The organism is Burkholderia sp. HAN2018, assembly GCF_024704855.1.
Classification (GTDB): Bacteria; Pseudomonadota; Gammaproteobacteria; order Burkholderiales; family Burkholderiaceae; genus Burkholderia; species Burkholderia cepacia.
The window spans coordinates 1-55,147 of sequence record NZ_QOBB01000024.1; the positions used below are offsets into that span (position 1 = coordinate 1).

Below are 55,147 nucleotides of genomic sequence, written 5' to 3' on the forward strand. Positions count from 1 at the left end.
GAGCGCGAGCACCGCCGCGACGAGCGCGGCGGCGGCGCGTGCCGGCAGGCCGCGCGGAATGCGCTTACGCGTGCCCGTCGGCATCGTGCGACCGGACCAGCGTGCGCAGTTCGTACAGCAGGTCGAGCGCCTCGCGCGGCTTGAGATCGTCGGGATCGATGTCGCGCAGTTTTTCGAGCGCCGGATGCGGTGTGTCGGGCAGCGCCGGTGCGTCCGCGCATTCGAGATCGTCGGCGGCCACCGGCGGCGCGCTAAACAGGTCGAGCTGCGGCGTGTGCTGTGACGCCGACTGCTGTTCTAGGTACGCGAGGTGCTTGCGCGCGGCACGGATCACGGGCGCCGGAACGCCTGCGAGCTGTGCGACCTGCAGGCCGTAGCTCTGGTTGGCCGGGCCTTCGTTGACCGCGTGCAGGAACACGATGCCGTGGCCGTGCTCGACGGCCGACAGGTGGACGTTGGCCGCTTGCGGAAATTCCGCCGGCAGTTGCGTCAGCTCGAAGTAGTGCGTCGCGAACAGCGTGTAGCACGCGTTGTGTGCCAGCAGGTGGCGCGCGATGGCCCACGCGAGCGCGAGGCCGTCGAACGTCGACGTGCCGCGGCCGATCTCGTCCATCAGCACGAGGCTTTGCGGTGTCGCGTCGTTGAGGATCGCCGCGGCTTCGGTCATCTCGACCATGAACGTCGAGCGGCCGCCCGCGAGATCGTCCGCCGCGCCGATGCGCGTGAAGATCCGGTCGATCGGGCCGAAGCATGCCGACCTGGCCGGCACGTAGCTGCCGACGTAAGCCATCAGTGCGATCAACGCGGTCTGCCGCATGAACGTCGACTTACCGCCCATGTTCGGGCCGGTGATCAGCAGCAGCTTGCGCTCGGTGCCGAACCGGCAGTCGTTCGCGATGAACTGTTCGACCTGCGCCTCGACGACCGGGTGGCGGCCCTGTTCGATTTCGATGCCGATCTCGTCGGTGAAGGTCGGCGCGACCCAGTCGAGCGCGCGGGCGCGTTCCGCGAATGCGGCGAGCAGGTCGAGTTCGGCGAGCGCCGATGCGACGCGCTGGCACTCGGGGATGAACGGCAGCAGTGCCTGCAGCACTGCGTCGTACAGCGCGCGCTCGCGCGCCAGGGCGCGTTCCTGCGCGGACAGCGCCTTGTCCTCGAAAGTCTTCAGTTCGGGCGTGATGTAGCGCTCGGCATTCTTCAACGTCTGGCGCCGGCGATAGTCGTCGGGCACCTTGTCGGTCTGGCCGCGCGTGACCTCGATGTAGAAGCCGTGCACCTTGTTGTATTCGACGCGCAGGTTCGCGATGCCGGTGCGCGTGCGCTCGCGCGCTTCGAGATCGATCAGGAACTGTCCGCAGTTCTCCGAGATGTCGCGCAGCTCGTCGAGCTCCGCGTCGTAGCCGCGCGCGATCACGCCGCCGTCTCGCACCATCGCGGCCGGTTCGGGCGCGATCGCGCTCGTCAGCAGGTCGAGGCATTCGGCGGGCGGTGCGAGTGCTGCGTCGACGCGGGTGAGGGCGTCCGCGTTCGGGACGATCGCGCTGATGCGCTCACGCAGCGCCGGGAGGGCGGCGAACGTGTCGCGCAGGCTCGACAAGTCACGCGGGCGCGCGGACAGCAGTGCGAGGCGCCCGGTGATCCGTTCGACGTCGGCGATCTGGCGCAGCGCGCTGCGCAGCGCATCGAGGCTCGCGTTTGCCGGTGCATCGAGCAGCGCGCCGATCGCCTGCTGGCGCGACTGTGCGGCGACCGACGCGCGCGGCGGGTGATGCAGCCAGTGACGCAGCAGGCGGCTGCCCATCGTCGTGCAGCAGGTGTCGAGCAGCGAATACAGGGTCGGCGACTCGGTGCCGCGCAGCGTCTCGGTCAGTTCGAGGTTGCGGCGCGTGGCCGGATCGAGCCCGATGTACTCGGTTTCGTTTTCGACCTTGAGGCTGCGCACATGCCGCAACTGCTGGCCCTGTGTGGCCGCTGCGTAGAGCAGCAGCGCGCCGGCCGCGCCGCACGCGCTCGTCAGCGAATGTGCGCCGAAGCCGTCGAGGCTCGCGACATCGAGCTGGTCGCACAGGCGCTGTGTGCCCGACGCGATGTCGAAGTGCCACGCCGGCACGCGCTTGCTTGCGCCTGCGCCTGCCGGCACGGCGTCGGTTGCGCCATCCGGCGTCAGGATCTCGGCCGGCCGGATGCGCTCGAGCGCGGCAGCGAGCTGCTCGGGTTCGATTTCTGCGAGCCGCAGCGCGCCGCTTGCCAGATTCAGCCACGCGAGGCCGACATTGACCGCGACGCCACGCTTGTTGTGGCCCGTGCACATCGCGAGCAGGTAAACATCGTTCTTGTCGGACAGCAGTGCTGCATCGGTCAGCGTGCCGGGCGTGACGACGCGCACGACCTTGCGCTCGACGGGGCCCTTCGACGTGGCGGGATCGCCGATCTGTTCGCAGATCGCGACCGATTCGCCCATCTTCACGAGCTTGGCGAGATACTGTTCGACCGCGTGGTGCGGTACGCCCGCCATCTTGATCGGCGTGCCGGCGGATGCGCCGCGTTGCGTGAGGGTCAGGTCGAGCAGGCGTGCGGCCTTTTCCGCGTCTTCGAAGAACAGCTCGTAGAAGTCGCCCATCCGGTAGAAGACAAGCGTGTCGGGATGGTCGGCCTTGATGCGCAGGTACTGCTGCATCATCGGGGTGTGATTGCTGAATGCAGCTTCTGTAAGCTGCTGTTTTCGTTCCGTAATTTCCTGCACGTCCTTATCCATCAAGGCTTTCCGTCAGTTTCTGGGGTTTCGGTATCGACTTTCCCCGTGTCGCGACATCTTGCTAAATTCTCATCGTCAGCGTAGCTTTTTGTCCTTCATGCAACCTACGCCTACGCTGGTACTGTCCTGTGTGTGGCGGAAACCTACGCCGAGGATTGAATGCGGTTTGACGCACGCACTGCAAAGCAACTTTTGCCCGGTGCACATTTGAACATCGACGGTTGTCCCGGTCTCAGGCTGGAGGCAACAGCGTCGCGCCGTAGCTGGATTTACCGGTACAAATCGCCCGTCGACGGGCGCATGCGACAAATCAAAATCGGCGAATGGCCCGCGGTGTCGATCGCAGGCGCGGCCGTCGAATGGGAGCGCTTGAGGGACCAACGCAACGCAGGCAACGACCCCGCACTGTCCAAGCGACAAGCACTCGGCACTGTCGGCGTAATGGTACAGCAAGGGGATTCGCTGACAGTGGGCGACGTGTGTGCCGCGTACCTGAAAGGACACGTCGAGCACAATCGAAAATCGAAGGGAGCGGTCGAAGTCGCCCGAATGTTCAGAACTATGATCGGCGATATTGCAGAGACGCCAGCGGCCGAACTGACCCGCGAGCGTGCCTTTACCAAGATCGATTCGTTTCGCCACATCCCGGTGCAGGCGTCGAAGCTCAGGCTTGAGCTGGGCGCTGCATGGGACTACGCACTCGACGCCGGCAAGCTGCCCGAATCGTCGCCGAACTGGTGGCGTCAGATCATGCGAGGTCGTTTGCGTAGCAATGGCAAGCGCATTCAGGGGCAGCCGACTGGAACCGTGAAGAGGTTTCTCAGTGACGCTGAGGCGGGGGCGGTGATCAATTGGCTGCCGAACTTCAGTCGCAACGTCGAAGACGCCCTGACGCTATATCTCTGGACGGCAACACGTGGCGCTGAGATTGGCTCTATGGAGGGGCGGGAGATTGCCGAAGAGTCGGACGGCCTTTGGTGGACGATACCGAAGGTCAAAACGAAAAACGCTCGCCACGAGAATGCAACGGACCTGCGGGTGCCGCTCATTGGTCGGGCTGAAGCAATTGTTCGTCGTCGGCTAGAGCGCTACGGGAAAGGGTGGTTATTCCCGGCCGAGAATGGCGGTCCGATGCAACAGAAAGTGTTCGGTACGGCGGTGCACTACCATATGCCGTACAGTGAAACGAAGCCGAAGCGGGTCCGGCCGCGCCTGGCAGTGACCCATTGGGCACCTCACGATCTTCGTCGAACGGCTCGCACCATGTTGGCTGCGCTCGGATGTCCGTACGAGATCGGTGAGGCGATCATCGGGCACATGCTGCCTGGCGTTGGGGGTGTCTACAATCGTCACGACTATGACGCCGAGCGCCGGCAGTGGTTGTCGAAATTGAGCGCGAAGCTGGAGGCGATCAGTCAGGGGCATGTGCGTTAGCCTTGCGTCGACCAGTCCCGCAGTTGGGTGGCGGCAAGAATTCTGACGGCGTTCGGGCCTCCGCCCATTCCTCGATCTCCCGTGTGAGCCATCCAACGCGACGACCTGACAGCGCGCGAGGCTTCGGAAACTCTTCTTGCCGGACGAGCTTGTGAATGACGGCCGGCGACAGGGAGATTGCGGCAGAGACAGATTCGATATCGAGGTAGATCGGTTTCATTGCAACGGTCATGCGGATGCTCCTCGATTCTTCGTTTCTTCATCGGCCTCGATTGGCAGTGCACGAGCCAGTTGCATCAACCCGGTTTCGAGTGTGATGCCGGCGGTCGCGGCCCAGGTGCGCGCATCCTGCGCGGTTTTGTGGCGAGCGAACGACCCAATTTCGTCGGCCATCAAGTCCAGCAGCTCGACGTCGGCCGCGTGCGAGATGTCGATGACCAGCGAGCGGATCTCGGTGCGAAGAGCGTCGAGGCGCGCGAGGCAGCCTTGGCGGGCATCCGCCAAGGCTTCGTTAATCTGGTTTGTTTTTCGCCGCGCGTGCGGCGCATCGTTGATCTGGAACGATGTTGCGGGCGTCAGCCCGCTGCTGTTCGACTGCATTGGAGTACCGTCGACGCTTGCCAGTGCGAGCGCAGGGCGCTTCTTCGCGTTTTCCCGCTTTCGCGGCAGCGGACGTGGGGTAGAAGTGGCCGGGCGCAGGGTCATTTGGCTGCCACCTGCGCCATATCCGGCGTCCAGTCAGGATCGGGAAACTGGAGAATGTCGTCGAGCCACTGAACGACGAGCGGCAGATCTTTCTGACGCTTGACGTTTTCACTGTCGAGACGCTTCCGAAGCCATCGAGCGCCTTCTTGAGCTGCCTGCATTCGCGTCGGATAAATCGAGGTGCCCGGGCCGAACTTCAGTGGCGTCGATGCGAAGCTGTCCCCGAAGTTGTACATGGCCGCGCAAATCCACTGATCTGCTTTTGGTTGGGCCACGTAGATCTCAGCGATCGGCTTTTTCGTCCGCTTACTGATGGGCGAGCGAAGGGTATCGGTAGGAACGCAGCGGCCGTCTTGATCCGGTGCCGTCACGGGGTAAATCCGCGCCTTCTTCGGCGAGTCGAGGAGGTCGGCCATCGGCAAAAGTGCCGCGTGAACGGCGCGAATCGTTCCGGGCGATAGTCGACCGAAAACGGGATCGTGCAGCACGGCCTGAAGAGCCTGCAAAAGTTGCTTTGCCTGTTTGTCGTTGATCTTGGCGGATGCACTTTGGCGGGGGGCTGCCTGTGCTGGCGCCTGCGTCGTGACGGTCACTTCCGCGACCGTCGACGCGGTGGGCGGTGCGGCGTCGGTTCTGGCGGCTGCAGGTGTTGTCTGCTCGGACGATGGTATCGGGTCCGGAAGCGCATCGAGCTGGGGCGCATCTTCGAGGTACTTTTTCGTCACCTTCGTCTTGCCGGCTTCCGCAGCTTTGGAGATCCCGACTACGATGCGTTCGAGCGCCTTGTCGCCGCCGTGCAGACGGATCTGCTCGATCGCGAGTGTGCCGGTGCATTGGCCGTTGCGCACAAGCTGATGCAGTTCAGTCGGTGCCCGTTCGAGCAGGCCGACGTCGCGGATCGTTTGATCGGTGACATTCAGACGCTTGCAGATGGCCGCAAGCGTCATGCCATGCATGTCGCGCAGCTCTGCGACGGCAGCGGCCAAATCAAGCGGCGACGATGGTTTGCCGTTGTTACTCAGATAGCCGTCGATCACAATTTCGGCGCGGTTGACGTTCTTCGCGTCGCGGACGACGACCGGGATCTTGCCCAAATCTTTCCCGGTTGCGATCACGTGCCCCGCCGCGAGATAGCGGTGCTGCCCCTTGTAAACGTAGAGCAGATCCTTGCCGTCAACTTTTCGGGCGTAGCAGTGGAGGGGGGAACCCTTGTCGTATCCGTTCTGCCGCATGAGCGCTGCAAGGTGTGACACCCATTCGGTATCAACCGCACGGATGTTGTCGGCCGGATCGTAGCGCAACTGATCGTAGGGGACCATCCACAGGTCTGCCTTCGTTGCGCCGGCGGCTGCGGCTGCTGCTTTGATGTTCCCGGTCGGGATCGGCGCAGTCAGGTCGAGCTGTCGGGTGCGATCGTCCATTACGCAACCTCCGGTGCTGCGGTGGTGCGCGCCTTGCCCGTCTTCTTCGCCTTGTCGATTGCGTTCGATGCCGCCACGCCCGCCGCACGTTTTGCGTCTCGCAGGCGCTTGATCGCGTCAGCGCAATTGCCTTCGTCCGGGATCGAGATCTGCTTGTGGGCGATCTCCGTGCCGTCGAGGATCAAATACTCCGTATGCACACTGTCCGCCAACGGGCGGCGTCCGACAACGTACTTGCCGATCAGGATCGGTGTCGACGGACGGCGTTTGTTCCGGTCGTATCGCGTAATGGTGCGCAGTGACAGCGTGTCGCGACGCTCAACGTCGACGATGGGAAAGGTGCAGGCTTTGATTCGCGGCATGGTGGTCTCCATGACGCCGGGGCCGCTCGCCCCGGCAGGGTCGAGGCGGATTAGACGGTGACGTGGTAGGCGGTCGTGGGAGCGACGACTGGATCGTCTTGAAAAATGTTGACCGCGACGAACAGCAGGGCGGCGACGATGGTCCAGCGGAAGGTAGCGGACTTTTCAAAGTTGCTTTGGCGGGCAGGTTCGGACGGCGTGACGCGGGGCGTTTGTTCGTCGCGGAGCCAGTCGTGGCGGTTGTCGAGCTGGCGGTCGGGCAGGCAGCGGCGAGCGATGGGCTTCGACGATCGGAATTTAGGGAGTTCGCGTTTCATGGGTTCCTCACGGTAAGTTGAGACGTGAGGATGATAGATTTTCTATCGCATCGAAGGCAAGAAAAACTATCATTTTAGATAGAGAATCTATCTATTGCGGGATGAAAGCTAATAGTCAGGGGTCGAGGGGGCAAAAAAAATCCCGCCTAAGCGGGATTGCAGGGGAGCGAGTTAGCGCCTGCGGTATCGGCGGTGTTCAACCATCACGCCAATGATCCGAACGGGTTCATGCTCGCTGTTTATGGTCGGGTAGTCAGAATTTAGCGGCACCAATTCAAACACTTCTGCGCCTGTCGTGCTTACGCCTCGAAGTCTGTACTTCTTGAACGTGGCTTCTTCTTTGCCGTTCTTTGCGACGACATAGTCTCCCGGTCTTGGCGCAATGGCTGGCTCAACGATGATTCGATCTCCGGGCATAAACTCCGGCGCCATCGATTCCCCTTCTACCTCAAGCGCGAAGGCGTGATCCGACAGGTCTAGATCGGTCAACAGGTACTCGAACGCAGCGCCAGGTGGAAATGGGGTAATCGCCTCGCTCATCAGGCCAGCCTGCACGCTACTGATCAACGGTACACGACGCGTGCCGACATTCGCCGGGGTAACGTTGCCAATGGGTGAGTCCGCAACACCTGGGATGGGGATTGCGTGCTTTGTGATACGCGCGATCTCAAGAATCTGGCCAAAGCTTGGCTCGTGACGGCCGTTTTCCCACGCGGACACGTTGCCACGCGTCTTGCCCAATCGCTCCGCGAGTTCGTCCTGCTTGAGGCCGGCAGCTTCGCGGCTCGCCTTTATCCATTCACCGATGTCCATGCGCTCAATGGTAAGAAAATCTTGCGTCCCGGTGGCTATATTTTCTATCTCTTGAATGTTAGAATTTCTATCATTGTGTTGGTGATGGAAGCTAATGGACAACATCGTGGAGCACCCCTTGGATCGGGCCGCCAAAGCGGCCGGGCTGACCATGCAGTCGCTTGCAGATCGCCTTGGCGTTACTCGAGCTGCGGTCCAGCAGTGGAAACAGACCGGGCGGAGAGTGCCGGCCGAACACTGTCCGCCAATTGAGCAGCTTTGCCGTGGTGCCGTGCGATGTGAAGAACTGAACGGCCGAGTCGATTGGGCGTTCGTCCGTCAATCCGGGCCATCGTCAAGCGCAACTCAAGTCTGCAACAGCTAATGGTGCGGTTTCGATCGCATATCTCGAATCCTAGTGACGTTTCGTACGTCACGACAGGATGAAACTCTCCGATCTCAAACGTTATGACCTGCCGATACGACAGTACCGAATGGCTGGACGTGCTCTATACGTCCGTTCGCGATACGCCCGGCGGCGTTGCCGACGCCGCAAACCACCTCACGATCCGGCGCGGTAAGAACATCACGCCGGAATCGCTCCGTCTGCGCCTGCGTGGTGTCGGCGACAGTCGCTTGTCGATGGAGATGTTCGAGCTGCTGATCGAATGGATGCAGGAGAAGACCGAGGGCGAGGTGCATGCGCTCGACGCACTGCATGCGCTGAATGCGCGCTTTGGACTCGTCGCTGAACACGTCGACGACCATGCGGCAGACGACGTCGGTGAACCCGGCACGCTGCGTCTCGTTGCGACGGCGCTGCACCTGCAGGCACACGTGGGCCTCGTTGCCGACGACGTGACGCGTGCGCTGGCGGATCAGCGGATCGACGATCAAGACGCCGAGAAGATCATCGCGACCGGCCGAAAGGGCCAGCGTCTGTTCCAGCGTTTGATTCATGCTGCTCGCAACCTCGCCGCGCGTCGCCGTCGTCGTCATGGAACGGTTTAAGCCCGACATGGCGTGCTGCCGACCCGACCGTGAAAGGGTCGGCCTGTGCTGCTCGCGTGAACAGCAAGTGACGTGCGCTCGCACGACGCTCGCATTCCGATTCGAGTGTGCCCCCGCCGACGCGGGACGCTTGCTATCCGAACTGATCGCCACGTTCCCTGATCGCCTCGCTCCGATTCTTGCGGAAGCGAATGCAGCGGGCCGCGTGCGTTTGTTCGTCGAGCGAGCTGCGCGCCCATGCGCCGCGCTCGCAACCAAGGCGGAACGTCACGCGTTCCGCGACCAGCTTACCGATCGTCTCTGCGCGCTGGACCTTGCCGCGTTCGACGACTCCATGTCGGCCGAGTGGCGTCGACTGCGCGGCAAATAAACGGAGATCCCTGTGAACGTGAACGGAATCAGCAGCGCGTTGCGACGCGGCACATCGCACTACAGCCGCTCGCCGAGTGGGCGGCAGTCGTATGCGGCGGGGCGTGGAGCGTGGCGCAGCTTCTCTCACAAGGTCGCGCGCGACCGCCGCCTTGTCGAGCTGGATGAGGCCCGGCGTGCGAGCTAACGGGGCGCTACTTAACGATTTGTGATCTGGCCGCGATATGCGGCCAAAGTGACTTTGACAGAGGAAATTTTCAAATGGCGACACTGGACCAGATCATTCAGCAATTGCGTGCGGCGGGGCATCCTGACCTGCCTGCCGGCCATCCGGTCGCGGACGGAAAACATCATCGATACGGGCCGCGCAAGAAATACTGGTATCAGCTTCGCGAAGTCGTCAGCAAGGGTGCAGTGATCGGCTATGGCGGTACGTTCGGCCACTTCTCGGGCGACGATCCGGGCACCGAGCGATTCGAATGGAGCGGCGCACCGCTGAGCGAGGAAGCGCTCGCGGAGACGCGTCGCCGGCAGGAAGCCGCCGACCGTGAGCAGGCGGAGCGCGATGAGCGTCAGGCGAAGCTCGCCGCGAACCGCGCGCGAGATCAGTGGAACCGCGCGGCTGAGCATGGCGAGTCCGCATATCTTGAACGCAAGCGCATCACGGCCGAAGGCGTACGTTTCGACGCGGACGGCACGATCTTCGTGCCGATGTATCAGTATGGCGATGACGCTCGTCTCGTCGGCCTGCAGAAGATCACGCCGGACGGCGCGAAGCGCTTCAACAAGGGCATGGAAAAGAAGGGCGCTTCGTATCTGCTCGGCGAGGTCAGTGCAGACGACCAGATCGTGCTGGTGGCCGAAGGGTATGCAACCGCACGCGCGATCCGCATGGCGATCGGCGACGCATTCGCTGTCGATATCTGCTTCGACGCGGGGGGCATCCTCCCGGCCGTGCGCTACCTGCGTGCGACGTATCCGGATGTGCACGTGCTGATCTGCGCCGACGACGACTGGAAGATCGAGCAGCGCATGCGCGACTGGCTCGCCGACGAGTTCGCTTTCCGGGGTGAACTGGTGTTTGGCGCTGAACCGGTGCGGATCGAGGCGAAGAATACGTGGTACATGGTCGCCGCGTCACGCCGTCGTGACGACAACGGCGTGCCGTATGTCGAGTTGAGCTACGGTAACGACGTGATGCCGTTGCGCCGTAAGCGGTTCGAGAACACGGGCCTGAAGCGTGCGTACGAGGCGGCAGCGACGATCGCCGACGTCAGCGTCGTCTATCCAGCATTCGCCAATCGCGGCGAGCGCAAGCTGACCGATTTCAACGACCTGCACGTCGAAGAGGGCATCGATCCTGTCCAGGCGCAGGTGCAGGCGGCAATCTTGCGCGTCATCGCGCCAGCTAACGAAGAGATTCGGCCGGCGATGGTTGCTGTGTCAACCGCGGACGCCACGCCGACGAAACCCACCGCGACGTCCGCTGCCGCGAAACAGGCGGAATGGGATGGCCGTGAGGCAGAGAACGGCGCACACACGTGGGAGCAGGATCTGGCGCGATCGGACAAGGGCCGGCTGTTGCCGACGCTCGGTAACGTGCACCTGATCCTGTCGAACCACAAGGCGTGGCAGGGTGTGATCGAACAGGACGACTTCGGTGGCCGTGTGATGAAGCGTCGTGCGCCGCCGTTCCCGCAGGGTGTTACGGGCGAGTGGACCGACATGGACGACCAGCGCACCGTTCTCTGGTTGTCTCAACGGTACGGCCTCGACACGCGGACCGATATCGTGATGAACGCGGTCCTGTTGGTGGCGGACGCGACGCACTTCCATGAAGTGCGCGAATACCTCGAAGGGCTGAAATGGGACGGCGTGCCGCGCGTGCGATCGATGCCGTCGACATACCTGCGTGTCGCCGACAGCGAGTATGTGCAGCTCGCGTTCACGAAGTGGATGATCGCGGCCGTCGCGCGCGTGATGGAGCCGGGCTGCAAGGTCGACAACGTCCTGATCCTCGAAGGCAAGCAGGGGCACCGCAAATCGACGGCGCTGAAGGTATTGGCCGGCGCTCCGTGGTTCACCGACACGCCGATCCAGATCGGCAACAAAGACACGTACGCCGTGCTGGCCGGTAAGTGGGTGATCGAGCTGGCCGAGCTGGATTCGTTGAACAAGGCCGACTCGTCGGCGGTGAAGAGCTTCTTCGCGACGGCCGTCGACCGGTTCCGCAACTTCTACGGCAAGCGTGCGACCGACGTCCCGCGTCAGTGCGTGTTCGCTGGCTCGGTCAACTTCGACACGTACCTGAAGGATGAGTCCGGCAACCGGCGTTACTGGCCGCTGCGTGTCGGCGGTCTGGTCGACATTGACGGCATTGTGGCCATTCGTGAACAGCTCTGGGCGGAAGCCGTACACCTATATCGCTCGGGCGTTGTGTGGCACGTTGAAGAGCATGAGCGCCCGCTGTTCGAGATCGAGCAGGCGGAGCGCTACGAAGGCGACGTGTACGAAGACAAGATCGCCAAGGCCCTGGAATTCGTGTCGCGCACGACGATGGAAGAGATCCTTGCGGACATTCTGAAGCTCGACACGTCGAAGTGGACGCTGGCAGAGCAGCGCCGTATCGGCAAGGCGTTGAAGTCGCTCGGGTGGGTACGCAAGCGCGAGTCGACCGGATCGCGGGGTTGGTACTACGTGAAGGAGGAGCAGCAGCCGGAAGTGGAGCGCGAACTGGTCGCAGCGGGTGATGACGACAGTCCGCTGTGATCGTGTGGCGCGCCATGGGATCAGTCACGGCCGGCCATTGGGTTGGTCATGGCCGGCCGTGACGTCCCGTGTCCCAACGTCCCAAGGCGTTGCCTCGTGTGCGGGTGCGCAGCGCGACATGCGCGACGTGAGCGGCGCATGTCGCGCATGTCGCAGGCGCGCACCCCCACAAGCCTTTTCCATTGGGACATTGGGACATTAGGACGAATAGGAGAGAGTGATGATCGATTTGAAAGAGCGGGTGGGCGTTGCAATGAGCGTTCGTGGTCAGTTCACCGACCCGATTGCCGATCCTAAAGTTACTTTGGGCGCGCTCGCCTTTGCGAACGATCTCGGGAGCTTGCTGGCCCGAATCAAGGCAGGGCCGCTGCCGACGCCTGCGATGATTCGACGTGCAACGTTGCTGTTGGCGCAGATGATCCGGACGTCGGGCCGATTCAAGCGTGCGCGGTTCACGGGCCTGTCGCGCGACGAGCGTCGCGATCAACGTGCGGGGCACGCTGTCGAGCGTTCGAAGGTCGACATCATTGAACGATTCGCGCTGCGGTTGCTGGACGAGTGGGTGAACGATCAGTGTGTCGAGTGTGAGGGGCGTGGTGTCGTGCGTCACGCGCGTGCCGTCACGACGTCAACGCACGCGTGCGATGTGTGCGGTGGCAGCGGGAAGGTGTGTGTATCAGAGGAGCGTATCCCTTTCTTTGAGGGGCGTAACGGGCCGCTGGTCTTTCGGGAATACGAACCATGCGATGACTGCGGAGGGATGGGCCGGATCGCTGCGTCGCCGGCTTCGGATTCGAAGGGCCGGCATATTTGCCCCTGCTGTTCCGGTTCCGGCAAGCGGCAGGTCGACGACGCCGGCAGGGCGCACGCGCTCGGCGTATCGCTCGACGAGTATCGTAAGAACTGGTCGTGGCGCTTTCACGACATGCTCGCGCTGTTGGATACGGTAGATGGATCGGTGTACGACACATTACGTCGGCAATTGCGAGGATGAAACGTATTCCATTTCAAGAGCGGATCGCTTAAACTTTGCACATCCTTTACCGCGTCACTGGATAAATGAGCGACCGCATACTCGTGTCGCAACCTTCGCCCGACAGGCGTACTGAATCGCGGGAGCGCCGCGACCAACAACGATAACTGTCAGTCGGGATCTGTTGGGAGGGCGTTCGCCCTTACGAAATGAATACCAAAGCCCTGAGTGCGAAAGCTCTCAGGGCTTTTTGCATTGGAGCGCGAGATGCGTACAAACTCTGGAGCTGGCCCGGTGGACCTGATCCTTGGCGAGCGGGTAGCTGAGGCCGTCAAAGAGGCGGTGCAAGACGATCCGAAAGCGTACGGTATGGCCGATGGAGAAGAAGCTGAAGCGCTCAGGGCATTGTCGGCGACCCTGAGCACTATGGATGAATCCGGCAATCAGATTGCTGTTTTGGTACGCGCAGAGCGCAGCGCTCGCGACGTACTTAGATCTTCCGGAGTGTTTCCGGGAGCAGGTCGCGCACCGATTGCTTGAATGTCTCGATGATCTCGTCGGACGCCTCTGACGCAATAAGCTTCGACACACGCAACTCAGTCAGTGTGTCGACCGCAGTAACGAATGCCGGGTTGTTTGCATTAGCTTCGGCGAGTGCGCGCACAACGGTGTAAAGCGCCATATTGTCCGCGACAAGTTGCTGCTTGATCGGGGCGTCGGCCTCCAGGGTTTCTGCAATTTTCTTAAGTGCGTCGCTCATACGGATTTCCTTCGTGGTTGAGACGCGCGATTTTACAGCTCAATGGATGGGGCGGTTTCTTGCTCCGATCGCGTGGGTGCGACAACTGACTGCTGCCTGACGCGGTCTGCACAGTCCATGAGCAGGCGGGGACCCTCAGGGCATCGCCACACGCGGGGGCTCGCACCCGCGTTTTTTCTCTACTGGCGAGTCTCCATAGGGGGTCATATTCATGCCGACTCAGCAGCAGATCGCTGACCATCTCGACCTTGACCAGTCGGCCGTTTCGCGGTTCGTCGACAAGGTCCAGCTCGATTACCGAGCGGTGTCTATCGACGAGATCCGCATCGCCTACATCCGGCATCTGCGTGAGGTCGCGGCCGGTCGTTCCAGCGAGACCGGTATCGATCTCGTCGCCGAGCGAGCGATGACGGAGCGCGTCGATCGCGAGATCAAGCTCCTGACGCTGGCCGAGAAGAAGGGGCAGCTCGTCAATGCGGCGCAGCTTGAACAGGCGTACGGCCTGATGGTCGGCGCATTTCAAACGGAGCTGCTGTCGCTGTCCGACAAGCTGGTGCAGGAGCTGCGCACGCTATACGGCGTCGAGGTGGATGTCGAATGGTTGAACGAGCATATATATGGATGCCTTGAGCAGCTTTCTGAATACGACCCAGACAGTCCACGCGGTGATTCGCCGGATCGCGACGATGCTGCGTCCCCCGGAGCGGATTGGGACGACGGACTGGGCACGCAAACATCGTCGGTTGAGCGCGAAGGGTTCGGCCAGCCCCGGCCGGTATAACCCGAACATCACGCCGTGGGTGTTCGGCATGCACGAAGCGCTGGACGATCCGACGGTGCAGAAGATCGTGTGCATGAAGTCGGCGCAGGTCGCGTGGACAGATGGCGTGCTGCTGAACTACATCGGCAAGCGGATCGACGTTGATCCGTGCCCGATGATCGTCATGTTCCCGAAAGAGAAGACGGCGAAGAAGTTCAACCTGGAGAAGTTCGAGCCGATGGTCGAGGTGACGCCTCGCCTCTCGGCGAAATTGCCGGTTCACGCGGCCCGCGACAAAAACAACTTGTGGGATCACAAGACGTTCGCGCGCGGCTTCCTGAAGTTCATCACGTCGAATGCGCCGGACGAAGTGAAGTCGACGCCGGCCCCGGTCGTTGCGGTCGAGGAGCCGGACGACGCGAATACGAACGTGCGCGAGCAGGGCGATTCGATCACGCTGCTGGAGGAGCGGAACAAGAGCTATTCGGCCCGGCGGCGCAAGATGATCTTGGGCGGCACGCCAACCATCGACGGGCTGTCGCGCATCCAGCAGGCTTACGCGGCATCGGATCAGCGCGTGTATCTGGTGCCGTGCCCTGATTGTGACGAGGAGCATGAGCTGGCGTGGGAAAACGTCACGTGGAGCGAGGGCGCCGAAGTCGTACATGAGGTCTACGGCCGCGCCCAACCGGAGACGGCTCGTTACACCTGCCCGCATTGCGGCTCTTTGTGGGACGACGCGACGCGCATTCGCGCGGTCCGTCGCGGGCGATGGGTTGCGACGGCACCGTTTCACGGCGTTGCCGGCTTCCGCATCAACGAGCTGGTGTCGCCGTTCCCCGGCTCGAACATGGCCGAGCTGGTCAAGAAGTGGCTGACGGCCGACAAGGCGCTGCGCGAGGGCGACGACACGAAGATGCGTTCGTTCGTGAACAACTCGCAGGGCCGGGCGTACAAGTACAAGACCGATCTGCCCGAGCTGGACGTGCTCGCGCAACGTGCGCTGCCGTACGCGGAGCTGACCGTGCCGACTGGCGGTCTGGTGTTGACGCTTGGCGTCGACGTGCAGCACGACCGGCTCGCGATCGTCCTGCGCGCATGGGGGCGGGGCGAGGAAAGCTGGCTCGTTCTTTGGGGCGAGATCTACGGCAATGTGACGGAGCAACAGCAAGACCCGATGACGGGCGGCGTATGGGGTGCGTTGACGATGCTGCTGTCGCACGCATACCGGCATGAGAACGGCTGGCTGCTGCGCGTACGCGCAACCTCGATCGACTCGTCGGACGGTGCGACGTCGGACGCCGTATACAAGTATGTGCGCGCGGCGCAGCAGGCCGGTTACAACGTCATGGCGGTCAAAGGCAGCAGCAACGTCGACGCGGAGATATTCAGCGTGCCGAAGGCATCGATCGACTCGACGCGCAACAACAGCAAGGCAGCGAAGTACGGGCTGCGCCCGTACATGGTTGGCGTGAGCCGCGCGAAGGATCTGATCCTCGAAAACCGGCTGAAGCTTGAAGGCGACGGGCCAGGCCGCATGCACTGGTACAGCGGCGTGCGCAGCGACTACCTATCGCAGCTCACTGCAGAGGTAAAGGTGCCGGGTCCACGTGGCGGTAAGCGCGTGTGGAAGAAGATCAGTCCAAGAAACGAAGCGCTGGATTGTGAAGGGTATGCGTTGCACGCGGCCCGTAGTGTGAAGGTGCACCTGATGAAGGAAGCAGACTGGCAAGTCGCGCAGCATCGTGCGTCGCAGGTCTCGTTGTTCGATGCGGTTCCGGTGCTGGAGGCATTGCCGTCGGCGCTGCCTGCCGAGGTGCTGCCCGACCCGCCGGTCGACGAGGTAGTTACAGAGCGTCCGCGGCCGTCGCCGCAGGTAGCAAAACCCACCGAAACCCCGCCCCCGAGCGGGGTTTCGCGCATTCAGGGGCGTCGTGTTGGTCGCTCGACGTACCTGAAGCGGCGCTAAACGAGGGAATCGCATGGCATACACAAAACAGGATCTGCAGAACATCCAGTCTGCAATCGCGAAGGGCGAGCTGGAAGTCCAGTATGCCGACCGGCGCGTGAAATATCGCTCGATCGGCGAGCTGCGCGAGGCGCGCACCGAGATTATTCGCGACCTGAACGGCGCGGCCGGGCGTTCGTCGATTGTCAGGATTCGCCACGCCGGCAAGGGGGTGCGATGAAGGGGGGCTTTCCGTCACTCGCGCGGCGCGGATTCGTGGTACCGACGCGGCTCAAGGCGGCGGCCTACGAGTCGGCGAGCACGACAGGCGCACGGGCGAAGTCGTGGCGGACGTCGAGCGCGGGACCGAATGCAGCGGCGGCACAAAACCTGCCGCTGTTGCGCTCGCGTGCTCGCGACGCGATCCGCAACGATCCGTGGGCGAAGACGGCGATCGCGCGACTCGTATCGAACACGATCGGGAACGGCATCCAAGCGCACCCGCAGCATCCGAACGATGCGGTGCGCAAGATGCAAAAGCAACTTTGGGAAGATAGCTGCGAGGAGATCGACGCGGACGATCTGTTCGATATGGCCGGTGTACAGACGCTCGCAGCGCGTGCGTTCTTCGGCGACGGCGAGGTGCTGGTGCGTCGTCAATTGCGCAGTCCTCGCGAAGGCTTGGCGGTCCCGATGCAGATCCGGCTTCTCGAAGGCGATCTGCTTCCGATGGAGAAGAACGAGATTGTGCCGGGCGGGGGCGAGATCGTGAACGGCGTCGAGTTCAACACGGACGGTCGACGCGTTGCGTATCACCTGCTGCAGCGTCATCCCGGCGAGTACGGGCGTGCATCGACTGCCAACATGCAGACCGTGCGCGTGCCGGCCGACGAGATCGCGCACGTTTTTCTCGCGCTGCGGCCCGGCCAGGTGCGCGGGGTTCCGGAGCTGTCGACGGTGCTGCTGCGGCTCAAGTCGCTGGACAACTTCGACGATGCGGTGCTGTTCCGGCAGGAGGTCAGCAACCTCTTCGCCGGGTTCATCACGAAGCCGCCGGCCGAGCCGGGTTTTCCGGGCGATCCGGTGACGGGCGGTGAAATGCAATACGACGTCGACGGCTTCTCGCCGGTCGTGTCGCTCGAACCGGGGAGCATGCAGGAGCTGGCTCCGGGTGAAAGCGTCACGTTTGCAGAGCCGCCGGGCGCAGGGACCGACTACGGGCTGTTCATGCGTCAGCAACTGATGGCCGCTGCGGCGTCGGTGGGCATGCCGTACGAGGTCATGACGGGCGATCTGCGCGACGTGAGCGATCGTGTGCTGCGGGTGATCTTGAACGAGTTCCGCCGGTCGGTCGAGCAGATCCAGTGGAACGTGTTCATTCATCAGTTTTGCCGGAAGGTTTGGCGCTGGTGGGTCGACGCTTGCGCGTTGTCGGGCGCGATACCGATGCCGGACTACTACCGACGCCGTCGCGACTATCTGCGGGTGCGATGGGTGCCGCAGGGCTGGCCGTATATCCATCCGGTGCAGGACGTCACGGCGAAGCGGATGGAGATCCGCTCCGGGCTGGCGAGTCGGACGGGGGCGGTGTTGTCGCGTGGTGACGATCCGGAGCAGGTCGACCGAGAGAACGCGGACGATCTCGCACGCGAGCGTCGGCTTGGGATTCGATATGACACGCTCGATCCGGTCGACGGAGCGGGCGATCTTTCTAATGGGGATGGCGAATGAAAGGGAAGAAGCGGTGGTGGGACATCCGCGCGCAAGCGAACGCGGCGGGCGGGAGCGAGGTCGAGATCCGGATTTACGGCGACATCGGATTCTGGGGCACCGATGCCGATCTGTTTGCCGCGAAGCTCGACGAGGTGGCGGCAACCGCGACATCGATCGTCGTCGCGATCAACTCGATGGGTGGCGACGTGTTCGACGCGTTCGCTATCTATAACGCGGTGCGTCGGTATGCCGGCAAGGTGAAGGGGCGCGTCGACGGCGTCGCCGCGTCGGCAGCGTCGTTGATCCTGATGGCTTGCGACACGATCGAGATGCCGTCGAACGCGCGGCTGATGATTCACAACCCGCACACGGTCGCGGCCGGCGAGGCGGGCGATCTGCGCAAGCTCGCTGATCTGCTGGAAAGCATGTCGGACAGCATGTTGGCGGCCTACGTCGAGCGCAGCGGCCGGACCGAAGAGGAGGTCCGCGCGATCATGGACGCCGAGACTTGGCTCACGGCCGCGCAAGCGAAGGAGCAAGGCTTCTGCGATGCAATCGTAGACCCGATCCGCATCGCCGCATACGCGGGCGCTGCGCGGCTCGCTGCGCGCTACGCGGCGGTGCCGGCCGAAATCGTGGCGGTGCTGGAGGGCGACGGCGAGGTGCCGCCGGTCAATCCGCCGGCCGATCCTTCGTCGCAGCCGCCGGCAGCACCGGACGTCACGGCGCTGGCGGCGCATGTGTACGCGACGTGTCGCGACGCTCGCATCGAGCACTGCGCCGAGGGCATCGTGCTGGCGACCGGCCTGCGCGATCGGGCGACCGTCGACGCGGCGATCCGCAGTGCGCAGGACATCGCCGGTATCTGTCTGGCCGCGAGCCTGACCGAGCTGACGGCCGGCTTCGTTGCGGACGGGCTGACGGCGGATCAGGTGCGTGCGCGGCTGTTCGAGCGTGTCACGGCCTCGCAGAAGCCGATCAACCATCGTGCTGCCCCGGTTGTGTCGCAAGACGCGCCCGTGGTCGCGAATGCGCCGCGTGCGGCGTCCATCTACGCGGCTCGCAAGAGCGGCAAGTAACTTTGACGTAACCCGAGGAGGGGAAAACTCATGTCGAACTGGAAGGTACAGGCAAATCTCCCGGCCGAATTTCTCGTGTCGGAGGGCAACGGCCAGATCTCGCGCGAGCGGATCGTCGTGAAGGCAGGCGCTGCACTGCCGGCCGGGCAGGTGCTCGGCGTAACCAGTACCGGCGAATACGCGCCGTACGACAACGCCGCGAACGACGGTTCCGAAGTCGCAGCAGCCGTGCTCTATGCGCCGCTGGCGGCGTCCGACGCGTCGCGTCGGGCGACGGGGATCGTCCGGCTCGCCGAAGTCGCGGGCGGGCTGCTCACGGGTCTCGATGCCGCCGGTCGTGGCGATCTCGCCGAGCGACACGTGATCGTCCGCTGATCGCGACACACCCCATTCAAGGCCACGCCGACCGCGTGGCTTTTTTGTATCCATTTTCATGTCGGAGGTTGTATGGCGGATATCGCCCTGTTTCAAGACGATGCGTTCTCGCTGTCGTCCCTGAGTGCTGCGATCAACGATCAGCCGTATGTTCCCGGCCGGATCGGCACGCTCGGCCTGTTCGAAGAGGACGGCATCACGACGACGACGATCCAGATCGAGCGCGACGGCGACACGCTCGCACTCGTCGCGGCGGGCGAGCGCGGTTCGCCGGCAGGCGTTGTCGTTGGCAGCAAGCGCAAGATGATCCCGTTCAATACGGTGCATCTGCCGCAGCGCGCAGTGATCAAGGCGGACGAGATACAGAATTTGCGCGCATTCGGTTCCGAGACCGAGCTGGAGGCGCTGCAGACCGTCGTGAATCGCCGGCTCGCGAAGATGCGCCGCCAGCTCGACGCGACGCACGAATTCCATCGTATCGGCGCGATCAAGGGCGCTGTTCTGGATGCGGACGGCAAGACGGTGCTGATCGACCTGCTCCAGTATTTCGGCATCGAGCAGACGGTGATCCCGTTCGACCTGGGCAAGGCCGACACCGAGATCCGCGTGAAGTGCGTCGAGGTGCAGGACGCGATCGAAGATGCGCTGGGCGCGACGACGTACACGGGCGTGCGCGTACTCTGCGGCCGGTCGTTCTGGAACAAGCTGATCGTCGCGAAGACCGTGAAGGAGACGTACCTTGCGACCGCGATGGCAGCGTCGCTGCGTGGCGACGCGCGCGATGCGTTCGACTTCGGCGGTTGCACGTTCGAGCGCTATCGGGGCCGCGTCGGCGATGTCGGCTACGTCGCGGACGACGAAGCGCACGCGATTCCCGAAGGTGTGCCGGACCTGTTCATCACGCGCTTCGCGCCGGCCGACTACGTCGAGGCAGTCAACACGACGGGCATTCCGTACTACGCGAAGCAGGAGCTGATGGACTTCGGCAAGGGCGTCGAGATCGAGGCGCAGTCGAACCCGATCCACCTGTGCACGCGCCCGAAGGCGCTGGTCAAGCTGAAGGCGTGACATGGCGTTCCGGGATCTGATGGTCGACGTCGATGCGGCCGTGAAGCGAGACCTGTCGGACGAGGTCAAGATCGATGGCAAGCCGCTGCAAGGCATGTTCAAGGCGCCGTGGCTCGGCCCGGATCTCGGAACGCAACGCACGCAGCTCGTTGCGCCGATCCTCGACATCACGGACGACGACGCTGCACGCGTGCGTGAGGGCAGCATCGTCGAAGCGGGGGGCGAGCGGTTCCGTGTCTTCGAGATTCATCCGACCGGCACGGGCTGGACAATCCTGATTCTGAGGTGACGATGGATCTGCTGAAGGTCGAGATCGACGTACGGGGGGCGCTCGAAGCGCTCGCGGGCCTGCCGCCTGCAGCAATGCAGGCGGCATGGCGTCGGACGCTGCGCAAGACAGGCGCGTGGATTCGGAGTCAGACGGCGAAAGAGGTCAGCGGCGCGACGGGCATTCAGCAGAAGCTGCTGCGGCAGCGGATGTACTTCTTCATGCGCTCGCTCGACACGGGCAAGGTGTGGCTCGGGTTGAACCCGCTCGAGGCGCATCGGCTCGGCGCGGTTCGGCGCACGAAGAAGGGGATGCGCGCCGGCAAATCACTGTTCGAGGGCGCGTGGCGCAAGACCAAGGCGCAGCCGGACGGCGCGATCTACCGTCGCACCGGAAAGGCGCGAACGCCGTTCGAGGTGGTGACGGTCGAATGGTCGCAGACCGGCGATCCGGCATTTCGACGCGCTGCGCGTGTGTGCGAGGCGCGGCTGATGACGGTGCTGCGGCAAGAGGTCAACTACGAAATCCAGAAGGCGGCGAATCGTGCTCGATAACCTGAAACAACTCCATGACGGTATCGAGGCCGGCCTGCGTGCGCGCTTGCCCGATCTCGAACGTATCCACGCGTACCCGAAGATCGGCAAGTCAATCGAAACGCCGTTCGTCGCGGTCGAGCTGGCGGAGCTGGAGCCGGGGCACGACGACGGCACGGGCCGGGTGCCGCTGATCGCGCGCATGCAGGCCCGCGTGATCGTCGACCCGCTGGTGGAGGATGCTGAGGTCCAGGTGCGCGAGTTGTCCGCGCGCGTGCTGCAAACGGTGCACGGGGCGACGTGGGGGCTGCCGATGACGCCCGGCAAACAGGTCGGGTCGGCGGGCGAAGATCCGTTCCGGCCCGAACTGGATACGTATCTCGTTTGGCTCGTCGAGTGGGTGCACGAATTTGACCTGGGCGACGCGTACGAACCGCCGACGAAGGGGCGTGCGGTGTTGTGGGGTGTCGATCCGGAGACCGGGCCGGGGCACGAAGACCATTACTGGAATCCGGTGGAGCAGGGAGCGGGGTGACGTGTGAGCGACTTCGAGCTTGGCGAGATGGATCGCCGCATGGCGTGCCTGACGCAGTCTGCGGTCGTGGAGGCGATCACGTACGATCCGCCGCGCGTGAAAGTGCGTGTCGGCGATTGGGTCAGCGACTGGCTCAAATGGCAGGCCGGTGCCGCCGGCAAGGTTCGGCATTGGCGTCCGCCGTCCGTTGACGAGGAGGTTGCCCTGTGGGCACCGTCCGGCGATCTCGCGGGTGCGTTCGTCGCGCCCGGCTACTACACAGAGCAGCACGGCGGGTCTGGACGGTCGAGTCCCGACGAGACGGCGATCGATTACCCGGACGGTGCGTACGAGCAGTACAACCATGCGGGCCATGAATACGTGCTGTCAGTGCCTGCCGGTGGTCGGATCGTGTTCCGCATCGGCGGGACTGAGTTCGAGCTGAAGGCGGACGGCGCGACGCTGCGCAGTGCGAAGCTGCTGGCGGACGTTCCGGATTCGACGTTCACGGGTAACACGACGACCGAGAAAATGCTCACGTTCAACGGTGGCATGCAGGGCAAGCCGGGCGAGGGCGGGGGTGTCGCGATGAAGATCGAGGGCAGTGCGGACTATACCGGTGACGTTACGGCCGGCGGTAAGTCGCTCACGAAGCACAGGCACCGTGAGCAGGGCGACGGCGAGCTGGTCGGCCCGCCAGTGTGAGCACAGCAAAGTAACTTTTGACCCCGCCCGTGCGGGGTTTTTCGTTTGTGGGGGTGGTGATGGCGAAAGACGCACAGCAAGGCGGGGCGGTGGCACCCGTGACATTCATCGATACCGAGTTCCGCAGCCGCGTGATCGTGTTTCCGGACGGCTCGCACGTTGCCGTGCTGGCCGGCAAAACGGAAGTGACGGAGCCTGAGCATATCGCGTATCTCGAATCGCGCGGGTGCTTCAAGCGCATTCCGACGAAGGCGCAGTGATGGTCGCGCTGGTCGGTATGTGTCGCCGTACGGGCCGACTGATCGGCGGTCTGGATCATCTTGTGCAGAGCATCGCGGACATTCTCAGCACGCGCAAGGGAACCCGCCGCGAGCGACCCGATTACGGCTCGGATCTCCCTGCGATGGTTGACCTGCCCGTCACGCGCGGATGGATCTCGGCCGCGCAGGCGGAAGCCGCGCGCGCGATCGGTCGATGGGAGCCGCGCATTGCGCTGGATAGCGTGAAGGCGCTCTCTGTCGTGGACGGCAAAGTAACTTTTCGGATCGCCGGCCAATACAACGGCGACGATGTTGTATTCGAGGTGACGATATGACAGTGATCGATCTGTCGGCGCTTGATCCACCGGATCTCGTCGAAACGCTCGACTTCGAGGAGGTGTACCAGCGCAAGCTCGAACACTTCAAGAGCATCTATCCGGATTGGACGGCTGCGCTCGAATCCGATCCGGTCGTCAAGTTGATCGAGCTGGCGGCGTACGACGACATACGGTTTCGGGCGCGTGTCAACGATGCAGCCCGAGCCGTATTGCTGGCGTACTCGACGGGCGCGGATCTTGAACACCTCGCGGTGCTCTGGAATTTGCAGCGGGAGACAGTCGATCCCGGTGATCCGGAAGCGCATCCGCCTGTCCCCGCGACAGTCGAGCGCGACGAGCGGCTGCGATTGCGTACGCAGATGGGTATCGAGCGTTCGTCAACGGCGGGGCCATTCGGTGCATATCGGTCGATGGCGATGGATGCATCGCCGGATGTCGCCGATGTGCGCGTCGATCGACCGGAGGGCGGTGTCGTTCGCGTCGTGGTGAAGTCGTACTCGAACGGTGGCGTTGCCAGTGCTGCGCTGCTCGACACGGTCCGCCGAGCGCTCTCTCCCGAAGATCGTCGGCCGCTCAATGACACGCTGCTAGTTGTGCCGGCACGGCCGGTCGAATACTCGATCGTCGCCGACGTGTACATCGGGCGCGGGCCAGATCCGGGCGTCGTGCTTGCTGCGCGACGGCAGGATCTCGATATCGCAGTCGCTGCGGGCGAAGCGCTACGGGTTGGCATGCCTCGCTCGGCCGTAACCGGGGCGCTGCATCCCAAAGCGTCGGGTGTCGTGCGTGTCGATCTGAAGGCCCCTATGGCTGACGTGGTGTGTGCGATCGATCAGTTCGCCCGGTGTACATCGATCGTGCTGAATCCGAAGGTGAACGATGACGACTGAAGCACTACTGCCGACGAACCAGACGAGTCTAGAGGCCGCGCTCGCACAGGTGATGCGGCCGTCTGTCGATCCGAACGTGATCCGCACGCTCTGGGATGCGGATCGCTGCCCGGCCGCTTTCTTGCCGTGGCTCGCGTGGTCGCTGGCAGTCGACGGATGGGAGCTGGCGGAGTCGGAAGAGGCGCGACGCGCGCTGATCAAGTCGTCTCTGGCGATCTATCAAAAGAAGGGCACGCCGTGGGCGATCCGCGAGATCGTTCGTCGTCTCGGGTTCGGCGAGATCGACATTCAGGAGGGGCGGCAGATCAAGCGGCGAGACGGTTCGGCGAAGCGCGACGGTCGATATCTGCACGGCGGGTCGACTGCATGGGCCGAGTACATCGTGAAGCTGCGGCGGCCGGTGACGCGAGATCAGGGCGAGAACCTGAAGCGGGCGATCGAGCGTTATGCGCCGGCTCGTAGCCGGCTCGCGTGGCTCGATTTTTCTGAGGTTGCGATCCGACACAACGGTGTCGCGACGCGCAATGGTCAATTTACGCGAGGGGTGATCGGTACATGGCCAATCTGAAAGAAGAAAGCAAGTGGGAGGAGGGGGTCTACCAGTTCGAAACGTCGGACCCCGTACAAGGTGGTCCTGATGGGATCGACAACGTGCCGACAAAGCAACTTGCGAATCGGACGCGGCACCTCAAAGACCGGGCGGACGGCACCGACAAGCGTGTCGGCGAAGTCAGTGCGCAAGTTGATGCACTCGGCAAGCGAACCGACGCACTCGGTAACGAAAAGCTGCCGTACACGGGCGGTACGTTGAAGGGTGTACTGCTGGGAAAGGTCGGCGCAATTACGCCGAATAACGCAAACAACGCTGGTTTCGGGTTTGCGAATGATCCCGATACGGGCATGTTCTCGCCGCGCGACGGGTATCTGCAGATCGGGGCGCAGGGCGTTTCGCACCTGGAGATTCAAGGTAACAACTGCTTTGTTGGACCAGCAGTGGCGAGCGGCTGGCTTGCGTTGATTTCCGGTGGTGCGGAGCGAATGCGTTTAACTCAGGGCGGGCGTTTGCTCGTCGGTACGACGGCCGACAATGGTCGCGACGGCATGCAAGTTGCGTATCGAACGTCGTTTGCGAACGGCGTTCAGATTACGGGGATGGACTCGGGCGACGGCGGGCAGCTTCGTGCGTGCGGCGGTCAGTACGGCGTGATGTTTCGTCACGACGACATCACGGCGTACTGGCTGCAAACAAAGAAGGGTGATCCGCTCGGCAGTTGGAACGACTACCGGCCGTTTTCATGGACCCTTGATACCGGGGCCGTGAGCATCGACGCGACGGGTGCCGGTACGTATCTAGGTGGATCGGTCAACGTCGTTGGAGACATAACGTTGAGGCCCGCATGGGGCGAAGGTCGGATTCGCTTCGGTGCGGTCGACGGATACTTCTACGCGAATGCGGACAACGTTGGATGGTACTCGGCAACGAAAGGCTCATTCCAGTACTTCTTCGGCAGTCGAACGTTGCGTGTTGACGGGCAGATGGTCTATCACACGGGCAATCTAACGCCGCTCGACATGAACAACGGCGGGACGCTCAAGGGTGCGCTCTGGCTTGCTGCCGGTGCGCGGATCTACCTGTCGGAAGGCACACCTCAGAACCCGTCATTGACGTTCGACAAAGACGGTGCACCGGATACGGGTCTGTACCACATCACGGACGGTGCGTTCGGCGTCACCTGCAACGGAATCGTGACTGCTCGATTCACGGCCGACAAAGGCACGATCTTCGATCGTCCGGTGCAGGTTCCTACGCCGGCTGCTGGCGACCGATCGAACAATGCAGCATCGACGGCGTACGTCGTCGATGCGATCGCGTCGGCATCGATCGGCCAGATCATTTTCGAGGTGCGAAACAGTGTGCGGGCGGGTTGCCTGAAGCTGGACGGAGCGTTACTCAAGCGAGCCGATTATCCGCAGCTCTGGGCGTACGCTCAGGCAAGCGGTGCGCTCGCAACGGAGAAGGATTGGGCCGCTGGTTGGTGGGGGTGCTTCTCGATCGGCGACGGGGAGACGACGTTCCGCATCCCCGAGTTTCGCGGCGAAGGTGTCCGGTGTGCTGACGGCGGGCGGGGTGTTGATTCTGGTCGCGGTGTCGGTTCGTGGCAGGACAGCCAAAACCGCTCCCACTCGCACGGCGCCTCGTCAGGTGCCGCTGGAGATCACACACATACCGCTTGGACTGATGCGGCTGGCTGGCACGGACACAACATTACGCAGCAGCCTCACTCGCACGGGTTTGGTCTCGGGTCGAACGGTGCGTATTCGACGAGCACCGGGCGCGGGTACGGCATGGACAACGGTCGTGCGAACAACTTGGGAACGGATGGTGCAACGATCCCTATCGGCATCGATGGAAATGGACAGCATACGCACGCCGTCGGTATCGGCGGTGTTGGTGGTCACTCGCATGCAATCAGCGTTGCCGCTGACGGGGGCACCGAAGCGCGCATGCGCAACATCGCAGTGCTTGCCATGATCCGCGCATATTAATTCGTGAGGTAGAACATGCTTTGCAATCAATACGACAGTTTGACCGGGCAGTACATCGTGAGCTTTCTTGCCGATGTCGATCCGATGAATTCCAGCCGCTATCTGGTTCCCGCATTCTGCACGCTCGAGCCGCTGCCCGAACGTGCGCCGCGTACCTGGCCGTTCTGGCGTGCCGACAAATGGGAGATGCTGCCCGACTATCGCGGCGTGCGCCTCTATCGAACCGAGTCCGGTCTCGCGGCGGAAATTACCGTGGCAGGTGTGACGCCGGACGACGCTGGCCTGACTGAAGAGCCGCGCCCATCCGATACGCACGTATGGCGGGACGGGGCGTGGGTTGTCGACGAGAAGATCGTCGCAGACCGGGCGCGCGAGTCAGCGATGAATGACTTCTTCGCGCGGCTGGAAAAGGCCCGTCAGCAGAATCGCGGCAAGGCGGACGCTCGGATGACGGGGCGACTGTCGGATCTCGAAGAGGCGACGTTCGACGCATGGGCCGATTATCAAGTCGCGCTGGTGAATGTTGTCGAGTCGCCGACGTTTCCGGCGCAGATTGCGTGGCCCGCAGAACCTGATCAGGCCGCGATTCTCGCGGCGGTTGAGGCCGAGCGTGCAGCGAAAGCGAAGCGCGAAGCGGAGGAGGCCGCGCAGCGGGCGGCTGCTGAGAAGCAGGCCGAAGAGGATCGCGCTGAGGCCGAGGCGGAAATGCAGCGTCGAGCGGAGGAGGCGGCAACAACCGACGCCGCCCCCGAGCCGGAGCAACCGAAGGCATCCGATACGACCGTCAAAAAGTAACTTTGCCGACGCCGCATGTGTTGCCGGCGTCGTTTCGTTTCAAGCCGCTCCGATGAGCGGCTTTTTTATTTCCGGAGATCCGCATGGCAGCGACTTCCTTTTTTCACGGCATCACGACGACGATCGTCGACAGCGGTCCGCGCACGATTGCGGTGCCGTCGTCTTCGGTGGTCGGTATGACCGACACGTACACTCCCGGTCCCGATCTGGCGCAGCCGAACGTCCCGGTGCAACTGACGAGCTACGGCGAGGCGGTGCGCGCGTTCGGCGAGAACAGCGCGGTCGCACGGGCAGCCCGCGCGATTTACGCGCAGAGCAGCGCGATTGTGATCGCCGTGGGGGTGCCGGCAGCGGCCGACGCGGCGCAGCTCACGTCGGCGATCATCGGCGGTGTGTCGGCCGGGGGCGCACGCACGGGCATGCAGGCGCTGCTCGACGCGAAGTCGCGCTTCAACGCACAACCGCGTTTGCTGGTCGCACCTGGGCATACGTCCAAGCAGCCGGTCGCGACGGCTGCCGACTCGCTCGCCGGCAAGCTGCGCGCGATGGCCGTGATCGATGGCCCGAACGTCGACGACGAGGCAGCGATCGCGTACGCGAAGAACTTCGGCAGCAAGCGCCTGTACATGGTCGACCCCGGCGCGAAGGCGTGGAACAACGCGACGAACGGCGAGATCTCGCTGCCCGCGTCGACGTACGCGGCAGGGCTGTTCTGTCAGACCGACGCGAAGATCGGCTTCTGGGCGTCGCCGTCGAACAAGGAGATCGTCGAGATCACGGGGACGGGCCGGCCGATCGAATACCTCGACGGCGACGAGACGTGCCGGGCGAACCTGCTCAACAACGCGAACATCACGACGATCATTCGCGACGGCGGGTATCGCCTCTGGGGGAACCGTACGCTGTCGGCCGATCCGAAATGGAAGTTTGTCACGCGCGTGCGCACGCTCGACATCGTCATGGATGCCGTGCAAGCCGGCCACAAGTGGGCGGTCGATCGCGGCATTACGGCGACGTACGTCAGCGACGTGACCGAAGGGCTGCACGCGTTCATGCGTGATCTGAAGCGTCAGGGCGCAGTGATCAACTTCGAGGTCTATCCGGACCCGATGCTGAACACGGCGAGCCAGCTCGAAGACGGCAAGGTGTACTGGAACATCCGATTCACGGACGTCCCGCCGGCCGAAAACCCGATTTTCCGCTTCGAAGTCACGAACCAGTGGCTGACCGAAGTACTGGACAACCAGATCTAAGGGGGAACGATGATTCCGGAAACTCTGCACAACTGCAACGCGTTCATCGACGGCCGCGGATACGCCGGTCGCGCAACGAGCGTTACGCCGCCCAAGCTGAAGATCAAGACGGATGACTTCCGTGCGGGCGGCATGGACGCGACCGTCAAGATCGATCAGGGCATGGAAGCGCTCGATGCGTCATTCGCGATGTCGACGATGGAATACGAGGTGCTGCGCTTCTTCGGTCTGGTCGATCAGGGCGCGTTCAACGGTGTGTTTCGCGCGGGCTTCAAGGATCGCAGCGGCAAGACGAAGGCAGTCGCCGTGTATATGCGCGGCATGCTCTATGAAGTCGATCCCGGCGAATGGAAGCCGGGCGATAAGGTCGATGCGAAATACAGTGTGTCGTGCGATTACTACAAGATGGAGATCGACGGCGCGATCGTGCATGAGATCGACGTATTCGCGTGCAAGCGCGTGATCAACGGCGTTGACCAGCTCGCCGACATGCGTAAGGCGCTCGGCATGTAATTGCCTCGTCGACGTCACTCGACGGACACACAGCAAAGCTACTTTGTTCAATCAATGGCGAGCCGATGGCTCGCCATTTTTCATTTCAGGAATCGCAATGGAAAAGGTCACGGTCCCGCTCACCTATCCGATCAAACTCAATGGCGTCGAATGCGACAAATTCACGATGCGCCGGCCGAAGGTACGCGACATGCGCGGTGCGCAGAAGCTCGCTCCGAACGATGCTGAGCAACAGGAGCTGATCTTGTTCGCCAATCTCGCCGACGTGTCGCCCGATGACATCGAAGACATGGACATGGCCGATTACGAGCGCGTGCAGGACGCCTACTACTCCTTTCGATCCGTACGCCAAGCTGGACAGAAAGACGCTCAAGGCGCTGGCAAATCGGCTGGTGCGTGAATACGGCATGTCGCCGACATCGATTGACGAGATGACGGTCGACGACATGCTCTGGTGGCTGACGGATTGAGGGGGCCGGGATGGCGAAAGACTTAGCACTTGGCATCGTGATCGGCGGGGCCGTCTCGGCGACGTTCGGCAAGGCGATCACCGACACGTCGTCGAAGATCGACGCGATGAAGAAGCGGGCGAACGACTCGCGGCTCTGGCAGCGCCAGATCGGCGAGACGATGCGCCTGCAGGACGAGTTCCGTCGCCTTCATTTGGCGGGCGACAGCGCGGCGGACGGCATTCGCCGCAAGATCGACAGCAATTTGAAATCGCTGCGAGATGCCGGCATCGAGGTTGGCCGGCTCGACCGCGCGTATGCGCAGCTCGGGCGAACCGCTCGCGGGCTGGATCTGAAGGTGGCCGGACGCGAGCGGCTGGCAGCCGGGCAAGAGGCCGGCCGTGGCGTGATCGGCGACGCGGTGAAGCTGACGGCGGCAGTCGCGGTGCCAGCGACGATCTCGGCGAACTATCAGGCGATCATTCGCGACATCGCGATTAAGGCGGGTATCGCGCGCACGCAGGAAGAGGCCGCGATGGCGACGCGGATCAGGCGTGACGCCGGGGCGAACGGTATCGGCCGCAACGAGCTGGCGGACGCCGTCAACCAGATGGTGGCGGGCGGCATGGATCTGGATCGCGCGCTCAACTTCGCGCCGCTGGTCGCGAAGTTCTCCATCGGCCAAGGCGCGACGACGGTCGAAACCGCGAAGATGATCCAAGCGCTGCAGCAGAACGCGGAGATCGTCGATCCGAAGCAGATGTCGAAGGCGCTCGAAGCGATCGCGTATCTCGGCAAAGAAGGGTCGTTCGAGTCGGTCGACATGGCGCGTTGGTTCCCGGTGCTACTCGCCGAGATGAAGAAGATCGGCATCACGGGGCAGGACTCGGTGACGCAGCTCGGGGCAATGCTCCAGGTGCAGATGAAGACCGCCGGCAGTTCGGACGAGGCGGCGAACAACCTGAAAAACTGGTTTTCGAAGATCGGTTCGGGCGAGACCGAACGCAACTACGCGAAGGCCGGTGTCGATTACCAGGCCAAGATGCGCGAGGCGATCGGCAAGGGCTGGTCGACGCTGGAGGCGTCTTTCGTGCTCGCCCGCGCGTACATCGAGCGTGTCGACCCTGCCAAGGCGAAGCAGCTCGCAGCTGCGGCGAAGCAGTTCAATTCGGAGATGGACCCCGCCAAGCGTCAGGCGCAGATGGCCGCGTTCGCCGAGACGATGAAGACCGGCGACCTGTTCAACGACATGCAGGTCAAGGCGGCGCTGACGGCATACATGCAAAACGCCGAGCTGTATTCGAACCTGAAGCGCAACGCGCAGCAGGCGAGCGGCGAGATCCAGAAGGATCTGGAGGCACGTCGCGAGACGTCCAAACAGATCTGGAGCGAGGTCGGGCAGCGATGGGACGACGCGATGCGCAGCATTGGCGACGCCCTACGGCCGATCACGGATCGCGTTGGCGAGGCGGCGAAGGGGGCAGGGAGCGGTATCCAGTCCGCAGCAGACAGCGCTCCGAAGGCGACAGCTGCTGTCGTCGGCATCGCCGGCACGGTGCTCGCGGTGCGCGGAGCAAAGGCACTTTGGGGTATCGGTCGCGGCTTGTTCGATATCGCGCGCGGGACGGTGCTGGCGCGTGGTGGTCGAGGGGGTGCAGGGCGTGCCAGTGGTGCGGGTGGCGTCGTCGGGCGCGCACTGGATGCAGTCGGTGGGGCTGCAAGCGCCGCTGGTGGCGTCCAGCGCGTGTTTGTCGTGAACATGCCCGGCGGTGGCGTCGATGGTGGCGGGCTTGGCGATCTGATGGGCGGTGGGCGTGCAGGTCGAGCCGCGCGTCGCGCGGCAGCTCGGGCGGGGCGGCTCGGGAGGATCGGGCGCGTCGTCAACGCGGGACGTGCGCTCTTCGGTCGGGTTGCGCCGTGGGCAGGAAAGCTGGCCGTTGCGGGGACCGTCCTGAAGTTCGGCCTTGCGGCTCGCGAAGCATACGCCGTCGCGTCGAGCACCGATACGAACGATCGGAAGGCCACCCGGTTCGCTGGCATCGCCGGCAGTCTCGCGGGTGGCGTGATCGGCGCGAAGGTCGGGGCGACGATCGGGGCGCTCGGCGGGCCGATCGGATCGGCTGTCGTCGGCGTGCTTGGCGGGGCACTCGGGACGTTTGTAGGCGACAAGGCACTGAGCGCCATCGCGAGCAAGTTCTTGGGCCAGAAACCCGACGAGACGCCCGCGAATGCCGAGGCGGTCGCCAAGGCAGCGAAGGCAGCGGAAAGTCCGGCGGCAGATGCCCGGTTCGGGCCGCGTATCGATCAGACGAACACGTTCGCGCCGGTCTTCAACGTGAAGATCGAGGCGAGCGATACCGACATGGCTAACAAGTTTCTCCAACAGGTCAGCCCGCAGTTGACGCGGATGATGGAGGAGCAGCAGCGCAAGGCGAACAGTCGAACCGCAATGTTCGACGCGCCGCATATGTAAGGGAGGCGCTATGGATGTGTTTCGACAGATCTCGGGAGCAGCAACGCAGGCGGGGATCGCGACGGAGCGCGTGCGGCAGATGGTTCGCATATTCGATCGAAACCGCGCGGCGAGCATGGCGACGGTCGACATGCTGCAACGTCTCGCAACGGGCAATCTGAGCAGCGCGGCCGAGCTGCTGACAGGCGCGACGAGCGCACTGTCGGTGGCGTCGGACCTGTTTCCGCAGGTCGGCGCTGTCGTGCGTAGCTTCAACGCGACGCAGGCGTCGATCGGCTCGATTCTGAAAGCCGTCGACGGATCGAATTTCCCCCTTGTGCGGGCTGCCGCCGACAGCGTCAAGTCTGCATTGGGCGGGGCGTGGAATCAGTTCAACGCGGCGGTGGGTCTGAAGGATTCGGCGGTGATGGACGTGATCAAGTCGACGGGCGTCGGCTCGATGCTGTCGGGTCTGATCGACGGTGCGTCGTCGAGCACGCCGCACCTGATGTCGATGACGACGGATGCCGGCGACGCATTCCACTTCAACCTGTCGACGGCTGCTCACGACAAGTTGCGACGAGCGACGCGGTATCGCGTGGCGTCTCAGGAGCGCCTGAATCGTCAGGAGGCGCTGCAACCGGTCAGCGAAGGGGGCGAGACGATCACGCTGTCGGGCGTCGTGTTCCCGTCGCTTGGGGGCGGTACGAAGCAGATTAGCCGGCTGCGTGCCATCGGCGGCCGGATGAAGCCCGTGCAGCTCACGACGGGCGACGGCGAAGTGCTCGGCCGCTGGCTGTTGCAGGCGATCGAAGAGGAGCAGGACGCGCTGCTCGCGGACGGCTTGCCGCGCAAGCAAACTTTCTCGGTGGAGTTCGGGCGCTATGGCGAAGACTTTAAGAACGTCTGACGGTGACGTGCTCGACACGCTCTGCTATCGCTTCTACGGAGCGCTACAGGGAACGGTCGAGGCCGTGTACGAAGCGAATCCGGGGCTGGCGAATCGGCCGCAGCCGTTCCCGGCCGGCGTCGAGATCCTGATGCCGGATCTCGATGCGCCACGTGCCGAGTCCGTCCAGCTCTGGACATAGTGAGGTGCGATGGAAGCGATTTTTCAGGTCGTCGCGAACGGCTCGGACGTGACGAAGGTTATTCAGGATCGCGTGCTTGAGATCCGGTCGATGGACAAACCCGGTCTAGACGCCGACGAGTGCACGATCACGCTCGACGATCGCGACGGCCGCGTCGAGTTTCCGCCGAAGGGCGCGACGTTGAAGGTGTCGATCGGGTGGGAGGGACAGGGGCTGTCGATGCTCGGCGAGTACGCCGTCGACGAGGTTGGATTGCGCGGGCCGCCGGCCAGCGTCGTGATCCGGGGCAAGCCTGCGAACATGCGCGCGACGTCGAAAACGCAGCGATACGGGAGCTGGTCGAACGCGAAGCTGGCCGACATCGTCGGCGACGTCGCGCGTCGTAACAAATGGGCGGCCGCATGTGACGTCGACGTCGTCGTGCCGCGTATCGACCAGTTCGGTGAAAGCGATTTGCACTTCATCACACGCGTGGCTCGCCAGTATGGTGCGACGGCGACGGTCAAGGCCGGCAAGCTGATCGTCCTGCCGCGAGGCGGCGGCAAGAGCGCGAGCGGCAAGCCGCTGTCGATCGTCACGCTCACGCCGGGCGACCTGCTCGATTACGACATCAATTTCCCGGACCGAGCGAGCTTCGCGGCCGTGCGCACGAAGGTGCATGACCGCAAGTCCGGGAAGAAGATCGATCTGACGATCCCGAACCCGGATGCGCCGCCAGGTGCGTCCGCGGTGCATACCGAGCGCCATGCGTTCGCGAGTCCGGAAGCCGCGAAAGCGGGCGCGACATCGCGAATGGCGACGCTCAACCGGCACACGTCGACGAGCCGGCTGACGATGCGCGGCCGCGCAGATCTGTCGGCGGAAAAGACGATCGAGCTGAAGGGGTTCAAGACCGGAGTAGACGGTGAGTTTCTGGTCGAGTCGGTCGAGCACACGTTCGCATCGCGCGGGTGGATCACGGTCGTGACTTTGAACGGAGGGAACAAGGGGAAAGCGAAGGTCGGGCACAAGAAGAAGTCAGGCAAGAAAATCACTCTGGTGGTGCCGGCGCCGCAGTAACGCGTTACGCACTGAATTTGCAGGCCGCTCACGGGCAACCGGGGCGGCCTTTCTTTTTATCGGGCAAGGGGAACCGATGCAAGACCACGAAAAAACGATTCTGGAGCTGATCGTCATGGGCGGATTGATTGGCATCGCGAAGGTGTTGGTTGGTAGCGAGCCGTTGTCGTTTCGGCTGGTTGTCGGCCGGGCCGTATTGGGATCGGCGACGTCGATGGTGGCCGGGCTCGCGCTGCTGCAGATTCCGGATCTGCCGCCGATCGCGCTGCTTGGTCTGGGGAGTGCGCTCGGCATTGTGGGGTCGCAGTACCTCGAAGTGCTGCTGCGCCGGAATGCAAAACGTGTGTTTGGAGGGAAGTGACGATGGCGCGAATCAGTGTTGCAGCCGCAGGGGGAAAGAACCGGGTGGCGTTTCTCGACACCATCGCGGTAAGCGAGATCGGCTCGCCGCTGCTCGCGAAATCGGACGATGGTTATAACGTCCTGGTCGGTGCGACGGCATCGCGACCGCTGTTGTTTGCGAGCTATGCCGCACATCCGAACGTGCTCAATCGCCAGATCCGCGTGCCGTCGACAGCGGCGGGCCGCTACCAGATCCTCACGCGCTGGTGGCGGATCTATCAGGCGCAGATGAGGCTGCCCGACTTCGGGCCGGTGTCGCAGGATCGGTACGCGCTGCAGCAGCTGCGCGAGCACGGCGCATTGCCGTTGGTCGATGCTGGCCGGTTTCGCGAAGCCATCGCCAAGGTGTCGAATGTATGGGCCAGTCTGCCGGGGGCGGGGTACGGCCAGCACGAAAACGACATCGAGAAATTGCTGGCGGCGTATCGCGCGGCCGGCGGGGAGGTGATCGCATGACGTGGATCGACCCGCGCATTTGGCTGCTCGTCGTTGCCGGCGTCATTGCCGGCGCTGCCTGCGGCTACTTCGAGGGACATCGTGATGCCGACCAATCCGCGAAGGTGGCGGATCAGGCGCGGCAGATCGATGACCTGACGAACGAACGTAACGAATTTCGCCGCCGGTTGGCGGCACAACAGGAGATCGCAACCGATGCTGCGAAAGAACGTGATCAGGCAACCGCTGATGCTGCTGTTGCCGGTGCTGCTGCTGACGGGCTGCGCAGGCAAGTCGCCGCACTCGTCGCCGACGTCCGGCGTGCCGGCGCTGCGGCCGGAAGCCCGGCAACCGGCGACGCCCTCGATCTGCTCGCCGACGTGTTCGGCCGGGCTGACGAGCGCGCGGGAGAGTTGGCAAAGATCGCTGACGAGCGAGGCATCGCCGGTCGGCAATGCGAGCGCAGTTATGACGCGTTGATCGGCGACGCGCAAAGCAACTTGCCGCAGTAGCGCGGCGATCGGGGCCGGGCGGCCTCGAAAGAAACAGGGCGACCGGAGGACGTGCAGCAACACGTCTCCCGGTCGCCTTTCCACTGTGTACGCCAGTGAATCGGCCAAGGCCCTGCTACCTACCGGTAGGCGGGCCGGATTCTACACCAAGTTTAAAAACGGCTTTCACAATGGCAAATCCCATCATTCCTTGGATCGGCGGTAAGCGCCGTCTTGCAGATCACCTGATCCCGCGTTTCCCGGCGCACGACTGCTATGTCGAAGTGTTCGCGGGCGGGGCCGCGTTGTACTTCATGCGTCCGCCGGCGAAGGTCGAGGTGGTCAACGACATCAACGGTGAACTGATCAATTTGTATCGTGTCGTGCAGCATCATGTCGATGAGTTCGTGCGGCAGTTCAATTGGGCGTTTACGAGTCGCGAGCTGTTTGGTTGGTTGAAGCAAACGATCCCGGAAACGCTCACCGATATCCAGCGTGCTGCACGCTTCTACTACCTGCAAAAAAGTTGCTTTGGTGGGAAGCTCGAAGGGCAGACTTTCGGATCGAAGACGCTGGCTGCGCCGGGATTGAATCCCATTCGACTGAAGGAGGAGCTATCCGTCGCGCATCAGCGGTTGGCGAACGCCTTCATCGAGCGCTTGGATTGGGCTGCGTGCATTGATCGATACGATCGGCCGCACACGCTGTTCTATCTCGATCCGCCGTATTACGAGACGCAGGGGTATGGCGTGCCGTTCCCGTTCGCGGAGTACGAAAAGATGGCCGAGCGGCTACGTCGTCTCAAAGGTCGCGCGATTGTGAGTCTCAACGATCACCCGGACATTCGACGCGTGTTCGAAGGGTTTTACATCGAGACCGTGCCGATCCAGTACACGGTTGGTGTCGAGGCCGTCGACCGTAACGAGCTGATCATTTTCAGTTGGGATGACGCGGCGCAGCCGGTTGGTCTGTTCTAGCGGATGGCTCGCTCGCAGGACAGTTCCTGCGGCATACCCGGCAATTTTGCGGGGTTTTGGGCGCGGGGGCGAGTTGGTTAAATGTCACATTTGGTCAAGTCGCCTTCCGACTCTCGACATCGGTCTCTTGCTCGGGTCATAGTCGGATCATTAGAAACCGAGAGGGCCTGCATGTGAAGCGGAACTATCTCCGAGTCGGAGACCAATCGACCAGCGGCGGGGTGGTCGTCGACGCTATCCCGACAATGAGTTGCGACGGGGTTGGACTCACCTACGTAGGTGCCAAAGTAACTTGTCCAGCGTGCAAGCGTGTCGGCGTCATCGTTGCAGAGGGGCCGCGTTGGCCGGGTAACTTGATGGGACACGAAGCTGCGCTGGAGGGCGATAAGGTCGCTTGCGGGTGCAGTCCGCTCCCAACCATGATTGCATCGCAGTCAGAGATGTTTCAGTCTTTCGAGTCGGATGCACTCGTCAAAATGGGTTTTTCCGCGACAGGAGGTCCGGTCGCGCTCGAGCTCGCTGCCCCGAAGCCATCCCAGGGATTCTGTCTCTCGTGCATGGTTGCTGCTGCCAAGAACGCGGCTGCGATGGTCGTTCGCGGGTGAGCGTCGATGAGCATTCAAGATATCTATTCAGCGGTGCAAGGGCGGGCGAGCCTTCCGGTTCGTCTGTTCGCACTTGTGGATGGTCTGTTGTATTCGGAGCTGGGCGGTTCCGAGCCGCGCCGGACGCGCGACGCGGCAATTGCGCTGCTTGATGCAACACCAGACGCCTCGCTCGCGGACGCCGGCCCGTGGCTATTCGACTTCGCGGCTGTCGACGGCGATTGCCGGCGTGTGCTTGGGCAGTTAGCGCAGGGCGAATATGGGGTGAGCTGGATTATCAGCGCGTATCAACCGCACCAGCTTGCGGCAGAACTTCGCGACCGGCTCGACGGCATATTGCCGGATGGCCGGTCGGTAATGCTTCGCTATTACGACGCCCGTGTGATGCGGCATTTCGCACCTGCCCTTAGTCCGACCGAGCGGACGACATTTTTCTCACCGACCTTCGACTGGTTGATCGAGATCGACGGGCAGCTCTTCAGGGCGCATCCCCATGCCGCTTAACCTTACTCCCGCCCACGTGTCTGCACTCGCCGAGGGCGAGGCTCGCAATTTCGTTGACGGCGTGCGCCGTGATCTGCTCAAGGCGGATCCTGCTTTGACGCAGGATATCGATCTTCATAACCGGCTCTGGGATGCATATCGCGCCGCTCGATCTCTCGGGATTCAGGATAGCGAGCATCTGGTTCAGTTCTTGAAAATCGAGGCGTATTCGCCGCACTTTTACGAGAAGCCGGCTGCGAAGGCATGGCTGACGAAACCCGGCCGTAGCGCCGATGAGCGTTTTCACGTCTACGTCCAAGAGATCACTTGGCGATCACAACATCCCGATAGCTTGAAAGGAGTTCCGCATGGCGGCACCGTTAATCCCTCTAGTGACAGCCGCAGCAGCGGAAGCGGGGCCGGTATTGTCGGCTATTGGAAGCGCTTTATTGGGGGGCGTGGCAGTAGCGGGGATCGGTAGCCTTCGGGGTGACGTCAGCAAGATGGACGAGCAGGCGAAGGCAAAAACGGAATCGCGGACAATGTCCGATTCCACTGCGCCTTGCAAGAAGTGCCCGCCCGAACAGACGGGCAAGCTTGTGCGGAGCCGACACGGCGCTAACTGGCCAGCGTACCGATATCAGGCGCGCGTAACCGGCTTTGCGTTCGATACGGAGAGCTGCCAGTGGAGCGACGAGTGGGAGTGGCTTGGAATCGATTTTGACGGGTTCAAGCCGCAAGAGTGCTTGCTGCAAGAGGCCAAGGGGAACTATGACCAGTTCCTTGATGGATCTATTCCGAAGTCCGAACAGTTCTTCAAGGGCTTTCGCCATATGCGCGATCAGGCGATCAAGCGCGCGATGCGGGTCAAGGCGAATCCGCCTACGCGGCTACGGTACTATTTCCAAGGGCCGTTGACCTATAGGCGGATGTCGGTATGGTTTAAGACCATGTCGATCGAGTCGGAGTATTTTCCGTAAATTCCTACCATCATGAAAATTGATTCCTTCATCAAGGCCGGCGGGATCGAGGTGTTCGCTTTCTCGCAAACACTCGCGAAGGTCGGTGCGATTGTTGATGTAATGGCGGCAGCGGCTCCGGAACTGTCGCGTCCGAATTGGCGAATGCAGGGCGATACGCTCGAAGAGGCTCAGACGGGCGAGGTGTACGCGGCCGATGGTCAGCCCAGTAGCACGGCGGTCGCGGCGCTGGAGAATGAATACCGAGGCGAGGAAACGTCGTCGCTCGGGATATGGGACGGTAGCGCGGACGATTCCATCGGCGCATCGGTCGAGGTCTTCGCGTGCGGTGGGCATTTCCCTGACACGGTCTCGCTCGGCGCTCGCGGGGCGTTCATCGAGCACAAAGATACTGTGGCGAGTATTGTGGTCAAGACCGCACAGGAGTTTTTGCCGGCCGTGATCTCGGCCGCGCCTGACGGTTATTCGGAGAAGCAGGCGTTTCAGGATCGTCCCGGTGTCGGTTGGATGATCTATCTGCCGGTGGAGCTGACCGTGCAGCAGATTCCCGAAGCGCAGGAGATCATTCCCGTGTTGTCCGCAGATGGAAAGAGGCGGCTCGGGACGATCCTTGTCAGCATCAAGGATGAGGTGTTTTCGGCCGACAATGAAGAGCACCTGGCCGTGGCGCACAATATCGAAGCGCGACTCATTTCGATGGATCTCCTGCCGCTTCTTGCCGAGATTTAAGGGCGGCCGGTAGCTGCATCGTTGTCAATCGAAGCGAGCGCCATCGATCATGCGGCGGAGCTGGTCGAGCGCGAAGGAATCGGGGTACCCGTTCTTCTTCAGCTCCAGCTCGGCCGCGCAAACCATTTTCTCCATGAGCCGCAGTGTTCGGCGGACGTGGACGACTTCCAGTACGAAGCGCTGTTCGAGGGTTAGCGAGCGATGTTTCTTGAAGTTGGCCGCGCTCCACGTGTCGCGCAACTCCTCCCATGTCAGGCGTTGGAACTCGGGCAGCTTTGTTGCCTTGTCGGAACCCGGATCAGGTTCACCGGGAACGTCGTAAAGCCTGCACCTCATTTCTTCGCGCGCGCGCCACTCGTCAGAGAACGGCGCAACGGGCGCGCGAGGATTGTTCATTCGGCCTGCCCGCGTGACCTCCCTGTCGATCTTGTTCGACAAGCGTCGCAACGGGGCTGCATATTGCAACTCGTCGGCACGATCGAGGTACGCGATCATGCGCGTCGCGTCGCCGGTAAGCCCGCTCATTTCGCTCATCGTGATTCGCAGGTGTAGCACTTCGAGAATCAGCCGATGGACGTCGGCGTACGTGCACGAGTTCCACCACTTCGACATCTCATCGAACTTGGGAGGGTCAAATGGGGGCAAGATCATGATGCACGCAAAGTACTGTATGGATATACAGTTTATCTCGGAGTAAGATGGGGCCGTCAAGTCTCAAAAATGGGGGCGGCAGTGTGCACAAACTACAAAGCGCCAGACGAAGATCCGGGCATTAACGAGCTGAAGATTGGCATCGGCGATCTGTATCGCCGCGACCCGTGGGAGCCGGACGTGTACCCGGACTATGCAGCGCCGATCGCATGGGCGGACGGTGATGGGCTTGGCGTCGTCAAGGCGGTGTTCGGCTTCTGGCCGAAGTTCATGCAGCCTGAGAAGGTCGACGACAAAGGGAAGAAGCGGAAAAAGTTCGACACGGTCAATGCCCGTTCAGAAACTGTTGGTGAGTCCCGGCTGTACGGTAAGGCGTGGCGAGCTGGTCAGCGCTGCTTGATCCCGGTCCGATGGATATACGAGCCATGTTACGAGACGGGCCGGAATGTCTGGCAGCGTATCGGGCTAACGGATTGGCAACCGTATTGCGTCGCCGGCATCTGGCGGCGCTACGAAGGCGAAGACGGCCGCTCGCTTGTTGGTATGACTATGATGACCGTCAACGCGGACGGCCATGCAGTGATGGGGCGCATGCACAAGCCCGGCGACGAAAAGCGTTCGGTTGTGATTCTACGACCGGCCGACTATGACGAGTGGCTGCATACTGCGGACATCGAGGCCGCGCGCGCGATGATTCAGTTGTATCCAGCAGGCGAGATGGTCACCGCGTCAAAGTTGCTTTGAATCGAGTTGCCGCGCACCTACTGCTTCTTCTCTACGGCCGCTGCAAACGCAAGTGCGAATGTCGTCGATTGGTACTGAGTCGATTCCATGACCTGGGCGACTTCTACTGCCGGTTTCTCATCCCCGCTGAGGAGAACGCTGGCGCCGTATTTGTTCACTGGATCTGAGAGCACGATGCCGCCGTGGGTTTTGTCGTCCTTCCGGTAACGGTATTCGATCTGTTTGAGAAGCCCGCCGAGCTGAGTGCGTGCGTCAAGCCAATGCTCGGATGTATGTGTCTTGATTGAGTAGTGCTTGGCACAGCAAACTTGCGCCGCAATTGGAAACAGTACAGCGGAGGTCAGGAGGTCGGCCATTTGCAGACCTGCATGATTGTCGCTGTGCCCGAACAAGGGCAATTCGACAAGACGGGGGTAGGGATCACCTTTCAGTCGACGGCGCTGCGTGAAGATGGAGTGCGCGACGTTGACGTTCGGACGATGCCCCCTGCTGTCGGCGACAATAAGGCCGGATTCCCGCTCTGTTTCGAGGAAGTGGTGAAAGTGGCTTGCGATCGATTGAACGCTGGCCGTGTAGACGGCCTTGCCGTCGAGCGGCTCTCCGATCGGCTTGACGTACACGCGAGCCACAAACTTCGCATGGACTTTGCTGAGAGCTTTCAGGCTATTGATTGCATAGCCCATTGCGTGTCGCCGGTTGTTGCGTCCCGAATCCCGCATCATGTTGCGGATCGTCGATCCCTTGATTTCTGCCGCCATCCAATCGAAAGCACGCGCATCAGCGGGCAGATTGTTGGGGAAATATTTCTTTTTCAAGGCGAGGAGCTCCCTCGTCAAGTCGTCAACTTGGTCCTTGTGGACAAACAGCCCGGCGATTGCAAAGATAGGGGTCGGTTGTGCGTCCGTTGCGCTTTGGATAGCGCCGAGGCAACCCGACTCGTCGATGTAGCAGATGTACATATGCCCCGTATAAGCAACTAGGGCCACCCGAAGGTGGCCCTAGGATTTGCCGCCGCAGGCTCTCGCCTCGAACGACACTAAAGTTGTCGAAGTGAATTCTGCCACGACGGATCCACAGTGTGATTTATTTGTTCTATCAAAAAGATAATAACAATATTCGGGGCCGTATCAAATTTCGTCGCCTGTGTGCTCACGCTCAACAGCGTGGCGAGGTCGCCAGCGTTCGTCGGCCCTGACCCCGTACTGTGTCGCGAACGTCTTTATCTGGCAAAGCGCAGGTACTGCTGCATCATTGGGGTGGCGGTTGCAGGTGCTGCTGTGGGTTGCGTGCTCATGTGACCGGGAAAAGTTGCTTTGGCTGCCCGAGTGTACCAGCGGCCCAGACATGGAGGAGCCAAGTCTGCCTTTAGGTCAGCCCCTTCAGATCTGCCGAAGCTCTCTCCCTGCATTCGTTCCATGGCGACTGCGCCCTTGACCTGAGTCAATCGGCGGTGATCGACTCCGCTTAAAGTAAATTCACGTCGGAGTTGATGGACGTGCGGTAAGGGATACCACGGGTCTGCCACTGACGGAAATGGCTCGGGAAATCGAGCTTCTGCGGGGGAAACGTCGTGAACAGAGGCATTATGAGATATCAATTCACTGCCATGCTCGCCGCACTATTTGCGGGGTATGCCACGTCGACGACTGCCTGTGCGCAGACGTTAGACAAAATCTCCCGGTCCAATCAAATCGTTGTTTCGTACAGGGAAGCCGCCGTGCCGTTCAGCTATCTGCTGACGCCGCATAAAGCCGTGGGCTTTTCGATGGACGTAACCGAAGCAATCGTCGACGACGTTCGCAAGGCACTTCGCAGGCCGGATCTGAGGGTCGCCTATGTGCCGGTTACCGGACAAAATCGCATTCCGCTGCTCGTCAATGGCAGCTACGACCTGGAGTGTGGGTCGACGACAAACACGTCGGCGCGCAGCAAGGATGTCGCGTTTTCGATCAATTACTTTTATGCCGGTACGCGGCTGATGGCGAAACGGGCGTCGCACATTGGGGATTATGCCGACCTCGCGCATAAGGCTGTCGTGACAGTCGGCGGAAGTACGAATGAAAAAACGCTGCGACGCCAACTCGAAGCGCAGCACATCGATGCCGAAGTCGCGCTGACAAAAGATTACGCCGAGGCCCTGAAGATCGTCGCGGACGACAAAGCAGCAGCACTCGCGCTCGATGACGTTCTGCTGTATGGGTTGAGGGCGAACGCTGACGACCCGAGTACGTGGGTTGTCACCGGGGACGCACTGCAGGTGGAGCCGTACGCATGTATGGTGCGCAAAGACGATCCAGTGTTCAAGCGACTCGTCGATGGCACGCTCACTCGGCTCATGAAAAGTGGCGAATTCACTCGCCTGTACGCAAAGTGGTTCGAATCACCGATTCCGCCGCGCGGCGCGAATCTCAACATGCCGATGAGCGCGGCGCTAAAGGGAAATCTCGTCACGCGCAGTGATCGGCCTGCGCAATGACTAGCCATGGTGCGGACATAGCTAAGCGCCGCGCTTGAATCGCGGCCGTTGCGTTGCGACTTACTGGGCACTCAATGCGGCCAACTAAAGCGGGCGTTTGGCGGCGTAAGCGGCATTGCCGTGTTGTCGATGGCTGCTTCTCCTGAGTGCCCGGATGCAACTTCGCTGATACCTGGCTGCGCCATCGAGGTGGGGGCGAGAATGTTTGGTGCCTCATTGAGGCAGAGCCACTCAGTGGTACCGGGTTGCAGCGGATCGGACTCCGACAGCCAGTTTGTACCACACTGACGGCAGTGATACTGTCGGACGACTATTGTGGGCCGTCCTAGTGGGCGCAACTTTTTGGGCTTGTGCAATTCCACCAGTTCGTCGTGTGCGACCTGAGTCGGGATCGTGCACATTCGCGTGCAAGCTTGGCAAGGCATGTGAGTCAGCCTCTCAAGAATTTATCCGCTCGCTGAAACGTCTCTTGGCACATGACTCAATAGTCTGCGGATTGCAACGCGATCGGTATTGCACCGCTCCCACGTTCAATTAAAGCACGCTCGCTATCGTGATGGGCGCCAATTTTCTCCGGGAAAGGGTGGCGTAGCTATCAGCGTAGGTTTGTGCGGCAGGCGTTATCAGATAAGGTGAAGGTACTGCTGCATCATCGGGGTGTGGCCGGCGAAGGCTTCGGGCGACAGCGTGGTCATAGGTCAGGCATGAAGTTGTTGCTTGGGTTGCCCGAGTTTACCAGTGGCTTCCATGTGCAAGCGCGAAGTTCGCCGTTTGGCCAGTTGCGGGTGATCGGCGAACCCTTGCGTGCTGACGGCGTCCCGCATATCAGCGCGTGTGTTTGGACGTCAGGCGGCGTGCGCGGCTTAGAACCCGGCGGCGCGGCGCCGCCAGTCGGTTTCGAGCATGGCGGCCCGATCCGCGGCTCTCATTCGGCCCCTTTATCGCCTGGGAGACTAGCCACTCATTCTCATCGACCGCAGACGATTTCGTCCGTCCGGACAGCGCTACAAACTGTGAAACGTTTGGCAGACCGCGTAATCCAGTTACTCGGTCTTTATATTTGCCCACGCTCTCGGGACTTACACCAATCAACCTCGTAAAACTGAAACTTAGGCAAGTTTCAATGAATGGAGCGTGCTAGTCTGAAACGGCAATATATATAAAAACGCAGTAAGTTCGGGGCACAAACATGAAGCAGGCCATACAGGATGCGGGGGGCGCGTGCGCGCAAAGTACCCTGGTGCCGCACGTTACAACGGTCGCGGACGAGTCGGAGCGGATCAATCTGATCGAGCTTGGTGCTCGCGTGTTGTCAGTGACCGTGCTGGGCGTATTTGCCTATCTGATTTATATACCGTGGCGATTGGACCCGAGCCGGATTACGCTGGTCCTGCTGCTGGTATCCGCGGTACTGACCGTCTGCATGTCGGCTTTTGCCAAATTGCCGAAACGGCGCGACTGGCATCCCGTTGCAGTGTGCTTGTCCCTGGGCGGTTCGTTCTACTGCCTGACCTATCAGCTGACTGCCAGTACCCAACTGATCCCGGAGTGGGCAGGGGGCGCCTGGCAAATATGCGGGATTGCGTGGCAACTGTTCGCGAAACTGTCGCTCGGGCGCTCGTTCGGCTTGCTGCCGGCGAATCGCGGCGTCGTTTCGACCGGAGCGTACCGGTTCATGCGCCACCCGATCTATGCCGGTTATCTGTTGTCCGAAATCGGTTTCCTGCTCGCAAACTTCAGTACGCGAAACCTGCTCGCGATCGGCATCTGGATGCTGTTGCAGATCGGGCGAATCAGTTTGGAAGAGCGGGTGCTGTCGGAAGACGCCGATTATCGTGCGTACAAGACGAAGGTTCGGTACCGGCTGATTCCCGGTGTGTTTTGACGGGCGTGCCCAAAGCGCGCCGTGGTGGTGCGCCGGTGAAACAGACTGGCACGGCGAACGTGCAAAAGTCGGCGTACTCGGGTCACGGACCTTCGCACGCCGACTCTGTCCTGCGTGTCAGGACGTGTGTCCTGACGTGAGGCTGAGGGCCACCGCCTGCGCAACTTCGATGCCGTCGATCGCCGCCGAATAAATGCCGCCTGCATACCCGGCGCCTTCGCCGGCCGGATACAGGCCTTCGACGTTCATGCTCTGGTAATCGTCCTTGCGTCGAATCCGGATCGGTGACGACGTGCGCGTCTCCACACCGGTGAGCACTGCATCGTGCATCGCGAAGCCGGCGATCTTCTTGTCGATCTGGGGCAGAGCTTCACGGATCGCTTCGATCACGTAGTCCGGCAGCGCGGTGCTGAGATCGGTCGGGTTCACGCCCGGCTTGTACGACGGCTCCACGGAGCCCAGCGACGTCGACGGCCGGCCTGCGATGAAATCGCCGACCAGTTGACCCGGCGCGCGGTAATCGCCGCCGCCGAGTTCGAACGCGCGCTCTTCCCATTTGCGCTGGAACGCGATGCCCGCCAGCGGGCCGCCGGGATAATCGTCCGGCGTGATGCCGACGACGATACCCGCGTTCGCGTTGCGCTCGGCCCGCGAATACTGGCTCATGCCGTTGGTGACCACGCGGCCCGGCTCGGAGGTTGCCGCGACCACGGTGCCGCCAGGGCACATGCAGAAGCTGTAGACGGCGCGGCCGTTGCTGCAGTGGTGGACCACCTTGTAGTCGGCGGCGCCGAGCTGCTTGTGGCCCGCGAACTTGCCGAAACGGCTGCGATCGATCAGCCCTTGCGGATGCTCGATGCGAAAACCCAGCGAGAACGGCTTGGCTTCGATATAGACGCCGCGATCGTGCAGCATCTGGAAGGTGTCGCGCGCGCTGTGGCCCACGGCCAGCACCACGTGGTCGCACCGCAGCGTTTCTCCGTTCGAGAGCTTCAGCGAGCGCACCTTGCCCTGATCGATCTCGATGTCGTCGACCCGCGTTTCGAAACGCACTTCACCACCCAGTTCGTGGATGGACGCACGCATTTTTTCCACCATGCTGACGAGGCGGAACGTGCCGATATGCGGCCGGCTCAGATACAGGATGTCTTCCGGCGCGCCTGCCTTGACGAATTCGTCCAGCACCTTGCGGCCATAGTGGTTGGGATCCTTGATCTGGCTGTACAGCTTGCCGTCGGAAAACGTCCCGGCCCCGCCTTCGCCGAACTGCACGTTGGATTCGGGGTTGAGCACGCTCTTGCGCCACAGGCCGAAGGTGTCCTTGGTGCGCTCGCGCACGGCCTTGCCGCGTTCGAGGATGATGGGACGGAAACCCATCTGCGCGAGGATCAGCCCAGCGAACAGGCCGCACGGCCCCATGCCGATCACGACCGGGCGCAGGAAATTGCCGTGCTCGGGCGCCTTCGTGACGAAGTGGTACGCCATGTCGGGCGTCACGCCGCAATGTGGCTTGCCGGCGAGGCGCTTGATCGCGGCCGCTTCGTCCGCGACTTCGACGTCGACGATATACGTGAGCTTGATGTCGGCGCGCTTGCGCGCATCGTGCGCACGACGGAACACGGTGTAACGGAGGAGCTCGTCCGCGGCCACGCCAAGCTCCGCGAGGCGCGCGCGAATCGCGGCCTCGAGCGCGCTTTCGGGGTGGTCGAGGGGGAGTTTAATTTCGCTTAGCCGTAACATGGGGACTCGGATGCGATTGCCACGGCGTCGTGGCGGTGTTGATACGGTCGGGGGCCGGCAGGCCGGCGGGGTTGTCCGCCGCGCGGGCGTGCCGCACGCAAACCCGCACGCAAACCATTTATTGTCGTTGCGGGAACGGCGGTGTGGGCGGCAGTACGCTACCGGCCCCGACAAACTCAAGCAACTTCAGGATAGGCGCACGAAGCGACCCTTGTGCGGGAAGATTTTCCCGCCTCCCGGCAACCGGGAGGCGAACGGTGCGCCGTCGTGACGATGCCCGCGAGCGGTGTGCGCGAAAGCCGCGCCGCGCGGGCGCGGCCGGGGCTTACTCCGCCGCCGGATGTACGCGGGTGTAACGGTTCAGGATCGGGATCATCTGCGCGTAGATCTTCGGGTTCGCCGCGACGATTTCATGGCGATGCAGGAAATCGGCGTCGCCCGTGTAGTTGCCGACGAGGCCGCCGGCCTCGGTGATCAGCAGGCTGCCCGCTGCCATGTCCCACACGTTGATGCCTTGCTCGAAGAACGCGTCGAGGCGGCCGGCCGCGACGTTCGCGAGATCGAGTGCTGCCGCGCCCGGACGACGCAGGCCGGTGCAGGCTTGCGTCATTTCGGTGAAGAGGCGCGCGTATGCATCGAGGCCGTCCTTTTCGCGGAACGGGAAGCCCGTGCCGACCAGTGCGTCCGACAGGCGGTCGCGGCGGCCGACGCGGATGCGGCGGTCGTTCAGGTACGCACCGCGGCCGCGCGTGGCCGTGAACAGGTCGTTCTTGTTCGGGTCGTAGACGACGGCCTGCGTGACGACGCCCTTGTGCTCGAGCGCAATCGACACGCAGTAGTACGGGAAGCCGTGGATGAAGTTGGTCGTGCCGTCGAGCGGATCGATGATCCACTTGAATTCGGATTCGTTCTCCGATTCGCCCGATTCCTCGGCGAGGATCGCGTGGTCGGGGTAGGCGGTCTTCAGCGTCTCGATGATCGCGTCTTCGGCGGCCTTGTCCACTTCGGTGACGAAGTCGTTCTGCTGCTTCTTGCGGATCTCGATCAGGTCGAGATCGAGGGACGCGCGGTTGATGATCTGTCCGGCGCGGCGCGCAGCCTTGACAGCGATGTTGAGCATGGGATGCATGAGCCTGGATCCTGTAGCCGGCGGCACGGGCCGCCACGAAGTGGAACAACCGCCCGGCACGGCGCAAGCGTGGCAGGCGAGGTGAGACGCGAATTGACAAAGAACGGGGTACGACCCGCGCCGCACGGAGTGCGACGCGTAAAGGCATGATTTTACCCGATTTTTGGCGGTTTCAGGCGACCGGAATACGGGGAAACCCCCACTATCCGTCCGGACGAGTGGGTTTGCCGCGGCGATGGCGATACCATACTGCCATTCTGATGAACCGAGTCGTATCGTAGTGGAAACCCCGCAGATCACCGCCGCGCCGTCCGAGTCGGGCGCGGCCTCGTCCCGGCCGCCGTCCGGCGGCTTCACGTCCACCCGTTTCGTGCTCGTCGAGCCGAGCCATCCCGGCAACGTCGGGGCGGCCGCCCGCGCGCTGAAGACGATGGGTTTTTCGCGTCTGGTGCTGGTCGCGCCGCGTGTGCCGCACGTCCAGAGCGATCCCGAGGCGATCGCGATGGCCAGCGGCGCGGACGACGTCCTCGCCTCCGCGCATGTCGTGCCGACGCTTGGCGATGCGCTGTCCGGCGTGCACTGGTCGATCGCACTGACCGCGCGTACGCGCGAATACGGGCCGCCGCGTCTCGCGCCGCGCGCGGCCGCCACGCAGGCGTGCGCGCAGGTCGGCACGGGCGACATCGCGCTCGTGTTCGGCAGCGAGCGCACGGGCCTCGCGAACGAGCACGTCGAGCAGTGCAGCGCGCTCGCGCACATCCCGGCGAACCCGGCCTACAGTTCGCTGAATCTCGCACAGGCCGTGCAGGTGCTCGCGTACGAGCTGCGCGTCGCGTTTCTCGAGCAGGCGAGCGAGCCGTCGGCGCAAGCGCCGGCCGAAGCCGGCACGCTCGCGCAGAGCGACGAGATCGAGCGGATGTACGTGCACCTCGAGAACGCGCTGATCGCACTCGATTTCCTCGATCCGCGCAACCCGAAGAAGCTGATGCCGCGGTTGCGGCGCCTGTTCGCGCGCACGGGCCTCGAGCGTGAGGAGGTCAATATCCTGCGCGGTATCGCGAAGCACATCCTGCTGAAATCGGGCAAACCGGGCGGCGACGCGTAAGCGGCCGGCGCACAGTGCACGGGCCGCAGGACGGCTCGGCGCGCGGGGCCGTTTCCCTGTCGGGCAGATGCTACGCCGGCCGCCGGAAGCGCCGGGCCGAATCGCCCGGCCTGTTCGGCCATCCCGCAAACTCAATGCCAGCAAGCGTTCCGGCCGAATACCCGCGCCGTCGGCGGGGTGAACACGCGGGCTCGTGCGGCCGTGCGCGACTCGCCCTACAATCGCCGAACGTCATAACTAAATTACCCGGCGCGATAACGGCCGGTCATTGCCGGCGATGCGCGCCGGCCTTTTCCCAGACCACATCATGTTCACGAGACTGCGCGAAGACGTTGCAACGATTCGCGAGCGGGATCCCGCCGCTCGCAGTGCATGGGAAGTGCTGACCTGTTATCCGGGGCTGCATGCGCTCGTACTGCATCGTTTCGCGCATGCATGCTGGCGCGCGAAGCGCTACTGGCTCGCGCGTTTCGCGTCACAGGCCGGCCGGTTCCTGACCGGCATTGAAATCCACCCGGGCGCGACGATCGGCCGGCGCGTGTTCATCGATCACGGCATGGGTGTCGTGATCGGCGAGACAGCGATCATCGGCGACGACTGCACGATCTATCAGGGCGTGACGCTGGGCGGCACGTCGCTCACGCGCGGCGCGAAGCGCCACCCCACGCTCGAGGCCGGCGTGATCGTCGGCGCGGGTGCGAAGGTGCTCGGCGGTTTCACGGTCGGTGCGGGCGCGAAGATCGGTTCGAACGCGGTCGTCGTGAAGCCGGTGCCGGCAGGCGGCACGGCGGTCGGCAATCCGGCGCGCATCGTGATGCCGGCGCAGCCGAAGCCGCAGCCCGAACGCGCGGCGTTCTCCGCGTACGGGATTACGCCGAATGCCGACGATCCGATGTCGCTCGCCATTCACGGGTTGATCGATCACGCTGCGAAGGAAAGCCGCCGCGTCGACGAGATCGTCGCGGCGCTCGAGCGGCTCGGCACGCATCTGGAAACGCTGCAGGGCGCCGACGCGGCGCGCCTCGATCTGCGCCGGCTGTCGGCGGTGCTGGAAGGCAAGACGGTCGAGCGCCAGGCGTAATGTGATCGATGCCGGTCGCGACAGGTCGGTTCGACGGCGGCGGCCGCGTCAGTCGAGCGGCATCGCGTGGATGCCTTCCGCGTCGACACGCAGGTAACCGCCGCGCGGCTTGCCGTGGTCGAGATCCCAGTCGGGTAACACCCAGCGAATGCCGCCGGGCTCGCTGTGGCGCGCGGGGCGGTGCGTGTGGCCGTGAATGATCACGCTCGCGCGGCTTTTCCGGAACAGGGCGGCCACCCCTTCGCGCGTGACATCGTAAATCGCCGAAGCAGGGCGCATCCGGCCCGCTTCGCTGTTCGAGCGCATGCGGTGCGCGAGCGCGCGGCGCCAGCGGAACGGCCATGCGAGAAACAGCCATTGCGCGACGCGGTTGCGTGCGAAGCGGCGGAACAGCTGGTAGCCGCGATCGGCCGTGCATTGCGCGTCGCCGTGCGCGAGCACGATACGCTGGCCGAACGCCATGATCAGCGACGGGTCGGGCAGCAGCATCGCGCCGGCTGCCTTCATGAAGCGACGGCCGAGCAGGAAATCGCGGTTGCCGTGCATCACGTAGAGCGCAATTCCGCGTTCGGAGAACGTGTGCATGAGCGCGGCCATGCGGGCCGCGAACGGATCGTCGTCGAGGATGTCGTCGCCGATCCAGTATTCGAACAGATCACCGAGGATGAACACCGAGTCGGCGCTGTCGGCGGTGTATTTCACGAAATGCTCGAACGCGGCGACCGTCTTCGGAATCGCTTCGCTCAGGTGCAGATCGGAGAGAAACAGGAACGGGCGTGCGGCTTGCGCGTATTCGCGCTCGCCCGGCACGCCCGCGGAGACGCTTCGCGGCGGACTCTCCTGCAACATCGAAGTGCCTCCGTTACGTGCTGTGCGTCAGACCACGACGGCCTTTTCGATCACGACGTCGTCGGCCGGCACGTCCTGATGGAAACCGGCGTTGCCCGTCTTGACGCCCTTGATCTTGTCGACCACGTCCTGGCCTTCGACAACCTTGCCGAACACGGCGTAGCCCCAGCCTTGCGGCGTCGGCGACGAGTGGTTCAGGAAGTCGTTGTCGTTCACGTTGATGAAGAACTGGGCGGTTGCCGAGTGCGGATCGTTCGTGCGCGCCATCGCGATCGTGTAGTTGTCGTTCTTCAGGCCGTTGTTCGCTTCGTTGTCGATCGGCGCGTCGGTCGGCTTCTGCTTCAGGCCCGGCTCGAAGCCGCCGCCCTGGATCATGAAGCCGTTGATCACGCGATGGAACACGGTGCCGTCGTAGTGGCCCTTCTTCACGTAGTTCAGGAAGTTTTCGACCGTCTTCGGTGCCTTCGCGGCGTCGAGCTCGAGCTTGATCACGCCGTGGTTCGTATGCAGTTCAACCATGATGAATTCCTTCGGTGAGGCGGTTTAAATGGCACGCGGCCGGTCGTGCGACGCGGCCGCGTGAGGCGCCGGACGTGCCGGCAGGTTCTTACTTCGAGACGACGCTCGCCGATTCGATCACGATCGGTTGTGCGGGCACGTCCTGCATCGGGCCGCGCGAGGTCGTCGCGACGCCTTCGATCTTCTTCACGACGTCGAGACCCGACACGACCTTGCCGAACACCGCATAACCGTTGCCGTCCGGGTTCGGGTAGTCGAGGCCGCTGTTGTCGACCGTGTTGATGAAGAACTGCGCGGTGGCCGAGTTCGGATCGCTCGTGCGTGCCATCGCGATCGTGCCCGTCAGGTTCTTCAGACCATTGCGGCTTTCCAGCGGGATCGGCGCGCGGGTCGGCTTCTCCTCGAAGTTGGTCTTGTAGCCGCCGCCCTGGATCATGAAGCCCTTGATCACGCGATGGAAGATCGTGCCGTTGTACTGGCCGGCCTTCACGTAATCGAGGAAGTTGGCGACCGATTTCGGCGCCTTCTCCGGGTAGAGCTCGACGCGGATGTCGCCCTGCGAGGTCTTCAGCTGCACGACGGGGTGCGCGGTAGCCGATTGCGCGAACGCAGGTGCGGTCGCGGTCGCGAGAAGGGCGGCGCCGCCAAGCGCCAGCAACAGACGTTTCATTGCGATCCTCAGGTTGGGAGGGAAAGAAGGCCGCGCCGCTTATTGCGACGGCGCGACGTACGGCGCCGCCAGTGCGCCCGACGGACCGCTGAACTGGAACGTCGGCGACATCGGCAGCGTGGTGGTGCTCACGTTCGCGGCGGCGCGGTCGGAGTAGTCGCGCGTGGCCGGTGAGGCCGCGCGGGCGTTCGGCGCGGTCTTCGGCGGCGACACGATCTTCTGGAGATCGGCGAGGCGCTGCGCGGTCGCGCCGCTCGTGCGGCCGAGCGATTGCGCGCGCTTGTACGACTCGGCCGCGAGGCGCAGGTAAAGATCGCCGAGATTCTCGTATGCGAGCGAGTAGCTCGGGTTCGCTTGCGTCGCCGTGACGAGCGCGGTGCGCGCTTCGTCGTATCGGCCATGCTTCGCGTAAAGCGCCGCAAGGTTGTTGTACGGCTCGGGCAGTTCGGGGTACGCCTGCGTGATTGCGACGAACTGCTGGATCGCGTCGTCGTCGCGGTTCAGGCGGGCCAGCACGGTGCCGCGCTTGAACTGCGCCTGCAGGTCGTGCGGGTTCGATGCGATGCGCGCGTCGAGCTGCGCGAGCGCCTGCTTCCACTGCTTGCCGGCGATCGACGCGTCGATTTCGGGGGTGCCGTCGGCGGTGGCCGGGGCCTTCTGCGCATGCGCTGCGGGGGCCGCGAACAGCGTCAGCGCGACGCCCATGACGGTGGTCGCAACGAGGGTCGCAGCGCTCGGCGCGCGGCCGCGATGAGGTTTCATAGGCGTAAATCGGAATGTTATACTCCGAGCCATTCTAACAAAACGTCTGCGCGTTCCGGCGAGCCGCAGGCAGTCTTTCTTAGCCTCTCGTGGCCGTCACCGCTGTGCTTGCAGCCTGACCGCCCCATGTGATATCGAGGACGCTCGGCCTGGTGCCGCAGCAGATGGTCCGTCCGTTTCGCATGCTGGGCGAGCTTCGCCAGGGCGGTTTCCTTCGGCTCACGGTTCATCTCTATGGAATCACTGCGCATCTACAACACGCTCGCGCGTGACAAGCAAGTTTTCGTGCCGCGCCAGCCCGGCGAAGTGCGGATGTACGTATGCGGAATCACCGTATACGACTATTGTCACGTGGGCCACGCGCGCATGCTGGTCGTGTTCGACCTCGTCCAGCGCTGGTTGCGTGCGATCGGTTACCGGGTCACGTATGTGCGCAACATCACCGACATCGACGACAAGATCATCCGCCGCGCGGTCGAGAACGGCGAGACGATCAAGTCGCTGACCGACCGGTTCATCGGCGCGATGCACGACGACGAAAGCGCGCTCGGCATCCAGCGGCCCGACATCGAGCCGCGGGCGACGGCGTTCATTCCGCAGATGCTCGGCATGATCGAGACGCTCGAGACGAACGGATACGCGTATCAGGCGACCGACGGCGACGTCAATTACTCGGTGCGCAAGTTCGCGAACTACGGAAAGCTGTCGGGCAAGTCGCTCGACGATCTCCGCGCGGGCGAGCGCGTCGCCGCGAACGACGCGAAGGAAGATCCGCTCGACTTCGTGCTGTGGAAGCGGGCGAAGCCGGAAGATCCGGAAGGCGCGTCGTGGGCGTCGAAGTACGGGATGGGCCGCCCGGGCTGGCACATCGAGTGCTCGGCGATGGGCTGCACGCTGCTCGGCGAACATTTCGACATCCATGGCGGCGGGCAGGATCTGCAATTCCCGCACCACGAGAACGAGATCGCGCAGAGCGAAGGCGCGACCGGCCAGACGTTCGTCAATTACTGGATGCACAACGGCTTCGTGCAGGTCGACAACGAGAAGATGTCGAAATCGCTCGGCAACTTCTTCACGATCCGCGAAGTGCTCGAGCGCTACGACGCGGAAGTCATGCGTTTCTTCATCGTGCGCACGCACTACCGTTCGCCTCTCAATTACAGCGATGTGCATCTCGACGATGCGCGCGCGTCGCTCACGCGCCTCTACACCGCGCTGAAGGACGTCGACGCCGACACGCTCGCGCTCGACTGGAACGAGCCGCACGCGCAGCGTTTTGCGGCCGCGATGAACGACGACTTCAACACGCCGGTCGCGGTGGCGACGTTGTTCGAGCTGGCGGGCGAGGTGAATCGCACGCGCGACGCATCGCTCGCGCGGCAACTGAAACAGCTGGCGGGGCTGCTCGGCCTGCTGGGCCGCGAACCGCGCGCGTTCCTGCAGCAGGCGTCGGGTGCCGCGCAGGCGGGCGGGCTCGCCGCCGACGAGATCGAAGCGAAGATCGCCGCGCGCGTCGCGGCGAAACAAGCGAAGGACTATGCCGAAGCGGACCGGATCCGGGCGGAACTGCTCGAGACCGGTATCGCACTTGAAGACAAACCGGGCGGATCGACCGAATGGCGTCGCGTATGAGCGCGGTGCGTTCCACTGACCGATCCGTCAGGTAGGAGGCAAGATGGCAACGGCCAGAAAAGCGCCGGTCAGGCGCGCGACCCCGGTCGCCGCGCGTCCGGCAGCCAAGCGCGTGCCGCCGGTGAAGACGGACGCAACGCGCGCCGTGCCGAACGGCGCGCTCAACGGTCATGCGCAGCCCGCGGCCGCGCAGCCGGCCGCCGACGCGGCCCGCAAGGCCCGTGCGTCCGAAGCGGACGGCGAGGAGGTCGTCGTGCGTCCTGCATACTGGGACAAGGCATGCGCCGACCTCGTCAAGCGCGACCGGATCCTGAAGAAACTGATTCCGAAGTTCGGTCCCGCGCATCTCGTGAAGCGCGGCGACCCGTTCGTCACGCTTGCGCGCTCGGTCGTCGGCCAGCAGATTTCGGTGCCGTCGGCGCAGTCGCTGTGGGCGCGCATCGGGGATGCCTGTCCGAAACTCGCGCCGCAACCGGTGATCCGGCTCGGCGCGGACAAGCTGATCGCGTGCGGGTTGTCGAAAC

At 63.0% G+C, this 55,147-nt stretch carries 62 protein-coding genes (1 of these 62 cut by a window edge); 46 read left to right on the forward strand and 16 right to left on the reverse strand.

The genetic code is table 11. The annotated features are described in order from the left end of the window. Nucleotides 1-64: 64 nt before the first annotated feature. A complete protein-coding gene (mutS, locus tag DPV74_RS08300) occupies nt 65-2,755 on the reverse strand; it encodes a DNA mismatch repair protein MutS (RefSeq protein WP_119336958.1) in 2,691 nt (896 codons plus the stop codon). Nucleotides 2,756-2,914: 159 nt separating this feature from the next. Here mutS and DPV74_RS08305 point away from each other — a divergent pair, with 159 nt between their 5' ends. Further along, nucleotides 2,915-4,189 carry an integrase family protein gene (locus tag DPV74_RS08305; protein WP_119336959.1) on the forward strand — a complete coding sequence of 425 codons (1,275 nt, stop codon included), beginning with the start codon at nt 2,915-2,917 and terminating at the stop codon, nt 4,187-4,189. On the opposite strand, the gene DPV74_RS08310 is transcribed toward DPV74_RS08305, so the two are convergent. The 6 genes from DPV74_RS08310 to DPV74_RS08335 form a co-directional block, all read right to left on the reverse strand. Then, nucleotides 4,167-4,421, reverse strand: coding sequence for an AlpA family transcriptional regulator (locus tag DPV74_RS08310; RefSeq protein WP_244137660.1), 255 nt, complete (start codon nt 4,419-4,421; stop codon nt 4,167-4,169). The genes DPV74_RS08305 and DPV74_RS08310 overlap by 23 nt on opposite strands. Next, a complete protein-coding gene (locus DPV74_RS08315; protein ID WP_240439943.1) occupies nt 4,418-4,894 on the reverse strand; it encodes a hypothetical protein in 477 nt (158 codons plus the stop codon). The genes DPV74_RS08310 and DPV74_RS08315 overlap by 4 nt, the downstream gene beginning before the upstream one ends. After that, nucleotides 4,891-6,315: a pyridoxal phosphate biosynthetic protein PdxJ gene (locus DPV74_RS08320; RefSeq protein ID WP_119336961.1), complete on the reverse strand. Its 1,425-nt coding sequence runs from the start codon at nt 6,313-6,315 to the stop codon at nt 4,891-4,893. The genes DPV74_RS08315 and DPV74_RS08320 overlap by 4 nt, the downstream gene beginning before the upstream one ends. Then, nucleotides 6,315-6,677: a beta-hexosaminidase gene (locus tag DPV74_RS08325; RefSeq protein WP_119336988.1), complete on the reverse strand. Its 363-nt coding sequence runs from the start codon at nt 6,675-6,677 to the stop codon at nt 6,315-6,317. Before DPV74_RS08325 ends, DPV74_RS08320 begins: the two co-directional genes overlap by 1 nt. Nucleotides 6,678-6,727: 50 nt before the next feature. Continuing rightward, a complete protein-coding gene (locus tag DPV74_RS08330) occupies nt 6,728-6,994 on the reverse strand; it encodes a hypothetical protein (RefSeq protein WP_240439944.1) in 267 nt (88 codons plus the stop codon). A 171-nt stretch (nt 6,995-7,165) separates the two neighbouring features. Continuing rightward, nucleotides 7,166-7,807 (reverse strand): LexA family transcriptional regulator, encoded by a 642-nt coding sequence (locus DPV74_RS08335; RefSeq protein WP_119336962.1) that lies wholly within the window; start codon nt 7,805-7,807, stop codon nt 7,166-7,168. A gap of 94 nt (nt 7,808-7,901) precedes the next feature. Here DPV74_RS08335 and DPV74_RS08340 point away from each other — a divergent pair, with 94 nt between their 5' ends. From DPV74_RS08340 to DPV74_RS08360, 5 genes are all read left to right on the forward strand, one after another. Beyond that, the gene (locus tag DPV74_RS08340) at nt 7,902-8,171 is read left to right on the forward strand and encodes a YdaS family helix-turn-helix protein (RefSeq protein ID WP_119336963.1); all 270 of its coding nucleotides are present in this window, start codon (nt 7,902-7,904) and stop codon (nt 8,169-8,171) included. Nucleotides 8,172-8,254: 83 nt separating this feature from the next. Continuing rightward, nucleotides 8,255-8,797: a phage regulatory CII family protein gene (locus tag DPV74_RS08345; protein ID WP_119336964.1), complete on the forward strand. Its 543-nt coding sequence runs from the start codon at nt 8,255-8,257 to the stop codon at nt 8,795-8,797. Next, nucleotides 8,784-9,167, forward strand: a complete 384-nt coding sequence (locus DPV74_RS08350) for a hypothetical protein (RefSeq protein ID WP_119336990.1) — start codon at nt 8,784-8,786, stop codon at nt 9,165-9,167. The genes DPV74_RS08345 and DPV74_RS08350 overlap by 14 nt, the downstream gene beginning before the upstream one ends. 260 nt (nt 9,168-9,427) lie before the next feature. Then, complete coding sequence (locus DPV74_RS08355; RefSeq protein ID WP_119336965.1) at nt 9,428-11,935, forward strand: VapE domain-containing protein; 2,508 nt, start codon at nt 9,428-9,430, stop codon at nt 11,933-11,935. Between the two features lie 220 nt (nt 11,936-12,155). Further along, nucleotides 12,156-12,929 (forward strand): zinc finger-like domain-containing protein, encoded by a 774-nt coding sequence (locus DPV74_RS08360; protein WP_119336966.1) that lies wholly within the window; start codon nt 12,156-12,158, stop codon nt 12,927-12,929. 469 nt (nt 12,930-13,398) lie between these two features. Here DPV74_RS08360 and DPV74_RS08365 read toward each other — a convergent pair whose 3' ends face one another. Beyond that, entirely contained in the window at nt 13,399-13,668 is a 270-nt protein-coding gene (locus DPV74_RS08365; RefSeq protein WP_119336967.1) for a hypothetical protein, read from the reverse strand. A gap of 211 nt (nt 13,669-13,879) precedes the next feature. Here DPV74_RS08365 and DPV74_RS08370 point away from each other — a divergent pair, with 211 nt between their 5' ends. The 33 genes from DPV74_RS08370 (at nt 13,880) to DPV74_RS08525 (ending at nt 39,380) form a co-directional block, all read left to right on the forward strand. Then, a complete protein-coding gene (locus DPV74_RS08370; protein WP_205571898.1) occupies nt 13,880-14,449 on the forward strand; it encodes a MarR family transcriptional regulator in 570 nt (189 codons plus the stop codon). Further along, entirely contained in the window at nt 14,412-16,397 is a 1,986-nt protein-coding gene (locus DPV74_RS08375) for a phage terminase large subunit family protein (RefSeq protein ID WP_205571899.1), read from the forward strand. Before DPV74_RS08370 ends, DPV74_RS08375 begins: the two co-directional genes overlap by 38 nt. Before the next feature lie 13 nt (nt 16,398-16,410). Beyond that, the gene (locus DPV74_RS08380; RefSeq protein WP_006497114.1) at nt 16,411-16,617 is read left to right on the forward strand and encodes a phage head-tail joining protein; all 207 of its coding nucleotides are present in this window, start codon (nt 16,411-16,413) and stop codon (nt 16,615-16,617) included. Further along, the gene (locus tag DPV74_RS08385) at nt 16,614-18,107 is read left to right on the forward strand and encodes a phage portal protein (protein WP_119336969.1); all 1,494 of its coding nucleotides are present in this window, start codon (nt 16,614-16,616) and stop codon (nt 18,105-18,107) included. The genes DPV74_RS08380 and DPV74_RS08385 overlap by 4 nt, the downstream gene beginning before the upstream one ends. Continuing rightward, the gene (locus DPV74_RS08390; RefSeq protein ID WP_119336970.1) at nt 18,104-19,168 is read left to right on the forward strand and encodes a head maturation protease, ClpP-related; all 1,065 of its coding nucleotides are present in this window, start codon (nt 18,104-18,106) and stop codon (nt 19,166-19,168) included. The genes DPV74_RS08385 and DPV74_RS08390 overlap by 4 nt, the downstream gene beginning before the upstream one ends. 30 nt (nt 19,169-19,198) lie before the next feature. Further along, nucleotides 19,199-19,543, forward strand: coding sequence for a head decoration protein (locus tag DPV74_RS08395; RefSeq protein ID WP_060157993.1), 345 nt, complete (start codon nt 19,199-19,201; stop codon nt 19,541-19,543). 72 nt (nt 19,544-19,615) lie between these two features. Then, nucleotides 19,616-20,611 carry a major capsid protein gene (locus tag DPV74_RS08400; protein WP_059497683.1) on the forward strand — a complete coding sequence of 332 codons (996 nt, stop codon included), beginning with the start codon at nt 19,616-19,618 and terminating at the stop codon, nt 20,609-20,611. Between the two features lies 1 nt (nt 20,612). Further along, nucleotides 20,613-20,900 (forward strand): hypothetical protein, encoded by a 288-nt coding sequence (locus tag DPV74_RS08405; protein ID WP_119336971.1) that lies wholly within the window; start codon nt 20,613-20,615, stop codon nt 20,898-20,900. A 2-nt stretch (nt 20,901-20,902) separates the two neighbouring features. Then, the gene (locus tag DPV74_RS08410) at nt 20,903-21,433 is read left to right on the forward strand and encodes a phage tail protein (protein ID WP_059554181.1); all 531 of its coding nucleotides are present in this window, start codon (nt 20,903-20,905) and stop codon (nt 21,431-21,433) included. Continuing rightward, nucleotides 21,423-21,947, forward strand: a complete 525-nt coding sequence (locus tag DPV74_RS08415; RefSeq protein WP_027787014.1) for a hypothetical protein — start codon at nt 21,423-21,425, stop codon at nt 21,945-21,947. Before DPV74_RS08410 ends, DPV74_RS08415 begins: the two co-directional genes overlap by 11 nt. Nucleotides 21,948-21,950: 3 nt before the next feature. Beyond that, nucleotides 21,951-22,631: a phage baseplate assembly protein V gene (locus tag DPV74_RS08420; protein WP_119336972.1), complete on the forward strand. Its 681-nt coding sequence runs from the start codon at nt 21,951-21,953 to the stop codon at nt 22,629-22,631. Nucleotides 22,632-22,648: 17 nt separating this feature from the next. Then, nucleotides 22,649-22,891, forward strand: a complete 243-nt coding sequence (locus DPV74_RS08425) for a hypothetical protein (protein ID WP_226127317.1) — start codon at nt 22,649-22,651, stop codon at nt 22,889-22,891. Beyond that, nucleotides 22,891-23,226: a GPW/gp25 family protein gene (locus DPV74_RS08430; protein ID WP_034195754.1), complete on the forward strand. Its 336-nt coding sequence runs from the start codon at nt 22,891-22,893 to the stop codon at nt 23,224-23,226. Before DPV74_RS08425 ends, DPV74_RS08430 begins: the two co-directional genes overlap by 1 nt. Beyond that, nucleotides 23,223-24,119, forward strand: a complete 897-nt coding sequence (locus tag DPV74_RS08435; RefSeq protein WP_060223066.1) for a baseplate J/gp47 family protein — start codon at nt 23,223-23,225, stop codon at nt 24,117-24,119. Before DPV74_RS08430 ends, DPV74_RS08435 begins: the two co-directional genes overlap by 4 nt. Continuing rightward, a complete protein-coding gene (locus DPV74_RS08440) occupies nt 24,109-24,687 on the forward strand; it encodes a phage tail protein I (RefSeq protein ID WP_034195755.1) in 579 nt (192 codons plus the stop codon). The genes DPV74_RS08435 and DPV74_RS08440 overlap by 11 nt, the downstream gene beginning before the upstream one ends. Beyond that, complete coding sequence (locus DPV74_RS08445) at nt 24,675-26,666, forward strand: phage tail protein (RefSeq protein ID WP_119336973.1); 1,992 nt, start codon at nt 24,675-24,677, stop codon at nt 26,664-26,666. The genes DPV74_RS08440 and DPV74_RS08445 overlap by 13 nt, the downstream gene beginning before the upstream one ends. Nucleotides 26,667-26,681: 15 nt before the next feature. Then, complete coding sequence (locus tag DPV74_RS08450) at nt 26,682-27,461, forward strand: tail fiber assembly protein (RefSeq protein ID WP_119336974.1); 780 nt, start codon at nt 26,682-26,684, stop codon at nt 27,459-27,461. Between the two features lie 83 nt (nt 27,462-27,544). Further along, nucleotides 27,545-28,714: a phage tail sheath family protein gene (locus DPV74_RS08455; protein WP_119336975.1), complete on the forward strand. Its 1,170-nt coding sequence runs from the start codon at nt 27,545-27,547 to the stop codon at nt 28,712-28,714. Between the two features lie 9 nt (nt 28,715-28,723). Next, nucleotides 28,724-29,227 carry a phage major tail tube protein gene (locus DPV74_RS08460; RefSeq protein WP_060373121.1) on the forward strand — a complete coding sequence of 168 codons (504 nt, stop codon included), beginning with the start codon at nt 28,724-28,726 and terminating at the stop codon, nt 29,225-29,227. Nucleotides 29,228-29,324: 97 nt separating this feature from the next. Continuing rightward, complete coding sequence (locus DPV74_RS08465; RefSeq protein WP_119336976.1) at nt 29,325-29,627, forward strand: phage tail assembly protein; 303 nt, start codon at nt 29,325-29,327, stop codon at nt 29,625-29,627. An 80-nt stretch (nt 29,628-29,707) separates the two neighbouring features. Further along, nucleotides 29,708-32,149, forward strand: coding sequence for a phage tail tape measure protein (locus tag DPV74_RS08470; RefSeq protein ID WP_119336977.1), 2,442 nt, complete (start codon nt 29,708-29,710; stop codon nt 32,147-32,149). A gap of 10 nt (nt 32,150-32,159) precedes the next feature. Then, nucleotides 32,160-33,038 carry a phage tail protein gene (locus DPV74_RS08475; RefSeq protein ID WP_119336978.1) on the forward strand — a complete coding sequence of 293 codons (879 nt, stop codon included), beginning with the start codon at nt 32,160-32,162 and terminating at the stop codon, nt 33,036-33,038. Further along, nucleotides 33,013-33,219, forward strand: a complete 207-nt coding sequence (locus DPV74_RS08480; protein WP_027789299.1) for a tail protein X — start codon at nt 33,013-33,015, stop codon at nt 33,217-33,219. Before DPV74_RS08475 ends, DPV74_RS08480 begins: the two co-directional genes overlap by 26 nt. A gap of 9 nt (nt 33,220-33,228) precedes the next feature. Next, nucleotides 33,229-34,278 (forward strand): phage late control D family protein, encoded by a 1,050-nt coding sequence (locus DPV74_RS08485; RefSeq protein WP_119336979.1) that lies wholly within the window; start codon nt 33,229-33,231, stop codon nt 34,276-34,278. Nucleotides 34,279-34,354: 76 nt separating this feature from the next. Then, on the forward strand, nt 34,355-34,639 hold the full coding sequence (locus DPV74_RS08490) for a phage holin family protein (protein WP_034188712.1): 285 nt from the start codon (nt 34,355-34,357) through the stop codon (nt 34,637-34,639). 2 nt (nt 34,640-34,641) lie between these two features. Then, a complete protein-coding gene (locus tag DPV74_RS08495) occupies nt 34,642-35,136 on the forward strand; it encodes a glycoside hydrolase family protein (protein ID WP_119336980.1) in 495 nt (164 codons plus the stop codon). Further along, the gene (locus DPV74_RS08500) at nt 35,133-35,627 is read left to right on the forward strand and encodes a DUF2514 family protein (RefSeq protein WP_113044962.1); all 495 of its coding nucleotides are present in this window, start codon (nt 35,133-35,135) and stop codon (nt 35,625-35,627) included. Before DPV74_RS08495 ends, DPV74_RS08500 begins: the two co-directional genes overlap by 4 nt. A 170-nt stretch (nt 35,628-35,797) precedes the next feature. Beyond that, on the forward strand, nt 35,798-36,583 hold the full coding sequence (locus DPV74_RS08505) for a DNA adenine methylase (RefSeq protein ID WP_119336981.1): 786 nt from the start codon (nt 35,798-35,800) through the stop codon (nt 36,581-36,583). A 173-nt stretch (nt 36,584-36,756) separates the two neighbouring features. Next, entirely contained in the window at nt 36,757-37,188 is a 432-nt protein-coding gene (locus tag DPV74_RS42100; protein WP_063802258.1) for a PAAR domain-containing protein, read from the forward strand. A 6-nt stretch (nt 37,189-37,194) separates the two neighbouring features. Then, nucleotides 37,195-37,692 carry a DUF4123 domain-containing protein gene (locus DPV74_RS08510; protein ID WP_113044963.1) on the forward strand — a complete coding sequence of 166 codons (498 nt, stop codon included), beginning with the start codon at nt 37,195-37,197 and terminating at the stop codon, nt 37,690-37,692. Then, nucleotides 37,682-38,152, forward strand: a complete 471-nt coding sequence (locus tag DPV74_RS08515; RefSeq protein WP_080982199.1) for a hypothetical protein — start codon at nt 37,682-37,684, stop codon at nt 38,150-38,152. The genes DPV74_RS08510 and DPV74_RS08515 overlap by 11 nt, the downstream gene beginning before the upstream one ends. A gap of 61 nt (nt 38,153-38,213) precedes the next feature. Next, a complete protein-coding gene (locus DPV74_RS08520) occupies nt 38,214-38,651 on the forward strand; it encodes a restriction endonuclease fold toxin 5 domain-containing protein (RefSeq protein WP_370448779.1) in 438 nt (145 codons plus the stop codon). 12 nt (nt 38,652-38,663) lie between these two features. Then, nucleotides 38,664-39,380, forward strand: coding sequence for an Imm52 family immunity protein (locus DPV74_RS08525; RefSeq protein WP_240439945.1), 717 nt, complete (start codon nt 38,664-38,666; stop codon nt 39,378-39,380). Between the two features lie 24 nt (nt 39,381-39,404). Here the strand turns inward: DPV74_RS08525 and DPV74_RS08530 are convergent, their stop codons facing one another. Then, nucleotides 39,405-39,914 carry a hypothetical protein gene (locus tag DPV74_RS08530; RefSeq protein ID WP_162922987.1) on the reverse strand — a complete coding sequence of 170 codons (510 nt, stop codon included), beginning with the start codon at nt 39,912-39,914 and terminating at the stop codon, nt 39,405-39,407. 198 nt (nt 39,915-40,112) lie between these two features. On the opposite strand from DPV74_RS08530, the gene DPV74_RS08535 reads away from it, so the two are divergent. Beyond that, nucleotides 40,113-40,775 (forward strand): SOS response-associated peptidase family protein, encoded by a 663-nt coding sequence (locus DPV74_RS08535; protein WP_119336992.1) that lies wholly within the window; start codon nt 40,113-40,115, stop codon nt 40,773-40,775. Between the two features lie 17 nt (nt 40,776-40,792). Here the strand turns inward: DPV74_RS08535 and DPV74_RS08540 are convergent, their stop codons facing one another. After that, a complete protein-coding gene (locus DPV74_RS08540) occupies nt 40,793-41,734 on the reverse strand; it encodes a DUF3800 domain-containing protein (RefSeq protein ID WP_119336983.1) in 942 nt (313 codons plus the stop codon). Between the two features lie 647 nt (nt 41,735-42,381). On the opposite strand from DPV74_RS08540, the gene DPV74_RS08545 reads away from it, so the two are divergent. Both DPV74_RS08545 and DPV74_RS08550 read left to right on the forward strand, forming a co-directional pair. Then, a complete protein-coding gene (locus tag DPV74_RS08545) occupies nt 42,382-43,251 on the forward strand; it encodes an amino acid ABC transporter substrate-binding protein (RefSeq protein WP_240439947.1) in 870 nt (289 codons plus the stop codon). Between the two features lie 1,189 nt (nt 43,252-44,440). Further along, entirely contained in the window at nt 44,441-45,136 is a 696-nt protein-coding gene (locus DPV74_RS08550; RefSeq protein ID WP_060084344.1) for an isoprenylcysteine carboxylmethyltransferase family protein, read from the forward strand. 117 nt (nt 45,137-45,253) lie between these two features. On the opposite strand, the gene DPV74_RS08555 is transcribed toward DPV74_RS08550, so the two are convergent. Then, nucleotides 45,254-46,876 carry an NAD(P)/FAD-dependent oxidoreductase gene (locus tag DPV74_RS08555; RefSeq protein ID WP_059589645.1) on the reverse strand — a complete coding sequence of 541 codons (1,623 nt, stop codon included), beginning with the start codon at nt 46,874-46,876 and terminating at the stop codon, nt 45,254-45,256. A gap of 325 nt (nt 46,877-47,201) precedes the next feature. Beyond that, nucleotides 47,202-48,005, reverse strand: a complete 804-nt coding sequence (locus tag DPV74_RS08560; protein WP_021162664.1) for an inositol monophosphatase family protein — start codon at nt 48,003-48,005, stop codon at nt 47,202-47,204. A gap of 280 nt (nt 48,006-48,285) precedes the next feature. Here DPV74_RS08560 and DPV74_RS08565 point away from each other — a divergent pair, with 280 nt between their 5' ends. Continuing rightward, nucleotides 48,286-49,110: an RNA methyltransferase gene (locus tag DPV74_RS08565; protein ID WP_119336985.1), complete on the forward strand. Its 825-nt coding sequence runs from the start codon at nt 48,286-48,288 to the stop codon at nt 49,108-49,110. A gap of 307 nt (nt 49,111-49,417) precedes the next feature. Then, nucleotides 49,418-50,191: a serine O-acetyltransferase gene (cysE, locus tag DPV74_RS08570; protein WP_021162662.1), complete on the forward strand. Its 774-nt coding sequence runs from the start codon at nt 49,418-49,420 to the stop codon at nt 50,189-50,191. A 48-nt stretch (nt 50,192-50,239) separates the two neighbouring features. Here cysE and DPV74_RS08575 read toward each other — a convergent pair whose 3' ends face one another. The 4 genes from DPV74_RS08575 to DPV74_RS08590 all read right to left on the reverse strand — a co-directional run bounded on the left by DPV74_RS08575 (nt 50,240) and on the right by DPV74_RS08590 (nt 52,991). After that, nucleotides 50,240-51,040 (reverse strand): UDP-2,3-diacylglucosamine diphosphatase, encoded by an 801-nt coding sequence (locus DPV74_RS08575; RefSeq protein ID WP_027787045.1) that lies wholly within the window; start codon nt 51,038-51,040, stop codon nt 50,240-50,242. A 27-nt stretch (nt 51,041-51,067) separates the two neighbouring features. Further along, entirely contained in the window at nt 51,068-51,559 is a 492-nt protein-coding gene (locus tag DPV74_RS08580) for a peptidylprolyl isomerase (protein ID WP_006751616.1), read from the reverse strand. Nucleotides 51,560-51,647: 88 nt separating this feature from the next. After that, nucleotides 51,648-52,229, reverse strand: coding sequence for a peptidylprolyl isomerase (locus tag DPV74_RS08585; protein WP_021162660.1), 582 nt, complete (start codon nt 52,227-52,229; stop codon nt 51,648-51,650). A gap of 39 nt (nt 52,230-52,268) precedes the next feature. After that, nucleotides 52,269-52,991: a tetratricopeptide repeat protein gene (locus DPV74_RS08590; protein ID WP_027787046.1), complete on the reverse strand. Its 723-nt coding sequence runs from the start codon at nt 52,989-52,991 to the stop codon at nt 52,269-52,271. 234 nt (nt 52,992-53,225) lie between these two features. Between DPV74_RS08590 and cysS the strand changes: the two genes are divergently transcribed. Then, nucleotides 53,226-54,623, forward strand: coding sequence for a cysteine--tRNA ligase (gene cysS / locus DPV74_RS08595; protein ID WP_021162658.1), 1,398 nt, complete (start codon nt 53,226-53,228; stop codon nt 54,621-54,623). Nucleotides 54,624-54,666: 43 nt separating this feature from the next. Then, a protein-coding gene (locus DPV74_RS08600) for a DNA-3-methyladenine glycosylase (protein WP_059493276.1) crosses the window boundary here: on the forward strand, nt 54,667-55,147 show its 5' portion. Its footprint extends 347 nt past the window's final position; only the first 481 of its 828 coding nucleotides appear in the window; it begins with the start codon at nt 54,667-54,669; its stop codon lies beyond the right edge, outside the window.

Bases quoted from the DNA above. Each gene is read 5' to 3' on its own strand.
- mutS (WP_119336958.1), bottom strand. From the start codon at position 2,755: ATGGATAAGGACGTGCAGGAAATTACGGAACGAAAACAGCAGCTTACA.
- DPV74_RS08305 (WP_119336959.1), top strand. From the start codon at position 2,915: ATGCGGTTTGACGCACGCACTGCAAAGCAACTTTTGCCCGGTGCACAT.
- DPV74_RS08310 (WP_244137660.1), bottom strand. From the start codon at position 4,421: ATGACCGTTGCAATGAAACCGATCTACCTCGATATCGAATCTGTCTCT.
- DPV74_RS08315 (WP_240439943.1), bottom strand. From the start codon at position 4,894: ATGACCCTGCGCCCGGCCACTTCTACCCCACGTCCGCTGCCGCGAAAG.
- DPV74_RS08320 (WP_119336961.1), bottom strand. From the start codon at position 6,315: ATGGACGATCGCACCCGACAGCTCGACCTGACTGCGCCGATCCCGACC.
- DPV74_RS08325 (WP_119336988.1), bottom strand. From the start codon at position 6,677: ATGCCGCGAATCAAAGCCTGCACCTTTCCCATCGTCGACGTTGAGCGT.
- DPV74_RS08330 (WP_240439944.1), bottom strand. From the start codon at position 6,994: ATGAAACGCGAACTCCCTAAATTCCGATCGTCGAAGCCCATCGCTCGC.
- DPV74_RS08335 (WP_119336962.1), bottom strand. From the start codon at position 7,807: ATGGACATCGGTGAATGGATAAAGGCGAGCCGCGAAGCTGCCGGCCTC.
- DPV74_RS08340 (WP_119336963.1), top strand. From the start codon at position 7,902: ATGGACAACATCGTGGAGCACCCCTTGGATCGGGCCGCCAAAGCGGCC.
- DPV74_RS08345 (WP_119336964.1), top strand. From the start codon at position 8,255: ATGACCTGCCGATACGACAGTACCGAATGGCTGGACGTGCTCTATACG.
- DPV74_RS08350 (WP_119336990.1), top strand. From the start codon at position 8,784: ATGGAACGGTTTAAGCCCGACATGGCGTGCTGCCGACCCGACCGTGAA.
- DPV74_RS08355 (WP_119336965.1), top strand. From the start codon at position 9,428: ATGGCGACACTGGACCAGATCATTCAGCAATTGCGTGCGGCGGGGCAT.
- DPV74_RS08360 (WP_119336966.1), top strand. From the start codon at position 12,156: ATGATCGATTTGAAAGAGCGGGTGGGCGTTGCAATGAGCGTTCGTGGT.
- DPV74_RS08365 (WP_119336967.1), bottom strand. From the start codon at position 13,668: ATGAGCGACGCACTTAAGAAAATTGCAGAAACCCTGGAGGCCGACGCC.
- DPV74_RS08370 (WP_205571898.1), top strand. From the start codon at position 13,880: ATGCCGACTCAGCAGCAGATCGCTGACCATCTCGACCTTGACCAGTCG.
- DPV74_RS08380 (WP_006497114.1), top strand. From the start codon at position 16,411: ATGGCATACACAAAACAGGATCTGCAGAACATCCAGTCTGCAATCGCG.
- DPV74_RS08385 (WP_119336969.1), top strand. From the start codon at position 16,614: ATGAAGGGGGGCTTTCCGTCACTCGCGCGGCGCGGATTCGTGGTACCG.
- DPV74_RS08390 (WP_119336970.1), top strand. From the start codon at position 18,104: ATGAAAGGGAAGAAGCGGTGGTGGGACATCCGCGCGCAAGCGAACGCG.
- DPV74_RS08395 (WP_060157993.1), top strand. From the start codon at position 19,199: ATGTCGAACTGGAAGGTACAGGCAAATCTCCCGGCCGAATTTCTCGTG.
- DPV74_RS08400 (WP_059497683.1), top strand. From the start codon at position 19,616: ATGGCGGATATCGCCCTGTTTCAAGACGATGCGTTCTCGCTGTCGTCC.
- DPV74_RS08405 (WP_119336971.1), top strand. From the start codon at position 20,613: ATGGCGTTCCGGGATCTGATGGTCGACGTCGATGCGGCCGTGAAGCGA.
- DPV74_RS08410 (WP_059554181.1), top strand. From the start codon at position 20,903: ATGGATCTGCTGAAGGTCGAGATCGACGTACGGGGGGCGCTCGAAGCG.
- DPV74_RS08430 (WP_034195754.1), top strand. From the start codon at position 22,891: ATGGTCGCGCTGGTCGGTATGTGTCGCCGTACGGGCCGACTGATCGGC.
- DPV74_RS08435 (WP_060223066.1), top strand. From the start codon at position 23,223: ATGACAGTGATCGATCTGTCGGCGCTTGATCCACCGGATCTCGTCGAA.
- DPV74_RS08440 (WP_034195755.1), top strand. From the start codon at position 24,109: ATGACGACTGAAGCACTACTGCCGACGAACCAGACGAGTCTAGAGGCC.
- DPV74_RS08445 (WP_119336973.1), top strand. From the start codon at position 24,675: ATGGCCAATCTGAAAGAAGAAAGCAAGTGGGAGGAGGGGGTCTACCAG.
- DPV74_RS08450 (WP_119336974.1), top strand. From the start codon at position 26,682: ATGCTTTGCAATCAATACGACAGTTTGACCGGGCAGTACATCGTGAGC.
- DPV74_RS08455 (WP_119336975.1), top strand. From the start codon at position 27,545: ATGGCAGCGACTTCCTTTTTTCACGGCATCACGACGACGATCGTCGAC.
- DPV74_RS08460 (WP_060373121.1), top strand. From the start codon at position 28,724: ATGATTCCGGAAACTCTGCACAACTGCAACGCGTTCATCGACGGCCGC.
- DPV74_RS08465 (WP_119336976.1), top strand. From the start codon at position 29,325: ATGGAAAAGGTCACGGTCCCGCTCACCTATCCGATCAAACTCAATGGC.
- DPV74_RS08470 (WP_119336977.1), top strand. From the start codon at position 29,708: ATGGCGAAAGACTTAGCACTTGGCATCGTGATCGGCGGGGCCGTCTCG.
- DPV74_RS08475 (WP_119336978.1), top strand. From the start codon at position 32,160: ATGGATGTGTTTCGACAGATCTCGGGAGCAGCAACGCAGGCGGGGATC.
- DPV74_RS08480 (WP_027789299.1), top strand. From the start codon at position 33,013: ATGGCGAAGACTTTAAGAACGTCTGACGGTGACGTGCTCGACACGCTC.
- DPV74_RS08485 (WP_119336979.1), top strand. From the start codon at position 33,229: ATGGAAGCGATTTTTCAGGTCGTCGCGAACGGCTCGGACGTGACGAAG.
- DPV74_RS08490 (WP_034188712.1), top strand. From the start codon at position 34,355: ATGCAAGACCACGAAAAAACGATTCTGGAGCTGATCGTCATGGGCGGA.
- DPV74_RS08495 (WP_119336980.1), top strand. From the start codon at position 34,642: ATGGCGCGAATCAGTGTTGCAGCCGCAGGGGGAAAGAACCGGGTGGCG.
- DPV74_RS08500 (WP_113044962.1), top strand. From the start codon at position 35,133: ATGACGTGGATCGACCCGCGCATTTGGCTGCTCGTCGTTGCCGGCGTC.
- DPV74_RS08505 (WP_119336981.1), top strand. From the start codon at position 35,798: ATGGCAAATCCCATCATTCCTTGGATCGGCGGTAAGCGCCGTCTTGCA.
- DPV74_RS08510 (WP_113044963.1), top strand. From the start codon at position 37,195: ATGAGCATTCAAGATATCTATTCAGCGGTGCAAGGGCGGGCGAGCCTT.
- DPV74_RS08515 (WP_080982199.1), top strand. From the start codon at position 37,682: ATGCCGCTTAACCTTACTCCCGCCCACGTGTCTGCACTCGCCGAGGGC.
- DPV74_RS08520 (WP_370448779.1), top strand. From the start codon at position 38,214: ATGTCCGATTCCACTGCGCCTTGCAAGAAGTGCCCGCCCGAACAGACG.
- DPV74_RS08525 (WP_240439945.1), top strand. From the start codon at position 38,664: ATGAAAATTGATTCCTTCATCAAGGCCGGCGGGATCGAGGTGTTCGCT.
- DPV74_RS08530 (WP_162922987.1), bottom strand. From the start codon at position 39,914: ATGAGCGAAATGAGCGGGCTTACCGGCGACGCGACGCGCATGATCGCG.
- DPV74_RS08540 (WP_119336983.1), bottom strand. From the start codon at position 41,734: ATGTACATCTGCTACATCGACGAGTCGGGTTGCCTCGGCGCTATCCAA.
- DPV74_RS08545 (WP_240439947.1), top strand. From the start codon at position 42,382: ATGCTCGCCGCACTATTTGCGGGGTATGCCACGTCGACGACTGCCTGT.
- DPV74_RS08550 (WP_060084344.1), top strand. From the start codon at position 44,441: ATGAAGCAGGCCATACAGGATGCGGGGGGCGCGTGCGCGCAAAGTACC.
- DPV74_RS08555 (WP_059589645.1), bottom strand. From the start codon at position 46,876: ATGTTACGGCTAAGCGAAATTAAACTCCCCCTCGACCACCCCGAAAGC.
- DPV74_RS08560 (WP_021162664.1), bottom strand. From the start codon at position 48,005: ATGCATCCCATGCTCAACATCGCTGTCAAGGCTGCGCGCCGCGCCGGA.
- cysE (WP_021162662.1), top strand. From the start codon at position 49,418: ATGTTCACGAGACTGCGCGAAGACGTTGCAACGATTCGCGAGCGGGAT.
- DPV74_RS08575 (WP_027787045.1), bottom strand. From the start codon at position 51,040: ATGTTGCAGGAGAGTCCGCCGCGAAGCGTCTCCGCGGGCGTGCCGGGC.
- DPV74_RS08580 (WP_006751616.1), bottom strand. From the start codon at position 51,559: ATGGTTGAACTGCATACGAACCACGGCGTGATCAAGCTCGAGCTCGAC.
- DPV74_RS08585 (WP_021162660.1), bottom strand. From the start codon at position 52,229: ATGAAACGTCTGTTGCTGGCGCTTGGCGGCGCCGCCCTTCTCGCGACC.
- DPV74_RS08590 (WP_027787046.1), bottom strand. From the start codon at position 52,991: ATGAAACCTCATCGCGGCCGCGCGCCGAGCGCTGCGACCCTCGTTGCG.
- cysS (WP_021162658.1), top strand. From the start codon at position 53,226: ATGGAATCACTGCGCATCTACAACACGCTCGCGCGTGACAAGCAAGTT.